General features: G+C 47.1%; 44 protein-coding genes, 2 tRNA genes, 1 other RNA gene and 1 pseudogene (2 of these 48 cut by a window edge). 14 read left to right on the forward strand and 34 right to left on the reverse strand.

The window, feature by feature from the left end:
• On the reverse strand, positions 1-286 hold the 5' portion of the coding sequence (locus BM359_RS04250) for a zinc-dependent alcohol dehydrogenase family protein (protein ID WP_082332142.1). The gene continues 734 nt to the left of window position 1, outside the view; 286 of the gene's 1,020 nt are visible here — the first part of the coding sequence; its start codon is at positions 284-286; the stop codon falls past the left edge of the window.
• A gap of 210 nt (positions 287-496) precedes the next feature.
• Between BM359_RS04250 and BM359_RS04255 the strand changes: the two genes are divergently transcribed.
• Positions 497-691 (forward strand): hypothetical protein, encoded by a 195-nt coding sequence (locus BM359_RS04255; RefSeq protein WP_054488262.1) that lies wholly within the window; start codon positions 497-499, stop codon positions 689-691.
• A gap of 83 nt (positions 692-774) precedes the next feature.
• Here BM359_RS04255 and ssrA read toward each other — a convergent pair.
• From ssrA to BM359_RS04275, 4 genes are all read right to left on the reverse strand, one after another.
• Positions 775-1,133: a transfer-messenger RNA gene (gene ssrA / locus BM359_RS04260) on the reverse strand.
• A gap of 101 nt (positions 1,134-1,234) precedes the next feature.
• A complete protein-coding gene (elbB, locus tag BM359_RS04265) occupies positions 1,235-1,888 on the reverse strand; it encodes an isoprenoid biosynthesis glyoxalase ElbB (protein WP_054488264.1) in 654 nt (217 codons plus the stop codon).
• A 35-nt stretch (positions 1,889-1,923) separates the two neighbouring features.
• Positions 1,924-3,042 (reverse strand): NADH:flavin oxidoreductase, encoded by a 1,119-nt coding sequence (locus BM359_RS04270; RefSeq protein ID WP_054488266.1) that lies wholly within the window; start codon positions 3,040-3,042, stop codon positions 1,924-1,926.
• Between the two features lie 84 nt (positions 3,043-3,126).
• Positions 3,127-4,269: a peptidase C39 family protein gene (locus BM359_RS04275; protein ID WP_054488269.1), complete on the reverse strand. Its 1,143-nt coding sequence runs from the start codon at positions 4,267-4,269 to the stop codon at positions 3,127-3,129.
• A 117-nt stretch (positions 4,270-4,386) separates the two neighbouring features.
• Here BM359_RS04275 and purM point away from each other — a divergent pair, with 117 nt between their 5' ends.
• On the forward strand, positions 4,387-5,442 hold the full coding sequence (purM, locus tag BM359_RS04280) for a phosphoribosylformylglycinamidine cyclo-ligase (RefSeq protein ID WP_054488553.1): 1,056 nt from the start codon (positions 4,387-4,389) through the stop codon (positions 5,440-5,442).
• Positions 5,442-6,080 carry a phosphoribosylglycinamide formyltransferase gene (gene purN, locus BM359_RS04285; protein ID WP_054488271.1) on the forward strand — a complete coding sequence of 213 codons (639 nt, stop codon included), beginning with the start codon at positions 5,442-5,444 and terminating at the stop codon, positions 6,078-6,080. The genes purM and purN overlap by 1 nt, the downstream gene beginning before the upstream one ends.
• 1 nt (position 6,081) lies before the next feature.
• Here purN and BM359_RS04290 read toward each other — a convergent pair whose 3' ends face one another.
• Positions 6,082-6,834, reverse strand: a complete 753-nt coding sequence (locus BM359_RS04290; RefSeq protein WP_054488273.1) for a DUF3108 domain-containing protein — start codon at positions 6,832-6,834, stop codon at positions 6,082-6,084.
• A gap of 146 nt (positions 6,835-6,980) precedes the next feature.
• Between BM359_RS04290 and fadE the strand changes: the two genes are divergently transcribed.
• Positions 6,981-9,434 carry an acyl-CoA dehydrogenase FadE gene (fadE, locus tag BM359_RS04295; protein ID WP_054488275.1) on the forward strand — a complete coding sequence of 818 codons (2,454 nt, stop codon included), beginning with the start codon at positions 6,981-6,983 and terminating at the stop codon, positions 9,432-9,434.
• A 102-nt stretch (positions 9,435-9,536) separates the two neighbouring features.
• Complete coding sequence (locus BM359_RS04300; protein WP_054488277.1) at positions 9,537-11,105, forward strand: AbgT family transporter; 1,569 nt, start codon at positions 9,537-9,539, stop codon at positions 11,103-11,105.
• Positions 11,106-11,110: 5 nt separating this feature from the next.
• Here the strand turns inward: BM359_RS04300 and BM359_RS04305 are convergent, their stop codons facing one another.
• From BM359_RS04305 to rnhB, 4 genes are all read right to left on the reverse strand, one after another.
• Entirely contained in the window at positions 11,111-12,313 is a 1,203-nt protein-coding gene (locus tag BM359_RS04305; protein ID WP_054488279.1) for a multidrug effflux MFS transporter, read from the reverse strand.
• Positions 12,313-14,118 (reverse strand): bifunctional metallophosphatase/5'-nucleotidase, encoded by a 1,806-nt coding sequence (locus BM359_RS04310; protein WP_054488281.1) that lies wholly within the window; start codon positions 14,116-14,118, stop codon positions 12,313-12,315. Before BM359_RS04310 ends, BM359_RS04305 begins: the two co-directional genes overlap by 1 nt.
• Before the next feature lie 12 nt (positions 14,119-14,130).
• Complete coding sequence (locus BM359_RS04315) at positions 14,131-15,066, reverse strand: isopenicillin N synthase family dioxygenase (RefSeq protein ID WP_054488283.1); 936 nt, start codon at positions 15,064-15,066, stop codon at positions 14,131-14,133.
• A 66-nt stretch (positions 15,067-15,132) separates the two neighbouring features.
• Positions 15,133-15,696, reverse strand: a complete 564-nt coding sequence (rnhB, locus tag BM359_RS04320) for a ribonuclease HII (RefSeq protein ID WP_054488285.1) — start codon at positions 15,694-15,696, stop codon at positions 15,133-15,135.
• 103 nt (positions 15,697-15,799) lie between these two features.
• On the opposite strand from rnhB, the pseudogene BM359_RS04325 reads away from it, so the two are divergent.
• Both BM359_RS04325 and BM359_RS04330 read left to right on the forward strand, forming a co-directional pair.
• Positions 15,800-17,370 (forward strand): annotated as a pseudogene (locus tag BM359_RS04325) (AbgT family transporter).
• A 4-nt stretch (positions 17,371-17,374) separates the two neighbouring features.
• Entirely contained in the window at positions 17,375-18,160 is a 786-nt protein-coding gene (locus tag BM359_RS04330; protein ID WP_054488287.1) for an SDR family oxidoreductase, read from the forward strand.
• A 15-nt stretch (positions 18,161-18,175) separates the two neighbouring features.
• Here BM359_RS04330 and BM359_RS04335 read toward each other — a convergent pair whose 3' ends face one another.
• Positions 18,176-18,586 (reverse strand): VOC family protein, encoded by a 411-nt coding sequence (locus BM359_RS04335; protein WP_054488289.1) that lies wholly within the window; start codon positions 18,584-18,586, stop codon positions 18,176-18,178.
• 70 nt (positions 18,587-18,656) lie between these two features.
• On the opposite strand from BM359_RS04335, the gene BM359_RS04340 reads away from it, so the two are divergent.
• Together BM359_RS04340 and BM359_RS04345 are read left to right on the forward strand one after the other, a co-directional pair.
• Positions 18,657-19,070 (forward strand): DUF3293 domain-containing protein, encoded by a 414-nt coding sequence (locus tag BM359_RS04340; RefSeq protein WP_054488291.1) that lies wholly within the window; start codon positions 18,657-18,659, stop codon positions 19,068-19,070.
• A gap of 63 nt (positions 19,071-19,133) precedes the next feature.
• Positions 19,134-19,991: a DMT family transporter gene (locus BM359_RS04345; protein ID WP_327077525.1), complete on the forward strand. Its 858-nt coding sequence runs from the start codon at positions 19,134-19,136 to the stop codon at positions 19,989-19,991.
• On the opposite strand, the gene BM359_RS04350 is transcribed toward BM359_RS04345, so the two are convergent.
• The 9 genes from BM359_RS04350 to BM359_RS04390 form a co-directional block, all read right to left on the reverse strand.
• Positions 19,981-21,036, reverse strand: a complete 1,056-nt coding sequence (locus tag BM359_RS04350) for an endonuclease/exonuclease/phosphatase family protein (protein ID WP_054488295.1) — start codon at positions 21,034-21,036, stop codon at positions 19,981-19,983. The two genes, BM359_RS04345 and BM359_RS04350, sit on opposite strands and share 11 nt — an antisense overlap.
• Before the next feature lie 246 nt (positions 21,037-21,282).
• Positions 21,283-22,863 (reverse strand): dihydrolipoyllysine-residue acetyltransferase, encoded by a 1,581-nt coding sequence (locus BM359_RS04355; RefSeq protein ID WP_054488297.1) that lies wholly within the window; start codon positions 22,861-22,863, stop codon positions 21,283-21,285.
• 12 nt (positions 22,864-22,875) lie between these two features.
• Complete coding sequence (locus tag BM359_RS04360; protein WP_054488299.1) at positions 22,876-23,853, reverse strand: alpha-ketoacid dehydrogenase subunit beta; 978 nt, start codon at positions 23,851-23,853, stop codon at positions 22,876-22,878.
• On the reverse strand, positions 23,853-25,040 hold the full coding sequence (locus BM359_RS04365; RefSeq protein WP_054488301.1) for a thiamine pyrophosphate-dependent dehydrogenase E1 component subunit alpha: 1,188 nt from the start codon (positions 25,038-25,040) through the stop codon (positions 23,853-23,855). Before BM359_RS04365 ends, BM359_RS04360 begins: the two co-directional genes overlap by 1 nt.
• 160 nt (positions 25,041-25,200) lie before the next feature.
• Complete coding sequence (gene astE, locus BM359_RS04370; RefSeq protein ID WP_054488303.1) at positions 25,201-26,232, reverse strand: succinylglutamate desuccinylase; 1,032 nt, start codon at positions 26,230-26,232, stop codon at positions 25,201-25,203.
• A 12-nt stretch (positions 26,233-26,244) separates the two neighbouring features.
• Positions 26,245-26,955: a DUF599 domain-containing protein gene (locus BM359_RS04375; RefSeq protein ID WP_054488304.1), complete on the reverse strand. Its 711-nt coding sequence runs from the start codon at positions 26,953-26,955 to the stop codon at positions 26,245-26,247.
• Positions 26,956-27,080: 125 nt separating this feature from the next.
• A complete protein-coding gene (locus BM359_RS04380) occupies positions 27,081-30,257 on the reverse strand; it encodes an efflux RND transporter permease subunit (protein WP_054488306.1) in 3,177 nt (1,058 codons plus the stop codon).
• Positions 30,258-30,262: 5 nt separating this feature from the next.
• Entirely contained in the window at positions 30,263-31,489 is a 1,227-nt protein-coding gene (locus tag BM359_RS04385; protein WP_054488308.1) for an efflux RND transporter periplasmic adaptor subunit, read from the reverse strand.
• Positions 31,490-31,609: 120 nt separating this feature from the next.
• The gene (locus tag BM359_RS04390; RefSeq protein ID WP_054488310.1) at positions 31,610-33,577 is read right to left on the reverse strand and encodes a monovalent cation:proton antiporter family protein; all 1,968 of its coding nucleotides are present in this window, start codon (positions 33,575-33,577) and stop codon (positions 31,610-31,612) included.
• A gap of 166 nt (positions 33,578-33,743) precedes the next feature.
• Between BM359_RS04390 and BM359_RS04395 the strand changes: the two genes are divergently transcribed.
• Positions 33,744-34,649: a GGDEF domain-containing protein gene (locus BM359_RS04395; protein ID WP_054488311.1), complete on the forward strand. Its 906-nt coding sequence runs from the start codon at positions 33,744-33,746 to the stop codon at positions 34,647-34,649.
• On the opposite strand, the gene tilS is transcribed toward BM359_RS04395, so the two are convergent.
• The 9 genes from tilS to dnaQ all read right to left on the reverse strand — a co-directional run bounded on the left by tilS (position 34,615) and on the right by dnaQ (position 46,601).
• Positions 34,615-35,946, reverse strand: coding sequence for a tRNA lysidine(34) synthetase TilS (gene tilS, locus BM359_RS04400; RefSeq protein WP_054488312.1), 1,332 nt, complete (start codon positions 35,944-35,946; stop codon positions 34,615-34,617). The genes BM359_RS04395 and tilS overlap by 35 nt on opposite strands.
• A gap of 6 nt (positions 35,947-35,952) precedes the next feature.
• Positions 35,953-36,909 carry an acetyl-CoA carboxylase carboxyl transferase subunit alpha gene (accA, locus tag BM359_RS04405; protein ID WP_054488314.1) on the reverse strand — a complete coding sequence of 319 codons (957 nt, stop codon included), beginning with the start codon at positions 36,907-36,909 and terminating at the stop codon, positions 35,953-35,955.
• 15 nt (positions 36,910-36,924) lie between these two features.
• Complete coding sequence (gene dnaE / locus BM359_RS04410; RefSeq protein ID WP_054488316.1) at positions 36,925-40,401, reverse strand: DNA polymerase III subunit alpha; 3,477 nt, start codon at positions 40,399-40,401, stop codon at positions 36,925-36,927.
• Between the two features lie 78 nt (positions 40,402-40,479).
• A complete protein-coding gene (locus BM359_RS04415) occupies positions 40,480-41,775 on the reverse strand; it encodes an NAD(P)/FAD-dependent oxidoreductase (RefSeq protein ID WP_054488318.1) in 1,296 nt (431 codons plus the stop codon).
• A 100-nt stretch (positions 41,776-41,875) separates the two neighbouring features.
• The gene (locus BM359_RS04420; RefSeq protein ID WP_054488320.1) at positions 41,876-44,053 is read right to left on the reverse strand and encodes a M3 family metallopeptidase; all 2,178 of its coding nucleotides are present in this window, start codon (positions 44,051-44,053) and stop codon (positions 41,876-41,878) included.
• A 208-nt stretch (positions 44,054-44,261) separates the two neighbouring features.
• Positions 44,262-44,338, reverse strand: a tRNA-Asp gene (locus tag BM359_RS04425).
• A gap of 25 nt (positions 44,339-44,363) precedes the next feature.
• Positions 44,364-44,440, reverse strand: a tRNA-Asp gene (locus BM359_RS04430).
• 140 nt (positions 44,441-44,580) lie between these two features.
• On the reverse strand, positions 44,581-45,909 hold the full coding sequence (locus BM359_RS04435) for a TIGR03503 family protein (RefSeq protein WP_074930776.1): 1,329 nt from the start codon (positions 45,907-45,909) through the stop codon (positions 44,581-44,583).
• Positions 45,894-46,601, reverse strand: a complete 708-nt coding sequence (gene dnaQ / locus BM359_RS04440; protein ID WP_054488322.1) for a DNA polymerase III subunit epsilon — start codon at positions 46,599-46,601, stop codon at positions 45,894-45,896. The genes BM359_RS04435 and dnaQ overlap by 16 nt, the downstream gene beginning before the upstream one ends.
• 51 nt (positions 46,602-46,652) lie before the next feature.
• Between dnaQ and rnhA the strand changes: the two genes are divergently transcribed.
• Positions 46,653-47,126, forward strand: a complete 474-nt coding sequence (gene rnhA / locus BM359_RS04445) for a ribonuclease HI (RefSeq protein WP_054488324.1) — start codon at positions 46,653-46,655, stop codon at positions 47,124-47,126.
• Position 47,127: 1 nt separating this feature from the next.
• Here the strand turns inward: rnhA and BM359_RS04450 are convergent, their stop codons facing one another.
• Together BM359_RS04450 and BM359_RS04455 are read right to left on the reverse strand one after the other, a co-directional pair.
• The gene (locus BM359_RS04450) at positions 47,128-47,517 is read right to left on the reverse strand and encodes a rhodanese-like domain-containing protein (protein ID WP_054488326.1); all 390 of its coding nucleotides are present in this window, start codon (positions 47,515-47,517) and stop codon (positions 47,128-47,130) included.
• Between the two features lie 15 nt (positions 47,518-47,532).
• Entirely contained in the window at positions 47,533-48,288 is a 756-nt protein-coding gene (locus tag BM359_RS04455; protein ID WP_054488328.1) for a class I SAM-dependent methyltransferase, read from the reverse strand.
• Positions 48,289-48,362: 74 nt separating this feature from the next.
• Here BM359_RS04455 and gloB point away from each other — a divergent pair, with 74 nt between their 5' ends.
• Genes gloB through BM359_RS04470 form a run of 3 tightly spaced genes read left to right on the forward strand, consistent with a single transcriptional unit; the run spans position 48,363 to position 51,319 of the window.
• Positions 48,363-49,124 (forward strand): hydroxyacylglutathione hydrolase, encoded by a 762-nt coding sequence (gene gloB, locus BM359_RS04460; protein WP_054488330.1) that lies wholly within the window; start codon positions 48,363-48,365, stop codon positions 49,122-49,124.
• A 48-nt stretch (positions 49,125-49,172) separates the two neighbouring features.
• On the forward strand, positions 49,173-50,804 hold the full coding sequence (locus BM359_RS04465) for a LysM peptidoglycan-binding domain-containing protein (protein WP_054488332.1): 1,632 nt from the start codon (positions 49,173-49,175) through the stop codon (positions 50,802-50,804).
• A gap of 8 nt (positions 50,805-50,812) precedes the next feature.
• Positions 50,813-51,319: a hypothetical protein gene (locus BM359_RS04470; protein WP_054488334.1), complete on the forward strand. Its 507-nt coding sequence runs from the start codon at positions 50,813-50,815 to the stop codon at positions 51,317-51,319.
• Here the strand turns inward: BM359_RS04470 and ligA are convergent.
• The 3 genes in view from ligA to smc are tightly spaced (at most 21 nt apart) and all read right to left on the reverse strand, a layout consistent with a single transcriptional unit that may run on beyond the window.
• Entirely contained in the window at positions 51,316-53,328 is a 2,013-nt protein-coding gene (ligA, locus tag BM359_RS04475; protein ID WP_054488340.1) for an NAD-dependent DNA ligase LigA, read from the reverse strand. The genes BM359_RS04470 and ligA overlap by 4 nt on opposite strands.
• Positions 53,329-53,340: 12 nt before the next feature.
• Positions 53,341-54,240, reverse strand: a complete 900-nt coding sequence (zipA, locus tag BM359_RS04480; RefSeq protein ID WP_054488342.1) for a cell division protein ZipA — start codon at positions 54,238-54,240, stop codon at positions 53,341-53,343.
• Positions 54,241-54,261: 21 nt separating this feature from the next.
• Positions 54,262-57,671: the 3' portion of a chromosome segregation protein SMC gene (smc, locus tag BM359_RS04485; protein WP_054488344.1), read on the reverse strand. It continues 49 nt past the right edge of the window; only the last 3,410 of its 3,459 coding nucleotides appear in the window; the start codon falls outside the window, past its right edge; its stop codon occupies positions 54,262-54,264.

A 57,671-nucleotide genomic window follows, 5' to 3' on the forward strand; every position in this document is an offset into this window, starting at 1 on the left:
AGTACGGGAAAAAGGTAGAAACGACATTGTCACCTACCTTAAACTCTTCCACTCCGTCGCCAACAGCTTCCACTACACCTGCTCCGTCTGACATAGGAATGCGCCCGTCATCGGTCGGTATAAAACCGGCCGCGACACCGTAATCATGAAAGTTAAGAGAGCTTGCTTTTATTTTTACACGAATTTCTCCAGGCCCTGGCTGCCCTGGATCATCCATCTCTGTCACCTGAATATTATCAAGCCCAAATGGCTCTTTCAGTCTTAACGCTTTAATTTTATCAGTCATGATCGCAGTCCTTTAACTAAAACATGTGTTGAATAGTAGTTCTTATAAAGGGGAATTGGATCATCAGACGCAGACTAAAAAGCCCGGTCGGTTTCAAAATAGCCAAACAACACCCGATTAATGATGTCAGCCATCGGCCATAACATCTTTGCAAATTAACTAATTTGAATCTAACGTTATTTATGTGTTTGCCAAACAAGGAAAAATGCTATGAGTTACGAAATGTTCGGTGGTATGGGATTTCTATGGATGTTAGTGGTTGGTATTATTTTTGTCATTCCTGCATGGCGAATATGTCAGCGCATCGGTTATCCGGGCCCGTTAGGAATATTAATTCTGATTCCCTTTGCCAATATTATCCTTCTCTATTTCATTGCATTTGGCCCGTGGAAAACAAAGCAATAATTCAGAATCTGCCGAGAAATACTACGCTAAGAGAGAGCAAAGCCATAAAAAAAGCCGCTCAAATGAGCGGCTTTTTATGGAATTGGTGGAGCTGGCGGGAGTTGAACCCGCGTCCGCAATACCTACATCCTCGGTCCTACATGCTTAGTCAGTCTTTTAGTTAATCAGTGTGACGCCGACTGACAGGCTTCACAACTGACGAGTCCGATTAAGTTTAACGCTTCAGCTCCGGACAAAGCATCCACGCGAGTCTACATTAGGTTGAGCCATCCTGGTCCGGTCTCGCAGACAAAGCGCCGGGGGATGGGCTTAGCGGGTTATTAAGCCGCTAGAGCGTAGTTGTCGTCGTTTGCAACTATTAGGTTGAGGCTTTTTACGAGGCCTGCCTCACCTCGGCATGCACCTTGGGTTTCGTGTATCCCGTCGAATCCAGATCAGCCCCAAAGCTATTACTTACGTAATCTGTGTACTATAACTCAGACACCGCTTAAGTGCTATAAGTTCCGCACTCAAGCGGTTATTTATTGGGCTTTAATTCAGCTACTAGGCCGCCATATATAAGACTTTTTCAACCAATTTGCTGATGCCCTCTTCTGCGTCTGGCAAGTTTTCGGCCAGCATATAGGCTGGTGTGGTGACTAATTGGTGTTTATCATCCACAACAATATCGCGAACACCGCAGTTCACATGCTCGCCGCCCATTTTATTAATAGCGCTGGCTACTTCGCCATCGTTACCGATGGTGACTTTGACCCCTTTCCCGTAAATATGCGGCAATAACACTGGCGCAATACACATATAGCCCGCAGGTTTCTTGGCATCGACAAAAGCCTTACCAACTTTTAAAACCTCGTCATTGACCGTCATATCGGCGCCTTTTACAGCAAAGTCACACAGGTTCTTCGCCACACCAAAGCCGCCTGGCAAAATTAACGCATCAAATTCAGTTGAATCTAAATCGCTTAGCGGCCGGACCTCACCACGGGTAATGCGCGCGGCTTCCTCAAGCACATTGCGTTTATCACCGCTTTCTTCACCTTTAAGGTGGTTAATGGTGTGCATCTGCTCTATATCTGGCGCAAAACATTCGTAGCTTGCGCCTTGCTTCGCTATATGCAACAACGTCAATACCGTTTCGTTCACTTCGGCGCCGTCAAAGACACCGGAGCCGGATAAAATAACTGCTACTTTTTTCATCGTAGAAACCTCCTGTCCGCTACTTAAAAACCGCTTCAATCCAGTTCAATGTGCGCGTCATTTTCGTCCCGCCACTTCCACTCATTTTCAAGTGTAGCGGTTGGTTGGAGCATGGCAAAATCTAACTGGCGTAATGGTTCAGAGGACTTTATCCGAATTGGAAAGTCCGGATTTGCCAATGACGTTTTCGCCATAGCCAGTAACGCATTCGGATAATGTGCCGCTACATGCTCATAGTTTTTCTCACTAATGCCGCCATTAACAATTAACGGAATATCTGAGAACTCTTGTACAACATCACCCAGCGTTTTATTGCTTCCACCTTTAAACGGTTTACGCATAACATCAGTGTCTGTTGTATGAATGTAATCCACACCAGCTTTATCCATAGCCTTAACCACTTTTATCATGGCGTCTTCACCTTCCGGCCACTGATATTCTGAATCCGTCACCGTAATTTGACTGAGTCGCACACCAACAATGAAGTCGTCTCCGGCTGCCGATTTCGCCGCCTTAACTACCAACTCAAGAAAGTGCATACGTTTCGCCATGCTACCGCCCCACTGGTCGGGGCGCTGATTAAAGTAGTCGCTCAAAAATTCATTCAGTAAATAGCCATTAGCCGCATGCAGCTCAATGCCATCAAAACCAGCTTCTTTAGCACGGTTTACTGCACCAACAAAGCCGTTCATAACAGCATCAAAATCGGTCTCATCCATGGCTTTCACTTCAGGCCAACCGTCTGTTTTACCATATAAATCTAATGGCTCGCCCTTAGGCTTTACTTCACTGGGTCCGATTGGCGTATCGGTGTATTCGTTGTGTTGAAACTGCGCGCCGGCATGCATCAACTGCATAATGAACTTACAGTCGTGCTTGTGAACACGCTCGACAATTTCTTTCCAGGCATCGGTTTGAGGAGCATCGGTAATACCCGGCTGGTTTTCGTAACCCTGACTTGCCTGGCGGTCAGTGTAAACGCCTTCACTGATGATCATACTCCAGCCACCTTTGGCGAAGCGTTCGTAATATTCACCCATTAACTCGGTTGGCTTACCTTTTTTATCGGCACTGGTTCGTGTCATTGGGGCGACGACAAAACGGTTTTCCAGTTTGTGGCCTTTTAGTTCAAAATCATCAAATGCTGAGCTCATAAGGAATTCCTTTATCATCTGGTACTGTTATATGACTTTGAGCATAATTACGGATAATTCAAGGGCAATTGATCACTTTGTTATCTAATTAGCCCAAAGCACAACCGCCGCTTTTTGCTTACGACCGCCGTAGCCAAAGGCTTTACTGAAGGTGCTTATAGGTACAGGTAAGTATTGACGCTCAGTTGGAGATTCCCAGGGCAGCGTGTCATAGTCCGGGTCATTGATGTAAATAAAGTCGTCATCCGCAGCGCAAATTAAAACCCAGTGTGGAGCGCGAATACCATCAAACTGATAAGTTGAAATCAGCGCCATAATCAGACAGCCGTGGCTTAAATCTTCTTTTATTAAATTAACGTCATAATCACGTACAACAATGGGCACATCGTGTTCACGTAAATAGGTCATATCGGCCTGCTGTATACGCTGCATCACAGTCTTTTTCTGTTCCTGACGAACTGAATCTACAAACAGGGGCTGCTCAGTATTAACTTCCACCCGTACTTTCAAGCCACGTTGATACGCCGCGCGCGCCAGCCCATGTGGCCCACAACCACCATGTCCGGAGGTCATATAAATGGTGGTTGCCTGACGCCAAATTTCCAGCTCTTCAGCTTGCGGATCGCTGCTCGGCCGGCCGAAATAATCCATCGCCATTAACAAGCTGGCTGGTCCGCAGGTAAACTCTGTCGACTGAGTCAGCATAGGAACATATTCATCCGTTGCTCCCACACCGGAGTCCTCGCCCATTTCATATCGGGGAAGCAGCTTTTGTAAAACTAATGCGTCGGTAGATTGTGAAGATGAAGGAGGAAAATACGCCTCGCGCAGTTCTATAGCACGGAACCCTTCACTGTTCATCAACTGTTGCGCAACCGTATTAGAAGTAGCGACTTCGGTGCGCAGAAACAGTGAATGTCGCTTATCCGCGAGCTCTTCTGCAGTTTGCAGTAAACTCCGTCCATATCCCCGGCTTCTGCAGCTTTCATCGACAACCAGCGCATAGAGCCGAGCCAGATTAGTATTATTTCGGTATAGAACAACGGTATAGCCAATTACCCGGGCATCGGCCACCAACACATGAAAGTCTGCAGTGGATGACTCAATGAACCGCCGAAAGCTGCGCTTACTAATAGCATCTTCGGGGAAAGTAAGAGCTTCCAGCGCAGTTACTGCATCCAAATGCGACGTTTGTGCAGGGATTATTCGAGTTCTTTTACCAGTCATAAATTTACGGTCTCTCCAAGCGCTGCTCCCGAGGTAATAACCTAAGGCTTCAGGCTACCTTTTGTACCACGAATCGTGTTAAACTTGCGCGCAAATTTTGCCAGTCGGGATTATTCTGTGAGCGATAAAAAACCTTCTTTAAGTTATAAAGACGCGGGCGTCGACATTGACGCTGGTAATGCATTGGTTGAACGTATTAAAGGCGTTACCAAGCGCACGCACCGCCCTGAAGTCATGGGTAACATTGGTGGGTTTGGTGCTCTGTGTGAAATTCCGGCGGGTTATAAGCAACCGGTTCTGGTTTCCGGAACCGACGGTGTTGGTACCAAATTACGCTTAGCTATCGATCTTAAACGTCATCGTGGTGTGGGTATCGATTTGGTTGCTATGTGCGTTAACGACCTTATTGTACAGGGTGCTGAGCCTCTGTTCTTTCTTGACTACTACGCAACAGGCAAACTGGACGTTGACGTGGCAGCCGATGTGGTTGCCGGTATCGGTGACGGCTGTGAGCAATCAGGCTGTGCCCTGATTGGTGGCGAAACCGCAGAAATGCCAGGCATGTACGAAGGCGGCGATTATGACTTAGCCGGTTTTTGTACGGGTGTGGTCGAAAAGTCAGAGGTTATCGACGGCACTAAAGTTGCCGACGGTGACGCTCTAATCGCCCTGGCATCAAGTGGTCCTCACTCGAACGGTTACTCGCTTATTCGTAAAATTATTGAAGTCAGCGGCGCAGATTTAGAGTCTCACCTGCAAGGTAAAACACTGGCAGACCACCTATTAGAACCTACACGCATTTACGTGAAATCGGTTCTGGAATTGATTAAACACGTACCGGTACACGCGTTGTCACACATTACCGGTGGTGGCTTCTGGGAAAATATCCCTCGCGTACTGCCTAAAGGTAGTAAAGCCGTTATTGATGGCAACAGCTGGGACTGGCCGGTTATCTTCGACTGGTTAAAAGAAAACGGCAATGTCAGCATGAAAGAAATGTACCGCACCTTTAACTGTGGTGTGGGTATGGTTATTGCGGTTCCAAACGAGCACGCAGACAAAGCCATCCACATTCTGACCGATGCAGGCGAAGACGCCTGGAAAATTGGCCGTATTGCCAATGCAGCTGAAGGTGAAGAGCAAGTCGACATTCTGGCCGACGAGACTCACTAATGAAGCGTATTGTTGTTCTAATTTCAGGCACGGGCAGTAACATGCAGGCCATTCAACAGGCCTGTGAAGAAGGTAAAGTCGCCGGTGAAGTGGTTGCGGTTATTTCCAATAAAGCTTCCTCTAAAGGTTTAGAGAAAGCTGCGGCTAAAGGCATTGATACCGGAGTATTAAGCCACAAAGAGTTTGACTCTCGTGAAGCTTATGACGCTGAGTTAAAGACATTGATAGACAGTTACCAGCCCGATCTGGTCGTACTTGCCGGCTTTATGCGTATTCTGACAGGCGAATTTACGCGCCACTACGAAGGCCGTATGTTTAATATCCACCCGTCTTTGTTACCCAAATACAAAGGGGTGAATACGCACCAAAGAGCTTTGGACGCAGGCGATACCGAACATGGTGTGAGTGTGCACTTTGTAACAGAAGAGCTGGATGGAGGCCCCGTCGCATTGCAGGCTAAGGTTCCTATTTTCGAAGGCGACACGGTAGAAGATATTCAGGCCCGGGTTCACGAGCAGGAACATCGTATTTATCCACTGGTGGTTAACTGGTTCTGTCAGGGGCGTCTGAAGCTGGAAGGTGGGCGCGTCACCCTCGATGGCGAAGTGCTAGGCGCCCAAGGCTACGCAGCAGATTAATTTACATAGACAAGCTCTTAAGCGACATGGTCGCTTGCTCGTCACCTTCTTTAAACTGCTGCATTTTAACCATCACATAGTTTAGCTCCGGCGCAAACCAGAAAAAGGTCTGACGCCGGTTATTATCCCTTATGCGCCCTACCTTTATTGCTTTAACCTCGCCGTAAGGTAAAGATAACTGCTGGTCTCGTGCTAATACCTCAAAACGATACTCATCTTCGTTCCCTTTTTCATCAACAAGCCGGTATTCGAAGACTTCAGAACCATTGGCTAAATCAACACGCAACTGCTCCGTCACGTTGGCTTCATCGAACAAGGCATCTTCCCAGTTCACATCCAGCATGCGCCCGGTATCAACGTTACGGACTTTCTTCTCATCCGCTATAAATTCGCCATGAAAGGACTTATCCGACCCCGTTCCGGTTCTCATATAAATAAATTCGCGCGGTTCCAATCGGCTATTTTTTTCATCCACAATAAATACGGAGCGAGCTTCACGCGTATCGGACAAAATAAACCAGGAAATATCGGACTTCGTTCGCAACTGCCATTCGTCCTCAGGCGACACTTCCAGGTAACGATAACCTTCCCCATATTCGCTATCACCACGCGTGATCACATAATCAGCCTGATAAGGTTTCATCGACTGTTCGATAGACTGCTCGGCATTTTGATGGTTATCGGCGCTGGCATAGCTCATTGTCATACTGCCTACTAAAACACTGGATACCAGCCAACTGACTGTCCTTTTCACTGTCACTTCTCCACTTTATTTACTACTGGACGTTTATATTGACAACAAAATTCAAACGCCCGTTCAATTTTTGCTTGAAAATAACCGCTCGTTGATCTAACTTGCACAGTATCACTGGTCAGACCTCCAAGTCGGAGTATTACACTATGAGTATTGCACTTTGGATTGTCGCTACTGTTTTAGTTGCGGCTGCATTAATTTACAAACGAGCCAGCCTGGCTATGTTCAGCGCCGGTTTAGTTATTATGTTCGCTATTGGTAGCGCAATCGACATTGTTGGCCCGGTTCTTTGGGTTATCTTAGCCATTGTGCTGGTACCACTCAACTTAGCACCGGTTCGTTTGAATCTGCTGACTAAGCCTATTCTTAGCGCATATCGCAAGGTAATGCCAGAAATGTCTGACACCGAGCGCGATGCACTGGAAGCCGGCACCGTATGGTGGGATGGTGACTTGTTCAGCGGCGACCCTGACTGGAAAAAACTTCACGACGTACCTAAGGCCGAATTAACGGCTGAAGAAAAAGCTTTCTTAGAAGGCCCCTGTGAAGAAGTCTGTAAAATGCTGAACGACTGGGAAGTCACACACGAACTAACGGATATGCCCGAGCATGTCTGGCAGTACCTGAAGGATGAGAAATTCTTCGCCATGATCATCAAGAAAGAATACGGTGGTCTGGAGTTTTCTGCTTACGCGCAGTCTCGTGTGTTACAGAAGCTGGCCGGCGTTAGTACGGTACTGGCTTCAACCGTCGGTGTACCTAACTCATTAGGCCCGGGCGAGTTGTTGCAGCATTATGGTACCAAAGAACAGCAGGACCATTACCTGCCTCGCTTAGCCAGCGGTGACGAAATTCCATGTTTCGCACTGACCAGCCCGGAAGCTGGCTCTGACGCCGGTGCTATTCCTGATTCAGGTGTAGTCTGTAAAGGCGAATGGAACGGCGAAGAAATCGTCGGTATCAAACTGAACTTTGACAAGCGCTACATCACGTTAGCGCCAGTCGCTACTGTACTAGGTCTGGCATTCAAAATGTACGACCCTGACAACCTTATTGGTGAAGAAGAAGAGCTGGGTATTACCTGTGCCCTTATTCCTCGTGACACTAAAGGTGTTGAAATAGGTCGCCGTCACTTTCCGCTTAACGTCCCGTTCCAGAACGGTCCTATTCGCGGTAACGACGTATTCGTTCCATTAGATTACATTATTGGCGGCCAGAAAAATGCCGGTAAAGGCTGGCGTATGCTGGTTGAATGTCTGTCAGTCGGCCGTTCAATCACTCTACCGTCAAACAGCGCCGGTGGCATTAAATCGATTGCTCTGGCAACCGGTGCGTATTCCCGCATCCGTCGTCAGTTCAAATTGCCTATCGGTAAAATGGAAGGTGTTGAAGAGCCAATGGCACGCATTGCTGGTAACGCTTACCTGATGGACGCGGTTACCATGTTATCGACCAAAGGTATTGACCTGGGCGAAAAGCCTTCGGTTATCGGCGCCATTGCAAAATACCACATGACTGAAAAGTTACGTTCTTGCATGGACGACGCTATGGACATCCATGGTGGTAAAGGCATCTGTTTAGGTCCGAATAACTACTTAGGCCGTGGTTACCAGGGTGTCCCGGTTGCTATTACCGTTGAAGGCGCCAACATTCTGACTCGTAGCATGATGATCTACGGCCAGGGCGCCATCCGTTGTCATCCGTTTGTTTTAAAAGAAATGGAAGCATCAGCGGAACAAGGGCCTGAAGCTCTGAAAAAGTTTGATAAAGCCGTATTTGGTCATATTGGTTTTGCCATGAGTAATTTCGTTCGCTCGGTATTTTATGGCTTTGGTGGTCACCGTCTGAGCTCTGTTCCGGCAAGCGACGAAACCCGTAAATACTATCAGCAGATGAACCGCTTTAGTGCCAACATGGCGTTATTGTCAGACATTGCTATGGGTAAACTGGGTGGCAGCCTCAAACGCAAAGAGCGCGTTTCTGCACGCTTAGGCGACATGCTTAGCTACTTGTACATTGGTTCTTGTATTCTGAAGCGTTTCCATGACCAGGGCCGCATTAAAGAAGACCTGCCGTTAGTTCACTGGGCTATGCAGGATACCTTGCATAAGCTGCAGGAAGCACAGCTGGAAATGCTGGCAAACTTTGGTGGTGTTGGTAGCTTCATGCGTGCAGTAATGTACCCGTTAGGCCGCATTGCTAAACGTCCTTCAGACAAGAACGATCACAAAATTGCCCGTATGCTGATGTCACCTAATGACGTACGCACACGCTTAGGCGAAGGTCAGTTCCTGAGCCCTGAAGGTCACTTCGGTTTCCTTGAGCAAACACTGCAAGACGTCATTGCTGCCGAGCCGTTGTACGACAAAGTCTGCAAAGCAGCCGGTAAACGCTTTAGCTTTACTCAGTTAGACCAAATTGGTGCTAAAGGTAAAGAGCTGGGCGTACTAAGCGACGATGAAGTTGCGTTACTAGAGCGCACTGAAGCGGGTCGCTTACGTACCATCAATGTTGATGACTTTGCTCCGGAAGATCTGTTAGCCGGTAAAGCAGCATTTGATTACGCATTAAAAAATCTAAAGAAAGGTGAAGCGGCATAATCGCTAACCTCTAAGTAAAAACGGCGCCCTGGTTTCAGCGGCGCCTTTTTTTTATGCTAGAATCTTGCGCTGGTTTAAAAACTTATAATAAAGGCGTGAGTTATGCAGTCTCCCAATAACGACTACAACGCAACCAGCAAGCGCGGTTGGTTTACCCGTTTTCTTGATACCGTTGAGTGGCTCGGTAATCTGTTACCCCACCCAATTACCTTATTCGCTCTGTTCTGCCTCTTCATTATTTTCATTAGTGGCATTGCCGCTTACTTCGGTGTCAGCGCAATAGACCCCAGAGACGGCGAAACCGTTATAAAAGCCGTCAGCTTACTGAATGCTGAAGGGATACAACGCATTGTGACCAACCTGGTCACTAACTTTACCGGGTTCACGCCTTTAGGTACGGTTTTGGTCGCTCTTTTGGGTGTGGGCGTTGCTGAACGTTCGGGCTTAATCTCAGCCGCCATGCGCGGACTGGTTATGAAAGCCCCGCCACGTCTTATTACCGTTACTGTGGTCTTCGCCGGTGTCGTTTCCAATACCGCGGCCGAGCTTGGTTACGTGGTTCTGGTACCTCTTGCTGCCATGATTTTTTATGGACTGGGTCGTCACCCCCTGGCTGGTCTTGCAGCAGCTTTTGCCGGCGTCTCTGCCGGTTACAGTGCCAACCTGCTAATTGGAACGGTTGACCCTTTACTGTCGGGCATTACCGAAGAAGCCGCTAAAATAATCGACCCAAGCTATACCGTCGGCGCCGAAGCCAACTGGTACTTTATGATGGTCAGCACCTTCTTGATTGCCATTATGGGTGCTTTGATCACAGACAAAATTGTTGAGCCAAAACTGGGCAAATACAACAAAGACGAAGCCTCTATTGATTTATCCGATCAATCGTCCATGGATCCACTCAACCAAAAAGAAAAACGCGGGCTAATTTACGCTGGTATCAGTGTGTTGATTCTCGCCGGCATTCTGGCGTTAACGGTCGTGCCTGAATGGGGCATTCTGCGCCACCCTGAAACCGGTGAAGTCACAGGCTCCCCGTTCCTCAAGGGCGTTGTGGTTTACATCTTCTTCTTCTTTGCCATTCCGGGTTATGTTTATGGTCGCACCGTTGAAACCATGCGAACCGACCGTGATGTCATTGACGCTATGTCGCACAGTATGAGTACTATGGGCATGTACATTGTGTTGGTGTTTTTTGCCGCACAATTCGTCAACTTCTTTAAATGGACTAACTTCGGAACCATTTTTGCCATTAACGGTGCCGAGTTCCTGACCAATATTGGCATGACCGGTCCTATCATTTTCTTGTTCTTCATTATGGTTTGCGGCTTCGTTAACTTAATGCTGGGCTCGGCTTCGGCACAGTGGGCTATTACTGCGCCTATCTTCGTACCTATGCTTATGCTGATTGGCTACTCGCCGGAGGTTATTCAGGCCGCCTACCGTATTGGTGACTCGGTAACGAACATCATTACCCCTATGATGAGCTACTTCGGTTTGATATTGGCAGTCGCCGCTCGTTATAAGAAGGACTTGGGTATAGGGACCCTGATTGCCATGATGCTGCCATACTCTATGGTCTTCTTTGTCGGTTGGTCAGTACTTTTCTTCCTGTGGGTGTTTGTGTTCGGTTTCCCTGTTGGGCCTGCAGCACCGACTTTCTATAATTAAAAAAACTATTCTGGCCGGCGCATTACGCGGTATGCAATAACCGCTAATAAGCCGGCCACACCTATCACCCACGCCATAGCGTAGTCAGTAAACGAACCAGCCTGACTCACCCCGGCAGACACCAAACCGGCAATTAAAAACTGTAAACTGCCGGTTACCGCCGAGGCTGAGCCCGCCCGTTCTTTTTGTTCTGCCAAAGCCCCGGCCATAGCATTGGGGAAAACCAAACCAAGCGTTGAAATATAGGCGAATAAAGGCAGCAAAATTCCCCAGAAGCTCGCATTTAAGTAAGCCATAACACACATTATGACCGAAACTATTGCCAGCATAGGCAAAGAAACATTAAGAATTTTGCGAGAGGAATGGTACTTCAACAACCAACCATTTAATTGAGAAAGCCCGATAATACCAATAGCATTCAGACCAAATAACCAACTGTAGTGAGTTGGCGAAAGACCGAAAACTTCTATAAACATTTTCGGCGAACCAGTGATGTAAGCAAACAGACCCGACTGAGCGATAGCACCTGTTAACGAATAACGAAGAAAAGACGGATCGCGAAGCACTGACCAATAGGTGCTGCCGGTGTTCCGCATACGCACATCGTAGCGGCGCCCCCGCGTTTCCGGCATGACAAAGTGAATGGTTACCGCTGACGCAACGCCCAATGCAGCCACAATCAGAAACAAAGCGCGCCAACCCATCCATTCCGTTACATAAGCCCCAAATAACGGGGCCAGAATAGGCGCGACGCCCATAACAAGAATGAGAAAAGAGAACACACGGGCTGATGCTTGTGGTGTGTATAAGTCACGCACCACCGCCCGGGCAATAACAATACCGGCACAGGCCCCAATGGCCTGGAAAAAGCGTAAAACGACAAGCCACTGAATGTCCGGGGCAAAAGCACAACCAATAGACGTCACCACGTAGATTGCCAGCCCGATATACAACGGGTTCTTGCGTCCGAACTTATCAGTCGCAGTACCGTAAAGTAACTGACCAATAAAAAGACCGAAGAAAAAGGCAGTCAGTGATAACTCAACGTGATGTGTATCGGTTGCATAATCAGACGCAATAGCGCTGAATGCCGGCAGATACATATCGATGGAAAGCGGGGCAAAAGCCGTCAATAACGCCAGAATGACAACAATAAAATCAAATCTGGCGTTATCTGAAACAGGTGCAGGCTCGAACTGTCGAGCCACTAATTATCTCCGGCAGGAACGTAAGACTGTGTTGCAAAATCCTCTGGGCGTTTTAATACGTCCTGAGTACGGGCATAATTCACCAAAGACTCAGCGTAGTCTATTCCTGTATTGCGGGCCCGACCTCGCTCACTGACACGATAAAACGTATCATAACCATCCTGACCACCGGCAATAAAGCTATTGGTGACCATGACATAGGTTGCCCTTGCCATCATTGGTTGCCAACTGTTGCTGCCTTTATCCCACACCTGCAGATTAGACACACGGCTGCCCTTTTCTTTGGTTAAATCAACCGAGTAACGAATACCGGCACCATAAGGGTACGCTCGTGTTGAGCCGCCGTCAGAGACTGAATAAGCTAACGCCTCTTCCATTGCCTGCTTGAACTCAGAACCACTGAGCTCCAGTTTCACCAGCGTATTCGCAAAAGGCAGTACGTTAAATGCGTCACCGACTGTGAAATCTCCCTCACTAATATCAGACCTTACGCCACCACCGTTTTGTATCGCAAAGTCGGCCTCCGGCACTGAATGCAAAAAGGCTTCGGCTACCAGGCGATGAGCACCTGAACTCATTACATCAGCGCAGCCGTCGCGTCGTGGTAAATCAATTTCCTGACTGCAAATTTGTTGCGGAACTTGCGCTAACACTTCAGCAGAAAAGTCCTCAACTTTGCTTTGATAATCTTCCAGCATATTCTGCAGCTCAGCATCCGGCTCGACAAAGCTGAACACACCACTTTCTTCCAATGCAGTCTTGATGGGTTCATAAGTTGTCACAATGCCGTCACTCACTTGAATATCATTACTCAAGAGGTAGTGCGGCCGGCCACCGCATTCTTCAATTTTGTCACCGTCAAAAAACGCCTGCATTTCACCAACTACGAGTGAATACTGGTAAGCATGAGCAAGACAAACTTTGTCGCCATCGGCATTTGTTAACTCAGTTGGGTAGGGTCCATCAGATTCCATTCCAAAACCGCTGAAATCACCCAGTAAGGTGTGTGAGTCACCGCCAATAACAATATCGACGCCAGGCAGTTGCTGCACCAGCTCTTTGTCACGTTCGTACTGAATATGAGTCAGCAGGACAATTTTCTCAATGCCTTGCTGTTGAACTTCGGCAACATATTTACGTGCCGTTTCCAGTTCATCTAAAAACTCAGTAGTTTCATCGGGCTGTGACGATTTTTTAGTTTTACTGGCGATATCCAGACCAATAATGGCAATTTCCTCACCATTACGCTCAACAACGGTATAGGGTTTGAACATCTCCCAATCACGGTTCGGTGTTAAAGGGGAATCGCCCACTTTAGGCTTAATGTTCGCCCCCAGCTTAGCTGTCGGACAACGTTCAGTGCCCAACTGCTGCAGAAACTTGACCAGCCCTGCATCGCCATTATCAAACTCGTGATTACCAATCGTGAAAGCATCAAAACACACGTTATTCATCATACGGGCGTCGGCTTCACTGCCAAATAACGTAAAATACAAGCTACCAGTAAGAGCATCGCCAGCATGCAGGGTCAGCACATTGTTATTCGCTTTTCGGAGCGCCTTAAGTTGAGCCGCAACCCTTGGGAAACCGCCTGCTTCAACCTGCCACTCCTGATCACCCCAAACCAGAGTTTGCTGTTTTGGCGCCAAAGTGGAGTGATGATCATTAATGTGTAACAGCGTTAATTGGAACTTATTGCTTTGGGGCTCCTGAGGAGCTGAGGCACAACTGATTAACAGCGCAGAAGCTGCAACAGCCGTCCACCCTCGAACCATACGTTTTAAATTAAACTCGCCTGTTTTCACCAGCTGATCCTTTTAGTCTTTTATCAACCCAATTTCACGTAAGCGTTGCATTAGATAGTCATCCGCAGTAATCGGTTCATCGCGCTGCGGATTTTCTTCGGAAATACAGCTTTCCAAAGGCGTAATCATCACATCCGGATTAAAGTGCAAAAAGAACGGAATAGAGTAACGTGATTTAGCATTGTATGGTGCGGGAGGGTTAACTACCCTATGCGTCGTGGATGGCAACACATGATTGGTCAGCCGCTGTAGCATATCACCCACATTACAGATAATAGCACCTTCGATAATTGTTACTGGTACCCACGTCCCGTCTTTAGCTAAAACTTCCAGCCCTGGCTCACGCGAACCCACTAATAAGGTTAAAACGTTAATATCTTCATGTGCGCCGGCGCGAACAGAAGGGGTATCTTCATCAATAATAGGCGGATAATGCAAAGGACGCAGAATTGAATTGCCGTTGTTAACCTTATTTCGGAAAAAGTCCTGCGGTTGACCTAAATAAACGGCTAAAGCATCCAGTACCTGATTACCCAGCTTATCTAATGCCGCGTATATAGCAAGCATGTCGTCCTTAAACTTAGGCAGTTCCTGCGGCCACACGTTAGGTAACAACTGTGGGTAAGCCGGCTCACCTTCCACTTCCCGGCCCACATGCCAGAACTCTTTCAAATCAACATGCGTCGCGTCTTTAGCAACCTCGGTACCAAAAGGAGTATAGCCGCGCGCGCCACCCTCGCCCGGACGATGATATTGCTTCTTAATGTTTTCCGGTAACGCGAAAAGCTCACGGCAGGTATCCAGTGCCCGTTCAATAAGCGTTGTATCAACTCCGTGCTGAGTTAAGGCAATAAAGCCATATTTCTCATAACCGTTGCCTACATCTTGAGTAAAGGCATCAAAGTCGTCATGGTAACGACGCATATCAACGTGTGGGATAGACTGCATGGTGGCTTCCAACTTCCTAAAAGAGCTCAATGAATAGGCCTGTATTGTATGAATATTCAGGTTAAATCACAAGTTTGCGAGCACACGCTTTACTGGGTTAAAGCCCTTGCGATGTATAGGGCACGGCCCATACTTTTCTAATAGTTCAAGGTGCTTGGGAGTGCCATAAGCCTTGTGCTTGTCAAATTCATACTGTGGGTAGAGTTCATGCCACTTTAGCATCTGTCTGTCCCGTTCCACTTTCGCTAAAATCGATGCTGCTGCAATGCACTGTTCACTCGCGTCTCCTCCCACTATAGCTTTTGCAGGGACGTTTAATTCAGGCACCCGGTTACCGTCCACTAAAACCATGTCAGGCTTAACTGGAAGTGCTTCAATGGCTCTTTGCATGGCTTTCATCGACGCCCAAAGAATATTAATAGCCTCAATTTCATCAGGATCAGATTGAGCAATGGCCCAGTAAAGCGCCTTTTCCTTTATTTCCAGACTGAGCTTCTCGCGCTTTTTCTCGCTCAGCTTTTTCGAGTCGTTTAGCCCTTCAACTGGATTCTCCGGATCCAGTATCACCGCTGCCGCCACAACCGGCCCTGCAATAGGCCCCCGACCGGCTTCATCTGTACCACAAATCATTGACACTTTTTTCACCTTGTTTGCTTTGTTCCGCTGCACAATAATGGTTATGATACCTGCGCATAATAATTAGACCAATAAAATAACAATCAGGGGTTACACCATGGCTCAATCTCCACAACCAGACCGTTCACAAAAGGAAAAGCCGGACAGTCTGCTTAACCGCCTTCTTGATGGCGTTGAAAAGGTCGGTAATAAACTACCTGACCCGGCCGTTATGTTTTTTGGCCTGCTCGTTATTGTCTGGGCAATGTCCTGGCTATTATCCGGCGTCAGCTTTGACGAGAAACACCCGCTAACCGGGGACACAATAGGCGTTACTAACCTATTAAGTGGTACCGAAATGGCCGCATTCCTTGCCAATATGGTTGACACCTTTATGGGCTTTGCGCCTTTAGGTGTTGTGCTGGTTGCCATGTTGGGTGTCGGCGTAGCCGAGCGCTCAGGTTTTATTAATGTCGCCATTAAGTTAATGCTGAACGTCACGCCCAAAATGCTGCTGACGCCAGTGCTGATTCTGGTTGCTATTGTCAGCCATACCGCCGTTGATGCTGGCTATGTACTGGTTATTCCTTTGGGTGGTGTTATTTTCTACGCTGCCGGTAGACATCCATTGGCCGGTATTGCCGCCGCTTTCGCCGGTGTTTCCGGTGGCTTCAGTGCCAACTTTGTTCCTTCCGCTATTGACCCGTTACTGCAAGGCTTTACTGAAAGTGCAGCACAAATTATTGATGCGGATATGCAGTTAAACCCATTAAACAACTATTACTTTACCGCCGCTTCGTCAGTTATCGTTGTCGCTATTGGCTGGTTCCTGACCGATAAGGTGGTTGAACCACGGTTACGCGGTGCCGAAATTGACGGTGATGCGAGGATATGCCTGCACTGGATGATGTTTCCCCACGTGACCGCAAAGCGTTTTACGCGGGCGTAATTACCATGGCCGTAGGTTTGGCCTTATTGTATTTTTCCGCAACGGCTGAAAATACACCATTAGCTGACCCGGCAACGGGTGAATTGGCATCCTACTCAGCCCCTCTTATGGGCATGATTGTTCCGCTTATTTTCCTGCTGTTTATTATTCCGGGCATTGTTCATGGCTACGTTTCCGGTAACTTTACCAACTCGCAGGACGTTATCGGCGCAATGACCAAGTCGATGGAAGGTATGGCTTACTATATGGTCATGGCGTTCTTCTGTGCCTTATTTATTAAAGCCTTCGGTGACTCTCAGCTCGGTACGCTAATTTCCGTTAAAGGCGCGAACTTCCTGGCCAGCCTGGAGCTGTCCGGTGGAGTTACCATGGTCGGCATCGTCATTCTGGTAGCATTTATCAACCTGTTTGTGGGTTCAGCTTCAGCAAAATGGGCTTTGATATCACCTATTTTTGTGCCCATGCTAATGCAGCTGGGTTACTCACCGGATTTAACTCAGGCTGCTTATCGCGTCGGTGATTCATCCAGTAATATCATTACTCCGTTGCTGCCCTACTTCCCGCTGGTTGTGCTTTACTGCCAACGTTACGTAAAAGGCACCGGCATTGGCACATTGGTTGCGATGATGCTGCCTTACACTATCGCTCTGTTGATTTTGTGGTCAGCGTTCCTGATTCTATATTGGACACTCGGGTTCCCTCTCGGTATTCAGGCAAACTACGTTTACCCGGCGGGCTAAGCTCATGACCTCTGTTAATAATAAAACAGTCTGGCTAACCGGTGCCTCTTCGGGCATCGGTCTGGCTTTGGCAGGTCAGTTAGCCAATCAGGGTGCCAGACTGATTTTAAGCTCACGCCGTGAGCAGCAGTTGGAAGAGTTACGACAGAGCCTTCCAAACAGCGCACAGCATCAGGTATTAGCTCTGGACTTAAGCCAGCCTGAGAAAGCCAAAGAAACAGCTTCTGCGGCATTGAAAAATACATCGGTCGACATACTTATTAATAACGCCGGTGTTTCTCAGCGCAGCCTGGCTATGGAAACTGATCTCACTGTATACAGAGCGCTGATGGAGGTCGATTACTTCTCGGTAGTGGCGTTAAACCAGGTGGTATTAGCTGACATGGTAAAGCGCCGTAATGGCCATATTGTCACCGTTTCTAGTGTGGCAGGCAAAGTTGGAACCAAACTACGCAGTGGTTATTCAGGTGCTAAGTTCGCAGTCATTGGCTATATGGACTGCCTGCGAGCGGAAATGGCCGAGCACAATGTGCGTTGCACCACGGTGCTTCCCGGCTTTGTACATACACAAATAGCGCACAACGCACTGACCGGCGACGGCTCTTTAAGAGGGAAAGAAGACCAGGACAACGCCAGCGGCATTAGTCCTGAGCAATGCGCCGCCGATATTATCCGCGCTATTGAAAGCAATAAAGCGGAAGTCATCAGCGGCAAAGGCATGAGCAAAGTAGCACCGCTACTACAACGCTTCTTCCCGGGGTTACTCAGAAAAATGTTAGCTAACCGGTGAGTTCGCTTACCGGTTTTAATTCCAGGCAGGGTTCCAGGTAACTTCCCAAATATGCCCATCCGGGTCTTTAAAAAAGCCCCCGTAGCCGCCCCAGAATAAGTCTTTCGCGGGTTTAATAATCTCAGCCCCTGCTCGTTCCGCTTCTACCATAACGTCATCAACCGAACTCCGGGAACTGACATTATGGCTCAGCAGAACTTCATTAGCCGCACGAGCGACATCCACGCCCATTTCTGCCGCAATACTTTTACGTGGCCATAACGCCAATCTGAGCCCACTGGGTAATTTAAAGAACACCACGGCACCATGCTCAAACTCTTCACCTATAATGCCGTCGGTTTCCCAACCCAGGCCGTCCTGATAAAACGCCAACGAACGTTTCAAATCATCAACGCCTAAGGTGATCACACTAATACTGGGGTTCATAGAACCTCTTCACGATTAAGGCTAAACTCTTACAATGTACTCTAATCAACATTGATACTCCGGTCAAAACATGGATAAAGAACTGCTAAGCCATTATAAGAATACAGATTACTGGTTCACAGTTGATGACAAGACAATCACTCTGAATATAGGGCGGAAGAATAATGACTTTAACCGCTTATGTGAACGTTTCGGCTGCACTACGGGTGCTTTTATCACAGCCTGTAACCCCCAAAGCCAACTGCTCGCAGATGACGAAAATAAACGCAGAAACAAACAATTAGCCACTCATTTAGAGAAATTAAGCCAAGTTTACTGCTTTTCTGGTGCAGGACAGGACCGCGACCAACAATGGCCGCCGGAAGCCAGCTTTATGATTTTAGGACTCAGTCAGGAAACAGCCATTGACCTGGCACGAGAGTACCAGCAGAATGCGCTGGTCTGGATTGAACATCAACAAGCTGCAGTGCTCATCGACGTATGAGTTAAGGGGACATCATGCCATCACACCATAGCCGCTGATAAACAAGCTTTTGCTTATGCGATCATCGCCGTACTGTTATGGTCAACGGTCGCTACTGCATTTAAAATAACTCTTCAGTACATGACACCACTGCAGATGGTCACGGCTGCCAGCACGGTATCTTTTGTCATTCTAGCGCTGGTCTGCTTTATTCAGAAAAAAAACTCTGAGCTGATACTTGAGCTGCGTAAAATGCCTCTGTATTACCTGCTGATGGGGCTTATTAATCCACTAATTTACTACCTGGTGCTTTTTCAGGCTTATAAACTATTGCCGGCTTCCGAAGCCCAGCCACTTAATTACACCTGGGCCATTGCCCTTAGTATTATGGCCGCGCTGTTTTTAAAACAAAGCATACGTCGTCGCGACTGGATTGCCTGCGCCTTAGGTTATTTTGGCGTTTTGGTTATTGCCACACGAGGTAATGTGCTGGCTCTTAGCTTCAGTGACCCCTGGGGCGTTACGCTAGCGTTAATTTCCACTTTCTTGTGGGCTGGTTACTGGATCCTGAATACACGCCGCAACGCCGACTCCGTCGTGAGCTTAGTACTTTCCTTTGGCCTGGCTTTACCCATACTCATTGTGGCTAGTTTTATCTGGAGTGACTGGTCTGCAATACCCTGGCAGGGTTGGGCAGCGGTAAGCTACGTAGGCTTATTTGAAATGGGAATAACCTTCTTATTCTGGTTAAAAGCTATGAAGACAGCTACCAATACGGCGCTTATCAGTAACCTTATTTTTATTTCGCCTTTTATCTCACTGTTGCTGCTCTCAGTAGTAATTGGCGAAACCATTTATCCAAGCACCCTTGTTGGCCTTATGCTCATCATTTTCGGACTGTTAGTTCAACGTATTCACTTTCGGCGTAAGCTTAAGCCATAGCCTTGTTCACAATCTCATCGGCGGCTTCTTTGTCCTCTTCATCTGGTGAAGGGCCGTCATCCACACCGTTCTCTCCCGGTGCCAAAGCAAGCTCCGTCAGTAACGGAAAATGATCGGAACCAAAGCCCGGTAAACGCGTCATTGAAACCAAAGCAAAATGGTGGCTGTGGAAAATATGGTCGAGCGGCCAGCGTGCAAACCAATATTCCGCATGAAAGGTATTGAACATACCGCGCCCAATTCTAGGGTCTAACAAGCTACTGATTTTTCTGAAAAGAAGCGTGGTACGTGACCAGGCAACGTCGTTCAAGTCTCCGGTGACTATGGTTGGGTATTTCTCCGGCTCTACCCTACGAGCAACCAGCACCAGTTCGGCATCCCGCTCTTCCGACTCTTCATTCTCAGATGGACTCGGTGGCGCCGGATGCACAAAATGCGCTTTTACTCTCTGTCCGCAAGGCAGTTCGATAAAACAATGTATTGAAGGTTTGTCATCTTCTACCAAATACTCGACATTAACGTCAGACAAAACATAACGAGAATACACATGCATACCATAGAGGTTGTCCAGAGGTACCTTTACCGTACACGGATAATCCTTTTCAATTACATCTAACCGTTCCTGCCACCAGTCATCCGACTCAAGCGTGACCAGTACATCTGGCGTAAAATCATGAACAAGCTTAATCAAGCCATCGCTATTATGGTTAGGGGTAAGAACATTGGCCGTCATAATACGTAAACGCTCGTAATGACTACCCGCCCGGACAGCTTCAACTTCCTTAGGAAAGAAAAACGTATAAGGCACAACCCACCATAGCTGACAAACTAAACAACCAATGAGGAGCCCCAAAGCAATAGCAGTAACAGACGTCCAGTCACGAATAACAACCAGACCCACAACCAGCAAGGCCGCTAATAACACCGACAGCTGCAAACGCGGGAAGTCCAGACCCCGTATCCACCAAACCTGCGACCTCGACAACGGTGCCAAAGTCAGCACCATCAGCACTGCGGCTAGAGAAAAATAAATAATTTCAAACATGCTGGCTCTCGATACTTCTCAGATAAGAAAACCATAGCACAGCTATAGAAAATAAGGGGAAAGGAAGTGTTAAGGCTCCTACGGATAGTGTGTGTAGCGCCAGGAGTTAAGACCCTCTGATACAGGAGTGTCGAAGGCCAGAGATGGCCTTCGTCAAGCCCTCATGGATGAGCTCGTTGCGTCTCCTGTATCAGAGGGTCTTGGCTCCTAGCGGAGCGCAATGTCCGTAGGAGCCTAGCCTTTATCTCAGACCATGTTTACCAGCATGCTGGTTGGGTCTTCGAGGTATTCTTGCCAGAGTTTGTTGAAACGGGCAATGGTACCACCATCGATAATGCGATGGTCGCCTGACCAGCTTACCGTCATTATCTTACGGGCAACAACGTTGCCGTTAGCATCAAAGCGCGGCAGTTCCTGCACTTTACCTAAAGCGACAATCGCAGCTTCCGGCTTATTGATGATAGGAGTTGCCACTGTACCGCCAATAACGCCGATGTTTGAAATGCTGATGGTACCGCCTTTCATATCGGCTTGCGGCAACTTGCCTTCGCGCGATGCCTGAGTCAGACGAGTGACTTCATTGGCTACATCAATAATGCTCTTGTTTTGTACCTGTTTGACGTTAGGTACTAACAGGCCAATTTTGGTATCAACGGCCATGCCAATGTTGTGGTCATCAAAGTAAGTGATCTCAGTACAGTCTTCATTCACCTGTGCGTTCATCACCGGGAATTCTTTCAGTGCCAGCGAAAGAGCTTTAATGAAGAATGGCATTACAGTTAAACGAATACCTTTCTCTTTGTACTGCTCTTTCAGCTTTTCACGCAATGCGATTAGCTCAGTAACATCAAACTCATCCGCGTAAGTGAAATGAGGAATGGTGCTGACCGAGCTCATCATTTGCTTAGCCATAGCCGCTTTCACACCGCGGATAGCCTCGGTACGAGTACCACCAGTAGTAGCCGTTTTTTGTGACGGCTGACTATCAGTTGTTGTCTGCGCTTTCTGGTCACCTGACTTAAAGGCTTCAATATCTTGCTTCAGAACCCGGCCTTTTTTACCCGAACCCGATACTTCCGCAATATTAATATCGTTCTCACGTGCCAGGCGGCGTACTGCCGGGCTTGCAATGGCTTTGCCCTGACGTGCTTTCGCTGGCGGTTCAGCCTCTGCTTTGGAATCCGATGACGGTGTCTTAGACTCAGGTTCAACATGACTCTGCGGAGCATTTGAATCCGATTCTTGAACGCCACCCGCGGGCTTCAACGCAAACAACGGCTTGTGTACTTCCGCAATATCACCCTTCTTGTGATACAGCTTAACCACGGTACCGTCGTCTTTCGCCGGAATTTCAACCGTTGCTTTGTCCGTCATGACTTCAACAACCGGCTGGTCTTCTTTTACTTCATCGCCTTCAGACACCAGCCATTCAACAATTTCACATTCAACAATACCTTCGCCAATGTCCGGCAAAATAAAGTCGGTTGTATCGCCACCGGCTGAGGTTTGTTTTTGCTCAGTTTTCGATTCTTCTTTTTTAGCCGGCGCGCTGTCTTTTTCTTTGGCCGGCGACTCATCAGAAGAGCCGTCAGCTGGCTTAATGGCAAATAACGGCTCGTGGACCTTAGCGATATCACCTTTCTGGTAATACAGCTTTTCTACAACGCCGTCGTCTTTAGCCGGGATCTCAACCATGGCTTTATCGGTCATTACCTCAACCACAGGTTGGTCTTCTTTAACCTCGTCACCTTCGGCAACCAGCCACTCAACGATTTCGCACTCTACGATCCCTTCGCCGATATCGGGCAGAATAAAGTCTTTACTCATGTCGATGGGTCCTTAGTAGTTCATTGAGCGTTTGATCGCTTCATAAATCTTCAAATGATCAGCCATGTACTCTTTCTCATGACACAGCGGATACGGTACATCGATACCGCAAACACGGGCAATTGGAGACTCAAGATACAAGAAGCATTTGTCCTGAACGGTTGCCGCGATTTCGCTGGCAAAACCACCGGTAATAGGTGCTTCCTGGCTAATCACCAGGCGTCCGGTTTTCAGAACTGACTGAGTCACAGTTTCAACATCCCACGGGGAGATGGTGCGCAAGTCAATCACTTCGCATGAAACGCCATCTTCTTCGGCTTTTTCAACTGCTTTTTCGGTCATTTCCATCTGCGCGCCCCAGCCAAGAACGGTAATATCTGTACCTTCTTTGACCACGTCAGCTTTGCCTAGTGGAATAGTGTATTCTTCTTCAGGAACCTCACCTGTTGAGGCGCGGTACAACCGCTTCGGCTCCATGAATAACACCGGGTTTTTATCAAAAATAGCGCTCAGCAGTAACCCTTTTGCTTCGTACGGGTTACGTGGAGTCACAATTTTAATGCCCGGCGTATGCGCAAAGTAGGCTTCCGGAGACTGTGAGTGGTAATGACCACCGGCGATACCGCCACCGTACGGTGTACGAATGGTTAAACCACCAACGTTGAACTCATTACCTGAACGATAACGGAACTTGGCCGTCTCATTCACAATTTGGTCAAATGCCGGGAATATGTAGTCACCGAACTGAATTTCAGCAATAGCAAAGCTACCCTGCGAAGCAAGACCATTGGCAAAACCAATAATGCCTTGTTCAACCAAGGGTGTATTAAAGTTGCGATGTTTGCCGTATTTTTCGGTCAAACCTGAGGTTGCACGGAATACACCGCCAAAACCACCAGTATCTTCACCAAAACTGTATACGTTGTCATGTTTGGCCATCGCCAGGTCTAGCGCGCTGTTGATGGCCTGTAGTAAATTCATTTTAGCCATTAGTCCAGTCTCCCCGACGTTTTACTGTAGGCATCCGGGTATTTGCGGATGTGCTCTTTTAACTCGTCTAACTGCTCTTTCAGCATGTCAGTCGGTTCGTCGTAAACATCATTGATCAGTTCATCAATGTGCGGGACCGGTACTTTTTCTGACTCTTTTAATGCTGCCAGAACTTTCGCTTTTACTTCTGCGTGATGCTCTTCAACGTGATCTTTATCCAACCAGCCTTCATTCATCATCCACTTCTGCAAACGTTCAAGTGGGTCTTTGGCCTGCCAGTCTGCTTCTTCATCACGAGTACGATAACCTGTAGGGTCATCTGACGTAGAGTGACCTGACATACGATATGACATAGCTTCAATCAATACAGGCTCGTTTTCTTCTACAGCTAAACGACGAGCTTCCTGCGTTGCCTTCAACACAGCGAAAACGTCGTTACCATCAATACGTATGGTTTTCATACCATAACCAATACCACGCGGTGCGATACCGTCACCAGCATACTGCTCGCCTTGCGCTGGTGTAGAAATAGCGTAACCATTATTACGGCAGAAGAAGATAACCGGCACTTTATAAACCGATGCCATGTTCAGAGCGGCGTGGAAGTCACCTTCAGATGCTGCGCCTTCACCAAAGTAACAGATAGTGCACTTTTCGGTTTTATCCATTTTCTGACCAAACGCATAACCTGTTGCCTGTGGAATTTGCGTTCCCAAAGGCGACGATATGGTCATGAAGTTTAAGTCAGCGCAACCGTAGTGAACCGGCATCTGACGGCCTTTACCTAAGTCTTTCTCGTTAGAAAACAGCTGATTCATAAACTGTTCAACGGTAAAACCTCTATATGCTAAAGCGCCCTGCTCACGGTACTGGCCCATGATCATGTCACCGGCATCCAGCGCGGCGGCAGAAGCCACGCTTTCAGCTTCTTCACCCCGGGAGGCCAGGTAAAAACTGATACGACCCTGACGCTGAGCGGCAATCATGCGTTCATCAAGAATACGGATAAATTGCATAGTGTCGTGAATTTTCACGATCAGCTCTTTATCGTACTCCGGCATATCGGCATCTTTATGGAAACTGCCATCTTCTTTTAAGATTTGCAGCATTGGAATTGTGACTGAGTCTTTATCAAACCATTTCGGTTTGGTCACAATCTCTGTGTTGTGTTTTTTATCCTTGGCCATAACCTTCTCTTTCGGTTTTAAGCTGGGTGGAAAATTGCCGCTACTTTACCTTTACGTAAAGTGACATGCAAACCACACACTAATGAAAACTGAGTGCGCTAAGTGTAAATAGAAACGAACAGTAATAACAACAAAGCCTGACTACTTAGACCAGTGAGTCTCAGACCAGGTCGAGCGATTCTGTCGGTACCCGTACCACAGTTAATAGCGCCCGATGTCCCAGCGCCACTTTGGCATTGGGGAAAATAATATGTTCACCATCGTGCTGAGCGTAATGCTTTTTTTCACCGTCTCGCGCTAGTAAATCCCCTTTATTAAAAGAGGTAAAGTTAGCAACATTATCCGCAAAGTTTAGCTCAAAGTCCTGCTGAGTGCGGTTAATGGTTTGTGCTTCTTTAAAGACATAGTGTTGTTCTGGCTCAAAGGGACCAAATTCCAGCTCCATTTCAGAAATCAATTTCCGCAGTGAATTTTCGGCTCCGGCAAACTGAGTACGGTCATTTTCGCCAAACGGACGAACCTTTCCTAACTCAACCGTAAATGCCTGTGCGTTAAACTGCCTGACGCTGAAGTAAGAAAAGGTGGTTGTCGGCGCCTGGTTTAATAAAACGGTATCGACCCCACAGGCCAGTAAGAACTGGAGCTGCTGCCGACTATAGGGGGCTCCGTGTGTAAACGGGTAAACGGCAAACTTCTCGCGTTTTGAGTCCCGAATTGCTGTATGCAAATCATAGTGCAGTCGCTCTAGGGAGCCATCAGGAGCTGACTGATAAAACCGCTCTACGTAACTCTCAATTTTAGCCGCACGCTCGCGTTCTTTGTTCTGGGTATCACCTTTACTATGCGCGCCGCTGAATAACCGGTTCATATTTTCTTCAACAAAGCGTTCGCCTTTATTAATTGAAGCCGGGTTTGCAATTAGAAACAGTGTACGGTGTGTCACTGTCTGCTTTTCATTAATAATATCGTTAATAATGTCGCGACAAATTTCGATAGGAGCCGTTTCGTTACCATGCACTGCACAAGATAAAATAATGTCCTTTCGGCCAGGGTTTTCTGGAGTAACTTCGAGCACACCACTGTCCCAAACCGACAATTTCGTGCCATCGGCAAGCTTTAAATTATGACTTTCATCGCAGCCCCACTCGTTTTCGCGAGTCCAGGCAAGAAAATCAGAAAAGACCTTAATCACAATGTTCTCCTATTATTTTTTTCCCGGTACATAACCTTTAGTCGCCAATAACTCGCGTAATACGCGCGAACGATACTCACGACGATACAGAACTGCAACAACAATAGTGCTTGAAATGATCAGCATGACGGGGTGTAGAAACCAGGATAAATAGGCCAAAGCAAAGTAGTAGGTACGTAAGCCTTTATTGTACTCGTGGCCGGATTGATCCAGTACTTTGGCTGCATGCATAGCAAAACGCTGACGCTCCTCCTCAGGTTTATTCTCCTGATGGTACTCGACTGAAGCTCCTAACAGCACCGATACAAAGCCAAACTGACGAATTGACCAGGTAAACTTAAAAAAGGCATAGATAAAAATGAGCGCCAGAACCGACAGCTTAAACTGCACTAAAATAGGAACCGTATCCGGACTCATTGGAATTTCATTTAACACCAAAACGACTTCATCGGCATGAGCTAATACAGTAATGACACCAGCCAGCACCAAAATCGTAGAAGATGCGAAGAAAGTGACTGTACGCTCCACATTGCCAATTAAAGACGCATCGGCAACCTGATTGTCCTTGTGCATCACGGCACTAAACCAATCAATTCGTAATGAACACAGGATACTCGATAGGCAGTGAGTGGTTCTGGCACGCTTACGTGCAAACAATGAGTAGCCTATCCAGCAAAAAAAGAAAAACAGTAAAGCGCTAAGATCAAGAAGTGACAGCAACATGTCAGCGTTTCCTATGAAATGATCCATTTATTAAATAGTGTAATGACATTAGTTTACCAGTTTATGACCGCCCATACGATAAAGCCGGAGACTTAGCTCCGGCTTTATTTTCTCTTCTCAGGCACTTAGTAGTTTTCTAATGCCTCTTTCGTACTCATATCTTTGGGTTCCGGCGGTTTTGCCAACCCATACCAGGACAACATAGTACGCAAGCCCCGTTTACTATCGGCCAGAATGAGATACAGGCAAGGTATCAACAATAAGGTGATAACGGTGGCAAAGATAATACCGAATGCCAATGATATCGCCATTGGAATCACTATTTTCGCCTGCAGACTCTTCTCCAGTACAATCGGTAGCAAACCAAAGAAGGTGGTCAACGAGGTTAAGGTAATGGCCCGGAAACGGCGACAACCGGCATCCAGAACAGCCTTACGTAAGTCGGTTCCCACTTCACGTGCACGGTTAACATAGTCGACCATAACCAAACTGTCGTTTACCACAACCCCAGCCAGCGCAATGATACCGAACAGACTCAAAATGCTAACCGGCATACCAATTACCCAGTGCCCGATAACCGCACCGATAACCCCAAAAGGTATCACCGACATAATGATCAACGGCTGACTGTATGATTTCAATGGAATAGCCATTAGCGCATAGACTGCAAACATCGCCAACAAACCACCAATTGCCAACGAACCAGTCGCTTCCGCCTCATCTTGAGTAGCGCCCTGTAATTCAAAGCTGACACTTGGATACTTATCCAGAATAGTCTGGATTTTCTCTTTACGAACCTCTTCGACAATGCGGAAAGGCTCAACTTTATCTTTATCCGCACGAGCACGAACATTCACAGAACGTTGACGGTCTATACGAGTAATGGTGCTGTAACCTTCAGCAAACTCAATATCCGCCAGTTCGGTAAATGGAATTTCAGACCCGTCCGGAGCGCGCAGTTTCATATCCTGTAAGTTACCAACAGACTCGCGTTGATCACGAGGGTAGCGAACCATGACTTTTATTTCTTCGTCACCTCGCTGAATACGCTGTGCTTCAGCGCCATAAAACGCGTAGCGGACCTGTGTGGCCAACTCGGCCAGGTTAATTCCCATAGCTGTAGCTAGTGGCTTAGTCTGTAGCAGAATCTCTTCTTTACCATCCCCAAAGGTATCTTCTATATCGAATACACCGTCGTAGTCGGCAAGCTCGAGTTTCAGTTCATCCGCTGCCGCTTTTAGCTCATCCAAATCTTCGCCTACTAACTGGAACTCAATATCAAAGCCGCTGCCGCCGCCAATACTTCCCTGGAAATTAAGGGCACGTACGCCAGCCAATTCTGGTACTTCTTCACGCCATTGGTTTACGATTTCAAAGCCATCTAGCTGGCGATCTTCACCTTTTTTCAGCTCAACGAAAACCGTACCTGCCGTAGTGCCGTTCATCCAGATATTGGTGTGTCTGACAGCGCCTTCGCCTTCTGTTTCCTTAATGCGATTATCAACTGCCGTCAGAGACTGCTCCACACTATTCAAAACTTCAATAGTTCGTGTTTCTGACGTACCCGGCTGCATTTCTACATTTGCCTGAACAAAGTCACTCGGAATATCCGGGAAGAAAACCCAGCGAACGATACCGCCGCTCATAAGGCCTACCATTAGAATCAGCAGACCAACAAAGCTCGCTAGTGTTGTATAGCGATAATGCAGGCACTTTTTAAGAAACGGTCGGTAATAATTTTCAACGAACGACTTAATGGCACCAGCAAATTTGTTACGGAACCGCTGAAAAGCGTTAGCTTTTTCACCTTCTTGTTTGGAGTACTTCATTTTGCTGATGTGCGCAGGCAGAATCAGCTTTGACTCGACCAGTGAAAACGCCAGACAAAGAATAACGACCCAGGCAATAGACTCCCAGATTGCTCCCATCCCCCCTTCAACCGTTAACATAGGGACGAACGCAACCATGGTAGTCAACACACCAAAGGTTGCCGGCATAGCGACTCGCTTAGCCCCCGCAATAACGTTATCAACTGTCTTGCCGTTTTCTTCTATTTCTGTGTATGCGCTCTCCCCTATGACTATGGCATCGTCCACCACTATCCCTAACACTAATATGAAGCCAAACAGCGATATCATATTAATAGAAACGTCAAACATAGGGAGCGGCATTAATGCAATGGTTCCCAGGAAACAGACAGGAATACCTATCATGACCCAGAACGCCAAACGCAACTGCAGGAAAAGCGACAACATGAGGAAGACCAGCAAACCACCCATCCACATATTGTTGAGCATAAGGTCTAAGCGACCCTGAAGGTAATAGGAGGAATCTCCCCATTGCGCCAGTTGAACCGCATCCGGTAATTCTTTGTTTTTCCGTTCAACGTAGCCGCGAACATACTCCGCAATTTTGAGGTCATTCTGGTCACCAACAGACTGTACCCGGACAAAAGTTGCCGGTTTACCATCAAAGCGGGTATAAGATTCCTCTTCCACAAAGCCATCTTGTACTTTGGCAATGTCATCCAGAGTTAGGCGCGTTCCGTCTGCGCGGCTCAACAGAACAATTTTTTCAAATTCGCCGCCGACATAGGCCTGGTTATTGGCTCGCAACAGAATGTCACCATTCGGTGTTTTAATTGAGCCGCCCGCCACATCAATTGAGGTACCACGCACCGCTTCAACTATTTGCGAGAAAGTCAGTCCATAACGCTCAAGGTCTTGCTGAGAGATCTCAATCGAAATTTCGTAGTCGCGGTCGCCAACCACGTCTACCTTTGTAATACCGCCGACCGTTTTAAGTTCATCACGAACTTCTTTTGCTAACTCCTTTCTACCCCGCTCGTCGAGATCTCCATAGACCGACATCCAAATAACTTGTCGCTGAGGTCGAATCCGGTAGATATTCGGCTTCTCAATTTGCTGAGGAAAGTTAGGAATAGCGTCCACCAGCATTTTGACTTCATCCATGACAACCTGTACATCATAATCAGGCTCCACTTCCAATGTGACGCTACCACCGCCTTCTCTGGACTGCGATGTCATTTCTTCAATACCGTCAACATCTTCAATAGCGTCTTCTATCAGCATAATCACACCCTGTTCTACTTCCTGGGGTGCGGCGCCGGGAAATGGCACCTGAATACTGATAATATTTAATTCAACTTCTGGAAACATTTGCTTGCGCACACTAAATACCGATAACGCACCTGCAACCAGAATGATGATCATTAATAGGTTGGCGGCCACGGTATTGCGTGCAAACCACGCAATAAGGCCTGTCTGTTTTTCTGTCGTCATGATACTTACCCGCCTACATTTTCAGAGTCGGTGTCTTCTTTGTCACCGTCATCTGACTTGGCTGCTGTTTCCATTTGCTCAGGCAAAGGGTCTCCTGGCAAACGAACTTTCATGCCCGGTAAGGCATTTTTGAGCTGAGTAAGCACCACTTTGTCGCCACTTTCCAAACCAGAACTTATTAGGCTCTTGTTGCCTTGCGTACGCACTACCTCTACATCGCGTTTTTCCAGTTCACGGCTTTCCGGAACAATCCATACAGAGCTATCTGGATTCAAAGCATAGGTAGGAACTTCCATCAGACCTTTTGCAGATTCACCTTCAACTTTTGCCTGAACAAAACGGCCATAACGCAATGGCACTTTATGGGTTTCACCGCTCAAATTATAAGGATCAGGAACTTCAACAACACCGTAAATGACACGGCTGTTTTCATCCAGAACGCCTTCGGTGCGGACCAATCTTCCCTGCCAGGTCGCTGACTGACCTGAAACCAGAGACTCTAACTGCACACGAGGCTTTTCTTCAGCAATTGCCGGATCCAGAATATAAGTCATATCAAGGTCGCTCAGAGGTAGGCGAACCTCTGCGGTGCGAGTGTCAAACACCAAGGCTATTTGACTACCCGTTGAAACAAACTGCCCTAAGTTTGCTTCTTTACTTCTTAATACACTGTCAAATGGTGCCTTAATGGTTGTACGTTCTAAGTCACGCTCTGCCTTTGCAAGGTTTGCCTCTGCAGATTCAACCGCCGCGATAGCACTAGCCAGTTGCGGCTTACGTAAACCTAATTCAGGAGCCTTACCGTCTTCAAATGCTGCCCACTCTTCTTCGGCAACTCTTGCCCGTGCTTTCTCCTGCTCAAGTTCCGATTGAGCTTGCAGCAGCGCTGCCCGGGCTTGTTGAACTGCGACTTCATAATCAGAAGGGTCCACCTGAATGAGCATGTCACCTTCTTTGAAAAAACCGCCGGCATTATAGTTATCAGCCACATCGACAATCTGACCGGTAACCTCTGCCACCAGCATAGTGGAATGCTTAGGTCTTACTGTTCCCTGGGAATCAACAATAAAAGTCATGTCACGGGGACTAACTTCGAGAACCTCAACCATTGCTGCAGGTTTTGTCTGGTCGCGTTGTTTTGGAGGCTCAGCGGTCATGCTGGCCAAGACTGATAAAACAATAGCACCCACAATGATTAACGGTGGAATAAAGGCGCGTTTTGGAAATTTCATTTTATTGTTCTGCTCTTATTGATTAATTCACAGCCTTATTATCGCTGTTAATATTGTAAAATGTTAGACGTTAACTGTTGCCAGTTGTGTGAATACGCCGGAAAGTTGTAACTGACTGTTTCAACCCTCCAGTAACCAACGTTCAGCAGCCTCTACATAACGCGGTTTACCCATTAACAGAACCACATCCTGCGACTCCAGTTCTGTATCACTATCGGGCTCAGGAAATTCCTCGTCATCACGTCGCAAAGCTTTCAACTGAACCTGATGCTTGTCCCAGTCGAGTTCATCAATGCGTTTACCGATAGCCCAGGCACCTTCCGGCAAAGTTAACGCCTTCAGAAACTCCAGCTTATCCGAGAGCTCTGGGTCCATATCGGTTTCTGAACCCTGGAAGAAACCGTGCATTTCTCCATAGTGGTTACGACGTTCTTTATCCAGCCGGGCAAGAATACGGCGTATCGGAATTCCGCTACGATTCAACACATGAGAAATAAGCATCAGGCTTGCTTCCAATGTATCCGGCACCACCTGAGAAGCGCCTGCTTCCTGCAGCTGAGTCAATCTCATGTCATCTTTACTGCGCACAATAATGTAAGCATCAGGGTTCAATTGACGCAGTTCTTTCAATACATCCAGGGCGCGTAGATCATCGGCGAAGCTGATAATAATCAAGTCCACCGTTTCAGCTCCTACGGCTCGTAAAATGTCTTTACGGGCACTGTCTCCGAAATAAACCCGGGCGCCACCGGCGACTGCTTCCTGAACCCTCATAGGATCATTGTCGACGGCAATATGCGTAATGCCCTCAGCATCAAGGAACCGGCTCATGGTTTGCCCAACCCGACCAAAACCGCAAATGAGTACTTGATTTTCAAGACCCTCACCGCCCGTTGTGCGTTGCTTCTCAATATCGACTAATGGATCAGGGTGACGAACCACTAGGTTAACCAGGGGTTTAAGACGATGAATGACTATAGGGGTCATGGCCATACTCAGTACGCCAATACCTATCATGCTGGTAACAATTTCTTTACTCAGTAAACCATGAGTGCTTGCTAACGCCACAATAACGAAGCCGAACTCACCCATTTGAAACAGCGAAATACCACTGCCCCAGGCGTCTTCATCTCGCTCACCCATAAAGCGGGCAACCGAGCTTATCAGGGCAATTTTAATCACCGCCATAATAACCAGCGCCAGAAGTATCCAGTGAAAATTTTGAACAAAACCATAAAGCTGAAGCTGCATACCAATGGTAGTAAAAAAGAGCCCCATCAAAATGTCACGAAACGGACGAATATCAGCCTCTAACTGGTGTTTATATTGGCTTTCACCCAGCATCATACCTGCAAGGAAAGCCCCCAGCGCCATGGAAAGCCCAAAGATATGCGTCATACCGCCGGCAACCAGAGCTACCAGTAACGTAGCAAGAACAAAGAGCTCATCGGTTCTCTGTTTAGCTATTTCCTTAAATAAGTAAGGTAATACCCATTTCCCAATAGTCATAAGCACGGCAATAACCGCGGCACCTTTGGCTAAGGCAAACAATAAAGTGGATCCAATATTGCCGTCATCGGATGCTAATAATGGAATGATAATAAGCAGAGGAACAACGGCTATATCCTGAAAGAGCAGAATAGCAACAGTCATCTGCCCTCGCCGGGTGGAGGTTTGCGCACTCTCTTTCAACTGCTTAATAACAACCGCCGTCGATGACAGAGCCAGCGCACCCGCTATTGCTAACGAAGCTGCCCATTCATCTAACCAAATAAAAGCTATAAGCAAGAATACCAGCAGTGAACCAAGAACCTGTGCCGCCCCTAGTCCGAATACCCAGCGTCGCATTGCAATCATTTTAGGCAACGAGAACTCCAGACCGAGCGAGAACAACAGCAACACAATTCCCAACTCTGCGACCAGATGATAGTCATCGGGATCGGCTATCCAGCCCATAACATCTGGACCGGCGATAATGCCTGCAACTAAGTAAGCCAAAATTGCTGGTAACTTAATTCTTCGGAACAACCAGACCAGAATCACGGCAACGGCCAATAGAAGCAGAAGACTGGAAAAAGTACCGTTCATTCAGAAGCTCCCGAATTGTTTTGTTTTTGTAGTGTCAAAATAGTAACACTCTTTTGTTTCAGAAAAACTAGCTCTTATAAAGTTTTGTAAATTATAAAGATTTTAATTCTGGCTCGAATTTTGCAGAGTTAATTTCAATTATTAAATTCAGGCACAAAGGTTTGTCATGTTAAACAGAGCTGTCGCTAAAGCTGAGAGTAAAACAACTGAGAACAAAACTCAGGCGATTATCAGTCAGTTAACATCATCAACAGAACTAAAGTCCAAGTCGGCTCCGCTCAGCGAACGCTTGCAAACCTCTCTCGACTTAAATCAAGTGCTGTCAATTTATGCCGAATATATGCTACAACGACTGCCTGTTAGCGCATTACAATTCATCTCAGACGACCAAATTATTAACCTGGTTGGTAATTACCAAGACCAAAATAGTGAGTACTCGGTCATGCTTTACGCTGATAACGAATACTTAGGACAAATGGTCTATCAATTTAAACGCCCCCCTTCCTACGTTAATAAAGTACGGCTGGAACAAATGCATAAACACCTGACTTTCCCGCTGAGAAATGCAATACACTTTTCTCGTTTACGGAAAGTTGCGGTGCGCGATCATTTAACCGGATTAGGCAACCGCGCTCTGTTAGACGAGACTTTAGAGCACCTCAGCGCTCGTCTAAAACGGGACAACAGCCAGTCTCATATTGTTATGCTACTGGACATGGACGGCTTCAAAGCGGTTAATGACCGCCATGGCCACCAACAAGGTGACGAAGTGCTTAAGCAGTTTGGTCAATTACTACAACAGCAGCTACGAGATACAGACCGAGTGTTTCGTTACGGTGGTGACGAGTTCGTACTTATACTAGAAAACACTCAACCGGAACAAGCCGAGGAAGTGTTCCTACGCATACGTAATGCGCTTAATAACGACATTAAACTTGCCACTTTTAACATTGGGGTCAGTGCCGGCAGCCTGGCCATGGAAAGCTTCCACAGCGCACAAGACATTATTGATGAAGCCGACAGACGTCTTTACGCCGCTAAAGTAGCGGGAAAAGATCAGCATTTGAGTTAAACCACACCGGCTCCGGCAAACTGATAGTGTCCTCAGTCTGAAAACTAAACCAACCCATACCGGCAACCCAAAGGTATTTTTCATTAAGTTCGAGTATGGGCCGTCTTTGTCTTAACCAGGGCGGAACACCGGCTTGCTTTAGCCATTCTTTAAGTTTTTTCCGCCCCTGACGCCCAGGCTTTGCCAGTTTTTCCGCGGGCAATGAAAAGGTAAGTTTTAGCTGATTACTGCCCTCGACAAGCTCAGTCGGGACAGTCAGTTTACCCCACTTGCCCAAGTCGATGTTCGTTTCAGTTACTAAAGAATCACCGGGTAATTTGGCTAGCTTAACGTCACACCAAAGTGCATGCTGAAAATACCGTACAACGTAACCGTCACACTGTATTTGTAGCTGACTGTCATCGCTGGCCGTAAGTGCCTGACGACGGATTTGTTCTAGCTGCTCGTAACTTGGTAATGGCTTTTTCTGCTCTTGCAGCCAAGTGCGTAGCAAGGCACGTTGCATTGCTTCTGAGCGTTGATTTAGTAACAAGAGAGGAAAGTGATGGGTATGGCTCTGTTGGTTATGTAGTTTTTCTAACAACAGTTCATCCATAACCTGCTGTTGTTCAGCACAAAGCTTTGCGGCACGCAAAACACTTTGACCAAACTGAGGCCAACGTTGTTCCAGTACAGGAACGACATCATGCCGGAGAAAGTTTCGCTCAATGCTTGTATCGTAATTGGTATCGTCTTCTATCCAGGTCAAATTACGCTGCGTTGCGTAATCTAAAATTTGTTCTTTACTGACACTCAGCAGAGGTCGACATAATCGACGGTTTCCTGCCCACGGCTGAATACGTGCCATAGAAGACAAGCCCTTAGGACCGCTGCCACGTTTTAACTGCAGAAAAAAGGTTTCAATTTGATCGTTACGGTGCTGACCAAGCAGTAGCACGGTGTCATTTTGAGTCAGTTCAGCCATCCGTTGGTAGCGCCCTTCACGACCTGCGGCTTCTTTGCTCTGCCTGTTTGCAACAGGCACATCGAGTGGCTCAAAAATGGTTGGAATACCGTAAGCTTTTGCTGCTTCCTCTATGGTCGAGGACCAGTCAGCAGAGCTTGGATGGAAACTGTGATCCAGATGAATCGCCAGGTAGTCATACTGAGGATGTTGCTGACGATAACGCATCAGCAAATCAAGAATGGTTTGTGAGTCAGCCCCACCGCCCAGAGCAGCAACTAATTGCTGCCCCGGCTTTAATGCGAGAGATTCTAAAGCGTCACAAAATAGGTCGTATAGACCGTCAACCGTCATTGGAAATTAGCAGTAACCGAAAGACATCAGTTTACGATAACGCTGGTCCAGCAACTCTTCGTGGCTTAGGTCTTTTAGGCTTTCTAAGTCTGACACCAACTGCTGCTTCAGTCGCGTTGCCATTTCTTCCTGATGGCGATGCGCACCGCCCAGAGGTTCAGGAATGATAGCGTCGATTAAACCGAGCTCTTTACTACGCTGCGCAGTTACCCCCATAGCTTCTGCTGCTAAAGGTGCTTTACTGGCACTTTTCCATAAAATTGAGGCACAACCTTCAGGAGAAATAACCGAGTAGGTACTGTACTGCAGCATATTAACCCGGTCGCCAACACCAATAGCCAGTGCTCCTCCAGAGCCGCCTTCGCCTATAACAGTACAAACAATTGGAACGGTTAAACGAGCCATAACTTTTAAATTACGAGCAATTGCTTCACTTTGTCCGCGCTCTTCAGCACCAATCCCAGGATACGCACCGGGCGTATCAATAAAGGTTACTACCGGCATATTGAAACGTTCAGCTGTCTCCATAAGACGCAATGCTTTCCGATAACCTTCCGGTTTTGGCATACCAAAATTACGGCGGATTTTTTCTTTCGTTTCACGCCCTTTCTGCTGACCAATAACCATCACCGGCTTGCCATCCAAACGTGCAATACCACCGACAATTGCTTCATCATTAGCAAAAGAGCGATCACCCGCCATTTCATCAAATTCGGTGAAGATCATACGGATATAATCAAGCGTGTATGGACGTAGCGGATGACGCGCCAGTTGTGCTACCTGCCACGCACCGAGATCAGAGAAGATTTTCTCTGTCAGTTCCTGACTTTTTGTTGTCAGTCGCTGGACTTCTTCTTCCAAGTTAAGATCCAGTTGCCCGCGGTCGCCAACAGATTTCAGTTCTTCAATCTGCGCTTCAAGTTCTGCAATCGGCTGTTCAAAATCCAGAAAATTAAGGCTCATTCGCTGTCATTTCCTTTAAAATTCGAGTGAAACTTGCTGAGTTCCCAACAAGTTCTGTAATTCGTATAGTAGTTCATCAGACGGATTCACATACCATTGTGCGCCAACATTTAAAGTGGCTTCAACACGTTCCGACTGATACCGCATTTTTATCGGGCAAGTCCCTTCAGCAAAGGGTTTTAATAGCTTTTCCAGTTTGCTGGCAAGGCCATTAGTGAGCTGCTCATCGGTGACTGTAATTGCTATGTGTCTGAGATACGTTTCCCGAGCCTGCTCAATTGCCATCACTTCTCTGGCTGTCATTGTATTGCTATTACTGAAGTTATCAAATCTGACCTCACCTTTTACCCACAAAATTCGGTCTTTTTCTAGCAATTCTTGATAACTTTCGTACTCATTGCTGAATAAACGCACATCCATGCGCGCTGTTTTATCATCTAAAGTAACTATAGCAAAACGCTGACCACGTTTATTGGTCAATACGCGAATATCGATGACCAGCCCCGCAATTGCGATACTTTCATCTTTGCGCGTAGGAGTCACACTGGACAGCGTGCTATTAATGTAGTGCTTGAGCTCTTTACGAAAGCGATTGATCGGGTGTCCGGTTAAATATAACCCCAGAGTATCACGCTCACCCTCTAACCATACCGCTTCTGACCATTTGCGCACGCTGACAAACTCTTGTTCAACCGCTTCGGGTTCGGTCGTCAGAACCCCAAACATGTCAGACTGACCAATTTTCTCAGCATTAAGGTGCTGCTCTGCCTGGCGAATCGCTTTTTCCAACGTTGCCATCAGCGCTGCACGGTGCGGTCCAAGGTTGTCCATTGCGCCGGCGCGAATTAAGCGTTCGAGAATACGCTTATTCATGCGCTTCAGGTCAACCCGACAACAAAAATCGAATAAATCCCGAAACGGACCACCCTCTTGTCTCGCCTGAATGATCGATTCAATAGGACCTTCACCGACACCTTTAATGGCCCCAATCCCGTACACAACTCGCTGCTGCTCGTCGACAGTAAACTTGTACTCACCTTTATTCACATCGGGTGGTAATAAATCAAGCCCCATGCGTTCGCATTCATCAGCTAAAGTGACAATTTTATCGGTATTGTCCATGTCTGCTGACATCACCGCAGCCATAAACTCTGCGGGGTAATGGGTCTTCATCCATAAAGTCTGGTAAGAAACCAACGCATAAGCGGCAGAGTGCGACTTGTTAAAGCCATAACCGGCAAACTTCTCAACCAAATCAAAGATTTTCATGGCCAGTTCAGGGTCGATGTTATTTTTAGCGGCCCCTTCACGGAAAATCTCGCGCTGTTTGGCCATTTCCTCTGGCTTTTTCTTGCCCATTGCGCGACGTAATAAATCTGCACCACCAAGCGTGTAACCTGCCAGAACCTGCGCTATCTGCATTACCTGCTCTTGATACAGAATAACCCCGTAGGTAGGCTCCAGTATCGATTGCAAGCTATCATGCTGATACTTAACATCCGGGTAAGAGATCTCTTCACGACCGTGCTTTCGGTCGATAAAGTTATCAACCATTCCCGATTGCAATGGCCCCGGACGAAACAGCGCAACCAAAGCGATAATGTCTTCAAAAGAGTCCGGCAGAAGCTTTTTAATCAGCTCTTTCATGCCACGAGACTCTAACTGGAAGACCGCCGTTGTTTCGGCCTTCTTCAATAATTTAAAACAAGCCGGATCGGTTAAATCAATTGCGGTAATATCTATAGGGTCTTTGCCACTTTTAGCGTGGCGCCGGTTTACCATGTCCACAGCCCATTGGATAATGGTCAACGTTCTGAGGCCTAAGAAGTCAAACTTAACCAGGCCCGCTGATTCAACATCGTCTTTATCAAATTGAGTAACCGGGTTGTTGCCTTCATCGTCACAATACAGTGGCGAAAAGTCAGTTATTTTGGTTGGAGAAATAACCACACCACCAGCATGTTTACCGGCATTACGGGTCACACCTTCCAGAATACGGGCCATATCTATAATGGCCTTAACTTCTTCGTCTTGCTCGTACGCAGCACCAAGTTGAGGCTCTACCTCAAAGGCTTTAGCCAGAGTCATGCCCGGGTCACCCGGTACCAGCTTTGAAATTCTGTCGACAAAACCGTAAGGATGGCCCAGCACCCGGCCAACGTCACGGATGGCCGCTTTAGCCGCCATGGTGCCAAAAGTAATAATCTGCGAGACCGCTCCACGCCCATAAAGATCAGCTACGTGGTCAATAACCTCGTCACGGCGATCCATACAGAAGTCGACATCGAAATCGGGCATGGAAACCCGTTCTGGGTTTAAAAATCGTTCAAAAAGCAGGTCAAACTCAAGCGGATCAAGATCGGTAATTTTAAGCGCATAAGCCACTAAAGAGCCCGCACCCGAGCCCCGGCCCGGTCCTACGGGTATACCGTTATCTTTACTCCACTGAATAAACTCCATAACGATAAGAAAATAACCGGGAAAGCCCATATCGTTAATAACGCCCAGCTCGCGTTTCAGCCGTTCATCGTATTCAGGACGCTTTTGTTGCCGCTCCTCCGGGTCTGGAAATAAAAACTCTAAACGCTCTTCCAGACCTTCTTCTGAAGCTTTGATGAGAAATGCTTCAGTAGTCAGGTCGCCCGTTGGAAACTTGGGAAGAAAATACTCCCCTAAACGCACAGTAACATTACAGCGTTTGGCTATCTCAACCGTGTTTTCTATTGCTTCAGGAATATCAGAAAACAGCTCTATCATTTCTTCGCTGGAACGAAGGTACTGCTGCGGAGAATATTTTTTAGGACGGCGCTTGTCTTCTAGCTGGTAACCGTCATGAATGGCTACTCGAATTTCGTGCGGGTCGAAGTCTTCTTCTTTAAGAAAAACAACTTCGTTAGTCGCAACGACAGGGAGTTCCGTTTGACCAGCTAAGGCAACCGCTTTATGCAGGTAATCTTCTTCCTGAGGACGCCCTGTACGCACCAACTCAAGATAATAGCGATTTGGAAAGTACTGCTGATAAAAATCCAGAGCAAGATCAAGTTGACTGTCATGCCCTTTAATCAGAGCCTGTCCAACATCACCTTGTCGACTGCCCGACAGAAGGATAATGCCTTCGTTATGCTCTTTGAGCCAGTCTTTGTCGATAACTGGCTTACCTTTAATATTACCTCTTAAATACGCCTTTGAAATCAGCTGTGTAATTTGCTGATAGCCTTCATTGTCCATCGCCAGGGCGGTTAACCGAAAAAGCTCGGACTCAGGATAATCTGCCTGAACCCAAAAGTCGCAGCCAATTAAAGGTTTTAACCCTAACTTATGCGCCGCGCCATAGTAGCGGACTAAACCACAAAAGTTCATTTGGTCAGTAATGGCCAACGCCGGCATACCGGCATCAGCAACCGCTTCACAAATGGGCCCAACTTTCGCCAGGCCATCTATCATGGAAAAGTCACTATGAATTCTTAGGTGAACAAAATTTGGTGCAGTCATTTTACGAATACAGTCTGGCTTTTTTCGTTATCATTTTATGGCCTTTATTGTGCCTTAAGCGGCTTTCGAAGTATATCGTCAGTGTAACTTCAGGCGCGGTTTTACCACATGGTTCAGTTTATCAACCATCAACAACAGCAACATTTTCCACCAGCCATGTAGGGCTCTCTGGTGCATCCGGTATAAACTGGCGTAAGCCCAACGCGCCAGCGTGCCTTCAAGCGACATTGATAAACTTTTACTTTGCATCAGGTTGCCAACAGCAGAAAAACGACTTAACGAAACTAACGAGCCGCGATCTTTATACTTAAATGCTTTGGCTGACTTGCCTTTGTATTCACGAACAATATTGTCATACAAGCACTCTGCCATTTGATGCGCAGACTGTGCTCTGGGCGGCACCCAGCGCTCATCATCGATTTTGCAGCCCGCACAGTCGCCTATGGCATAAATACTTTGATCAGATACCGACTGAAGGTACTCGTTAACTTCAATCTGATTATTTTTTCTAACAGTCAGGCCCCATTCCTTAACCACATCCGGCGCCCTGACTCCTGCCGCCCAAACCATTAGGTTTGCCTGAATCGGTTCGCCTTCCGACAGAACCAGTGTGTTTTCTTTAACCTCTGTCACTGGGTTATCCAGAATAACTTCGACGCCAAGCGACTTTAGTTTTTTCTCCACTGACTTCGACAGGCGTTCAGGCAAAGCAGGCAATAATCTTTTACCGGCTTCAATTAAACGTACTTCAAAATGCTTTTGGTCCAGATAAGACAAACCATAAATCGATAGCAACGAAACCGAGTGAATTAACTCCGCTGCCAATTCAACTCCAGTAGCGCCGCCGCCAACGATAGACAACGATAATTTCGTTTCCTTACCATCTTCAATTGACTGATTTACCCGTAAGAATTCATTGAGCAGGTGCTCGTGAAACTCATCTGCCTGGCGCAATGAATCCAGGAAATAACAGTGCTCGCCAACCCCGGGGGTTCCAAAGTCCGCGGTAACACTGCCTATCGCAAGAATTAATCTATCGTAGTGAATGCTTCGCGGCGCTAACACTTCATGACCCTGTTCATCTTTTATCGCCGCTAATTGAATCGACTTTTCATCTTTATCCACCGACTCTAAAGTGCCAACCAGAAACTGGAAGCCTTCGCGAGCGCTTTGCCCGCGATAATCCAGCTCAGCCAGGCGCGAATCTAGCGCACCTGAAGCAACTTCGTGTAATAGCGGTTTCCATAAATGAGTGCTATTACGATCAATTAAGGTAATCTTTGCTTTCTTTTTACGACCCAGCTTTCTCCCCAGCATGGTCGCTAATTCCAGTCCACCTGCACCACCACCAACAATGACAATCCGTTCTTGCATTTGTGCCTCGCCTATCTGCAGATAATAAAAAAGCCACTGACGATGATAACGCCAGTGGCTTTAGATAACGACTGTTCAGTCGAAATTATTTCAGTATGACTTAGTCGATACTTGGGTCTGTCAATCCGCGACGTTCAAGCAGAGCTTCAACAGTCGGTTCCTGACCGCGCCAGTCGATGTACTGTTGCATTGGGTCTTTGCTGCTGCCCTGTGACAGAATTTCCTTACGGAAAGCCTGACCATTTTCAAGACTCAGACCACCGTTATTGCCCATGTGTTTGAACGCATCGGCCGCCAGTACTTCACTCCACATGTAAGCGTAGTAACCCGCTGAATAACCGCCGGCAAATACGTGAGCAAAATAAGTCGAACGATAGCGTGGTGGTACCGCTTCAACGGCTACACCGTTTTTCTCCAGTGCCTCTTGCTCAAATGCCGCAACGTCGTCAATCTCAGTTCCTGGCTCCACAGTGTGGTATTCAAGGTCAAGTAATGCAGCAGAGAGATACTCTAAGGTATCAAAGCCCTGGTTGAAGTTACGTGCATCCAGTACTTTTTGCAGCAGTTCGTCAGGTATCTGCTCACCGGTTTCGTAATGCTTCGCATACTTCGCGATAACTTTTTCGTTCAGTGTCCAGTCTTCCTGGAAAGTGGATGGAAACTCGACGTAGTCACGAGGTACTGAAGTACCAGCCTGAGACGGGTATTTAACGTCAGAGAACATACCATGCAAGGCATGTCCCATTTCGTGGAACATAGTTGATACCTCATCAAAGCTGATTAAGGTTGGTTCACCTTCCGGCGCTTTAGTGATGTTCATGTTGTTCAGGATAACCGGCTTCTGGTTCATCAGCTCAGACTGAGTACGGAATGAGCTCATCCAGGCACCGCCACGCTTGCTGTCGCGAGTAAAGTAATCGGCATAGAACAAGCCAATACTTGAGCCGTCAACGTCTTTTACTTCATACACAACCACTTCGTCATGATAAACCGGAATGTCGTTGCGCTCTTCAAAGGTGATACCAAACAATTGGTTCATTGCGTAGAAGACACCGTCTTCTAATACGCGGTTAAATTCGAAGTATTGTTTTACTTCGTCTGCGTCAATTGCGTATTTCTCTTCACGCACTTTCTCAGCGTAATAGAACCAGTCCCAAGGCTTCAATTCGAAATCTTCGCCTTCGGCTTCAATCATTGCCTGAATTTCTTGCGCTTCTTTCTCTACGTTGCTGACAACAGCCGGAACCAGGTCACGCAGCATTGACTGAGCAGCTTCTGGAGTACCCGCCATGTTATCGGCTAGTACGTAGTCACCCCAGCTGTCATAGCCTAATAGTTTTGCTTTATCGGCACGAAGCTTAGTTAAACGCTGAACCATAGGACGAGTATCAGTCGCGGTATTACCTGAGCCACGATTCGCTGAGGTTTCCCAGATTTTCTGACGTAATTCGCGATTTTCCAGATCAGTAAGAATTGACTGACGAGTGGTGTTTGTCAGAGTAATTGCATACTTGCCTTCCATATCACGACTTTCTGCCGCACTTGCCAAAGAAGCAATCTGGCTGTCGCTTAATCCGGCCAACTCTTCTTTAGTATCTACGACAATAACGTTTTCCTGCGTCAACGCCATCAAGCTCTTCTGGAACTCAGTGGTTAAACTTGAAAGTTCCTTGTTGATATCCCGGATTTGCTGCTTTTGCTCATCGTTCAGTTCCGCACCAGCACGAACAAAGCCTTTATAAGTGTCTTCCAGCAAACGCTCAGACTCTGAGTCCAGCTCTAGCGCATCACGGTTATCAAATAACTGCTTAACCCGCGCAAATAAGTCTGCGTTAAGCATGATATTGTCACGGTGCGACGCCATCTTAGGTGCTAACTTACCTTGTAAGTCACGAATTTCATCGCTGCTGTTAGAAGATGAAAGGTTATAAAATACTGAGCTTACGCGGCTAAGAATTTCTCCCGCTTTTTCCATCTCAACAATGGTGTTTTGGAACGTAGGATCTTCTGAGTTTGTCGCAATAGCCTCAATCTCGGCCATGTGCTCTTCCATACCACGCTCAAATGCAGGTTCAAAATGTTTGAACTCAATGGCATCAAAATTAGGAGCTTGATAAAGCAATGAGCTTGCCTCGAAGAAAGGGTTTGATGCTGTTGCTTGTTGACTGCTGTCAGCAGATGCAGCTTGGTTTTCAGTAGTTGATGAGTTATTTGCATCACTGCAAGCTCCCAACGATACTGCTGCGCCCACAGCTACAGCCAGTAAAGTTTTACGCATGGGTATCTCCCGTTGTCTTTGTTATGTCATTGTGATTTTGGTGACAATACTCTAGCCCCAGGAAAGCTTTGGCTCAAGAGTTAAACGGCAAAAAGCATGATCTGCAGGGTAAAAATGTGAAACAAACTGTGATCACGGAAATACAGGCGTACTGTAATGGACAAAATGGGAAAGCAAAGCTATAAAACAGGGAGATTAAACAGAATAATGGCGGAGTGGACGGGACTCGAACCCGCGACCTCCGGCGTGACAGGCCGGCATTCTAACCAACTGAACTACCACTCCGCAAAATTCTTGGGGGCGTACTAAATGGCGGAGTGGACGGGACTCGAACCCGCGACCTCCGGCGTGACAGGCCGGCATTCTAACCAACTGAACTACCACTCCGCATTAGTACTACACGTTGAAGTCTCCCTCAACGCGGCGTGCATATTACGAGTGAGGGGCAAATGAGTCAACACTTTTTTTAAAGATTTTTGCCGACTGTCTGATTTATATTCAGATCTGCGCTTTTTTAACCACAAAGGTCATTTTTTACCACTTTTCTCTGCATTTCCTGTTTCAGGATTAGCCGCTTCAGTGGATACTTTCTTTTGCCTGAATTTAAACCACCACAGCGCAAACAAAGCCAGACCAATCAAAACAAAATTCACGACAACAATGATGATCAGATTCGTCATTGCCTGCTTTTCTTTTATTGCTCGTTCCTGGCGAGCCTGCTCCCGCTGTCGCTCTAATTCTCTTTGCTGCTGCTCAGCAAGTTCGGCTGCGGTAGGCTCTGGTGGTGGTGGCTCTTTTGCAATAAAGCTGAAGTCGTCAATTCTGGCCTCAAACTCCCTACCATCGACAGTTGTCGCAAAAATATCCAAGTCGACTAAATGCTTACCAAAGGCCAGGTTTGCAATCTCAACATGGTGCGGAAACCCTTCGGTTTCGCTGACAGTGAATTTACGCACTTCACCATTAGGAAAAGCGGTCTCTCCATTAATAACCAAGCTGTTAGGATCTATCCAGTTATCATCCACTTCAATCTGCAACCGGTGATTCTCGTCGACAGATTCAGACTGGATAACTTCAAATTCAACAGGCAGCGGTTCAACTTCAAGCGGACCAAATTCAAACACTCGCTGATACAGCGGTGTTGTCATTTCATAAGTGGCCATCCACTCACCCGGTTCAACACTCAGGTTAAAAAAGCCGGTAAAAACACCGTCACCAGCTTGCTCATCGTGTCCCCGCCCATTATCTTCAAATTGGGCAACCCGCGCTGGATTAGCCCCAAAATTGTCAAAATCCGGGTTATTTGTGCTGACAAAAAGCACATCTAATATGACCGTTTGGCGAAAACGTGCAGTTTCGACCATTTCATCGCCATTATAGAGCTTACCCTCAACTTTTAGCTCTTCATGCTGAAATAAAGGGTTCGGCAACGGTTCGGCTTCAAAACGAATATCAGAAATTACCAATGCTTTATTATTTTCATCGATACGACCCGCAGCCTGCCAAGGACCCGGCTGAGGCTCTTTAATTCGAATAATGTCAAAATTAGGATCGGTATACCACGTAACTTTATTTTCTGGGTAGCGTGAGTCATACCATTTACTGCCATCCGGTTTTATCAAAACCAGAGGCTTACTGCCCGGCTCTCGAAAAAACAGTAAGGTAATTTCCTCTACATTGTCGTCGATACGAAAGCGTTGACCTTTAATTGGCAACTTATTGATAATATCGCCCTCTATCAGGCTCATCGCCTGCTTTTCAACTTCCTCTTTAGAGTCAACATCACTAAAACTCTGTATCGCGAGTGCTTTTGAGCTAGTCGCCAGAACCAGTAATAAAGCTAAGAGTCTTGCCACAGACAGCGCCCACCTTCTTCTTTAACTCGCGCTAAACGCGCCTCATGTAATGCTTCTTCATCGGCCGTTGCGCGTAAAACCTTTAATGCCGGAGGGTTAGTCACTCGCTGGTGCTCAACTTTTTGCGAACCATCCTGATGATTTTTTCCGTGGCTAGCCAGGTTCAAATCTGTCTGACCGCCTGTCATCATTAAATAAACATCAGCCAGAATTTCAGCATCCAACAATGCGCCGTGCAGTTCACGAGACGAGTTATCAACACCAAAGGCACGGCACAAAGCATCCAAATTATTTTTTTGCCCTGGCCGCATTTCGCGCGCTAACTGCAAAGTATCCAGTACCGTACAGTAGTCATTCGTTAAGCCGACATTCGGTCTTATACGGCTAAACTCAGCGTCCATAAAACCCACATCAAAAGGTGCGTTGTGAATCACTAACTGCGAACCTTTAATGAACTCGATAAAATCGTGGACAACCTGAGCAAATACAGGCTTGTCGGTCAAAAAGTCGTTCGTTATTCCATGAACCTCAATGGCCTCCTGCTCAACCACCCGCTCAGGATTAATATAAACATGGAAATGATTACCGGTTAATTTGCGGTTAATAAGCTCCACACAGCCAATTTCGATAATTCGATGGCCCTTGGCAGGGTCAATACCGGTAGTTTCTGTATCTAATACGACCTGACGCATGCTGAAATCCTGATATACTCGCTGAAAACAATGGATATAGTAGCAAGTAACATGTCGAACTCAAAAACTGTTCATTTATATACCGACGGCTCTTGCCTGGGGAATCCCGGTCCAGGCGGTTATGGTGCCGTGCTGGAATATGGCAAACATCACAAAGAGCTAAGCCAGGGGTATCAGCTAACAACCAATAATCGAATGGAGATGCTGGCTACTATTGAAGGTTTACGTGCTCTAAAACGCTCATGTCACGTTATTCTTACAACCGATAGTCAATATGTAAAACAAGGCATTGAACAATGGATGCAACGCTGGAAACAAAATGGTTGGCGTACGTCAGCACGTAAAGCGGTAAAAAATAAAGATCTGTGGCAACAACTGGATCAGGAGGTTAGTCGCCATAAGGTAGAGTGGAAATGGATTAAAGGCCACTCCGGGCATAAACAAAATGAGCGTTGTGATGAACTGGCCCGCAACGCCGCAACGCGCGAGCCACTACTAGAAGATAAAGGGTTTGAAGGCGAGTAAATTACTCGCCGGCAACTACCGGCAGTTTTTTCTCCTGCCAGGCACTCATCCCTCCATCGACGCTATAAACGTCGTTGAACCCCATGCGTTGCAGGCTTTCCGCTGCCAGAGCTGAACGCCCACCGGTGCGACAAATAAGATACAGGGGCTTCTCAGCAATGCGCTCAAGTGCATTATCATAACCTGCCACATCGGGGTGTTGATTCAATTGCATTTCCAGCACACCCCGGGGCATATTCACTGCTTCGCGAATATGGCCCTGACCGTATTCCGCAGGTTCTCTCACGTCGATGACACGAGCGCCCTGCTCTATTGCCTTTTGTAAGTCATCGGTTGTTACTTCTTTTACATTAGATTTCGCTTTGCCACATAACTCTTGTGCTGTAATCATAAATTCAATACCTCTTTAATTGCGTTTAGATTTTGAAAACTGTTTTGTCGTCATTGCCGCTGCCGTTTGTCTTCCATTTACCGCAAGCTGTTTGCGCTGAACAGAGGGTTTCAATCGAGTTATTAAAGTTTGTTTCCTGGCCACAATAAAGTAAGCGGCGCGCATTCCCGGTATCACTTCGCTCAGCTTTGTTGACCAGTCGCTTCCTCTGTGTTCGCTGTGGTGTAAAAAGTGTGAAACATAAAATTCAGACTCAAGCACCTCAAACCCTAAAACTTCCAGCCAGTCTTTTACTCTTATCAACGTAAAATACCGCCCACACCAGGGAAAGCTCTTTTTATGACGAACAAAGAATCCACTCGCTACTGCCGGGCTATATGGATTAAAGCCAGTCAACACCAGTACACCGTCATCATCCAGAACTCGAGTAACCTCTCTTAATAGCTTGTGTGGGTTTTGACAAAATTCAAGGACAAAAGGAGCAATAAGGTTATCCACACTGTCTTGTTTTAGCGCCATGTCAGTCAACTTACTACGCACCGCCACCTTTCCGGCGGCACCTAAAGTCAGCCAGTCTGCGTTGCCTCTAAAGCACTCATTGAGCCCCGGTCCCAGTGAGCTAATTGCTACCGTCTTTCCGGGTTTCAACCTGCGTTGGTGAGACCGGATAAGCTCCGCCGTTTGCTCCACCATGTACTGCCCACAGGCCATTTGTTGCCAATCTTCCGGAGCTGCTAAATCAATTTTTGAGTACGCTGGTTTAATTAACACGGCTAATTCCTGTATTATGAACTTATCTTCAACTTACTCGCTGGGTTTCTCATCCTAGCGTTATAGGGGGTAACATGCGAGTTCATGCAATTGAAGCTTTTGATGACAATTATATATGGGCGATTGAAACCAGTAATAATGACACGGTTATTATTGTAGACCCTGGAGAAGCTAAACCCGTTCAACAATGGCTGAAACAAAACAATAAAAGTATTGATTCTATTCTGGTCACTCACCACCATTACGATCACACAGGTGGTATTGCTGAATTGCTCCAGGAAACTCCATGTCAGGTCATTGGCCCGAATAACCCTGAAATAAAAACCTTAACTAAAACGGTCAGCGAGGGTGACACAGTAACGGTTGGCGGCATTTCATGGCAGATTTTTAGTACGCCGGGACATACTTTAGATCACATTAGTTTTTATACTCCAGGTTTCCTATTCTGCGGTGACACACTATTTTCTGGCGGATGTGGTCGAATGTTTGAGGGCACACCAGAACAGTTTACCCGTTCTCTTTTAAAGCTACGCAAGCTTCCGGGTGAAACCCGAGTATTCTGTGCGCATGAGTACACCCAGGCAAACCTCTCATTTGCATTAAAAGTTGAGCCAAACAACGCTGTACTACAAAGTTATGCTGAAAAGGTCAAAATGCTGCGTGAGCAAGACCTAATTACTCTACCGAGTACGTTACAGCTGGAGTTAGCCATTAACCCCTTTCTTCGTTTTGATCAGAAAAGTGTTATTGCAGCGGCCAGCGAACATGCCGGAAGTGTAAAAAATACCCCTGAGGACGTTTTTTACACAATTAGACAGTGGAAAGATAACGCGTGATTCTTTAAACTCCTCAAGATTTTAATAATTATCGGAAGTAAATTACGCATGACAAACAGCAAGCGAAAGAACACATGGTTTAAGTACTGTATGGTAGCCAGTGGCCTGGCATTGGGTGGCTGCCAAAACACGATGCTGTTTAGCGACAACGACCCGATAGAAACCAACCAGCCATCTGAGCTCAAATTAACACCCATTCCTGAAGAAGTGATTAGCCAGCCCACTGAAGAAGAAGTGGCTGCGACCAAACCTGTCGAGTTGACACCTCAGGAGCAGGACGACCTATGGGTAAGAATTCGGCAGCAGCTGCATTTTGAGGTACCGGATGTACCCAGAGTTCAAAGTCAGCGCAACTGGTATGCGAGTCACCCCGAATATTTGGACCGAGTAGCTAAGCGGCCCGAGCCTTATCTTCACTTAATTGTTGAAGAGCTGGAAAAGCGCGACATGCCGGTTGACCTGGCCTTATTACCGATAGTAGAAAGCGCCTTCGACCCATTCGCCTATTCCCACGGCAGTGCTTCGGGTGTTTGGCAGTTTATTCCGGGTACAGCACGCCAATATGGTTTAGACATCAACTGGTGGTACGACGGCCGCCGTGACGTTTTTGCAGCAACTCATGCCGCGTTAGACTATTTACAAGCGTTACACCGTTACTTTGACGGCAACTGGATGCATGCCCTTGCTGCCTACAATTCGGGTGAGGGTCGCGTGGCCGCAGCCATTCGGAAAAATGAACGATTAAACAAACCAACTGACTTCTGGAACCTATCTCTACCGCGCGAAACAAGAGCTTACGTGCCCAAGTTGCTTGCGTTAGCAGAAATACTTGCCAACAGTGAAGAGTATGGCATTGCATGGTACCCCATTGAAAACCAACCCAAACTGGAAGTGGTTGAGACTCCGGCGCAAATTGATTTAGCATTAGCCGCTGACATGGCTGATATGCCGCTGGATTCACTGCACCAATACAACTCAGGTTATAACCGTTGGGCAACGGCACCAAACGGGCCACACCGTTTACTTCTTCCTCACCAAAATGCGGAAAAGTTTAAGCAGGCATTAAGTGAAACCGAGCCTAAAGATTGGCTGAGCTGGACGCGCCATGAGGTTAAATCCGGTGAAAGTCTGTTAACCATTTCTAGTAAATACAATACCTCGGTCGACGTCATTCAGCAGGTTAACGATATAAGCAGTCATATCATCCGCGCAGGTGAACATCTGTTAGTGCCTGTTGCGACCTTGAATATCGACAACTATAAGCTATCTCAGGATCAGCGACGCGAAGACCGTCAAGATCAAAAGCGTCAGGGTAAACGTCTAGAGCACGTTGTCCAGTCCGGTGATACACTATGGGATCTTAGCCGTGCTTACAGTGTCAATTTACGAGATCTAGCACGTTGGAATTCTATGGCTCCTGGTGATTATTTAAGACCAGGGCAAGAATTGGTGGTTTGGACGGAAGCTGAACCCTCTTCGGCAGTACAAAGCGGTATCAACAGTATTATGCGTAATATCCGATACCGTGTACGCACCGGTGACTCACTGGCCAGGATTGCTGATAAGTTTAATGTCACCATTCGTCAAATAGAGCAATGGAATAATATTCAGCGCAATCGATATCTACAGCCAGGACAAATGCTTAAGTTAAAAGTAAATGTCACTGAGGTGAGTAGTTGAGGCAACCTATGAACAACTTAAAATTTGTTTTTGTCGTTATAGCATTACTTTTTAGCGCACAAACTTTAGCTGACTGGAAAGCAGAAGGAAGCGGAAAAGTCATTTATCCTTCGGGTCGCACTGAACCGTTAGATTTTGGTTTCGAATATAAAAAGGTTTATGACACCATTATTTTCACCGCAGGAAAATCTCAGATGCGGACCTCGGAAATGCCGCCGAACTATATTCTGAACCTGTTTGTTAATAAGCAGGGGCAAGTTTATGTGGCTGAATTTGCTAACGGCTTCTTCAAGGGTTTTGAGTTAAATATTGGTGAGCATAAAATTAGTGTGAATCGCCGCCGAGAATTTGATGAAGAAGAGCCACTTCGACATCTGCGCGTACAAATTAATGATCGTAGTTTTTTGCTGGATACAACGCACCCTACTATCAAGTTTGAGTTCGACGAAGAGAAAGGCATTGTTGATATCAATGGCTCAGGCCTGCTAAAAGACCTGAGCTCTCGCGGGCGCTAGTCTTTTAGCAGCTCATGCAATGCCTCTTCGTCGAGTATTGAAAGCCCGAGGGACTGGGCTTTAGTCAATTTAGAACCCGCATTCTCTCCCGCAACCAAAGCTGTTGTCTTTTTAGAAACACTGGAAGCGACTTTTGCTCCCAGCGCTTCAAGTGCTGACTTTGCTTCATCGCGAGTCATCGTCGACAAAGTACCGGTAATCACATAGGTATTACCCGTCAGACGATCACTTTGAACAGAGCTGGCGTCTTCGCCTTCCGGCCAGGAAATAAACTCCCTTAGTTCCGCCACAACCTGCTGATTATGAGATTCCTGAAAGAAAGACACAATGTGGTGCGCCACAACGGCTCCTACATCCGGGACTTCCTGTAACTGCTCACTATTAGCTGCAACGAGCGCATCCAGGTTTTTAAAGTGATTTGCCAGCGCGTTGGCCGTCGCTTCACCCACTTCTCGAATACCTAATGAATAAATAAAACGGGCTAACGTTGTTTCTTGTGTTGCTTTAATCGCATTTCGAAGATTTTCAGCAGATTTACTGCCCATTCGGGGTAAAGTTGCCAACTCGGCTTTTGATAAACGGTAAAGATCCGCAGGTGACTTTATCCAGTCTCTTTCAACCAGTTGCTCTACAATTTTATCGCCTAACCCGTCGATATCCATGGCTTTGCGAGAAGCAAAGTGTTTAATCGCTTCTTTGCGCTGAGCCGCGCAATACAAACCTCCCGTACACCGGGCTACAGCCTCACCTTCGACTCGCTCAATATCTGACTGACAAATCGGACAGTGCAGAGGAAACTCAATAGCTTCGGTTTTTTCAGGACGTTTATCTTTTACCACACTCACAACTTGCGGAATCACGTCTCCGGCGCGACGAATACTCACACAGTCACCAATTCGCACACCTAAACGCTCAATTTCATCAGCATTGTGCAAGGTTGCATTCGATACCGTTACTCCTCCGACATTAACCGGCTCTAAGCGTGCTACAGGCGTAATAGCGCCTGTTCTGCCAACCTGGAAGTCGACTCCGGTAATCGTCGTCAGCTGTTCCTGCGCAGGAAACTTACGAGCAATAGCCCAGCGCGGAGCCCGGGCTACAAAGCCCAAATCTTGTTGCAAACGAACAGAGTCGACTTTAAAAACGACACCATCGATATCGTAGTTCAGAGAGTCCCGACGCGCTAAAATAGATTCATAGTAGTCATCACAGCCCTGCACCGACTCAACAGTTTTAATTTCAATGTTGACTGGCAGCCCCCAGTCTTTCAGTTGCTGTAAACGCATATAATGACTGTCAGGCAGTTGAGTGGTTTCTGAAATTACCCCCAGACTGTATGCATAGAAATGCAAAGGCCGTTTAGCCGTAATTTTAGAGTCTAACTGTCGTAAACTGCCTGCCGCCGCATTACGCGGGTTGGCAAAAACTTTTTCATCGCGCAAACGTGCTTGCTCATTGAAGCGTTCGAAAGCACCTAACGGCATCACCACCTCACCGCGCACTTCGAGCCGTTCGGGAACATCGCCGGAAAGCTTTAGTGGCACGTTACGAATGGTTTTCACATTTTCTGTAATGTCTTCGCCGCTTTGACCGTCGCCACGTGTTGCCCCTCGTACTAATAGCCCATTTTCATAAAGGAGACTAACTGCAGCACCATCGAGTTTAGGCTCACAACAAAAAGTCACTGTTTGATTAGTATCTAAGCGCTGCTCAACTCTTTTACTGAACGCTTCAAACTCTTCAACAGAAAAGGCGTTATCCAGTGATAACATGGGGACTTCATGCTGAACGGTTTTGAACTGACCGAGCGGCTTCCCGCCAACTTTCATCGTGGGCGACGAAGCATTTCTTAAATCGGGATGCTCAGTTTCTAATGCCTTTAGCTCATGAAATAAACGGTCATACTCAGCATCAGGTACGCTTGGTTCGTCGTTTTCGTAGTATTCTTTATTGTAACGATTAAGTAACTCTTCCAGCTCTTGCATACGCTGGGAAACAGACTGATTCATAGTAACCTGTAGTTAAGCTGAATGTTTACGTTCAAACTCACGAATACGTTGGCGAGCTTCGTGAATCGACTGGCGGGTCAATAACTGGCGCTGCCCATCCAAAACCTGTCCTTGCGGAATTTCGGTGGCAAGCTTCTTAGCCGCATTAAGCATCATATTAAAGGCTTGCTGGCCGTCAAACTTCATGGGTAACGCCATGAAAAAGGCAACACCTTCAGTTTCGAAGTTTTCCATATTATCCAGATCAAAAGTTCCCGGGTTGAACATATTCGCCACACTGAAAATCATCGGTCCCGTACCGGCCGTATTTTCGTAGCGATGGAAGATACCCAGCTCTCCGAACTTACAGCCCAGCTCAGTCATCATTTGCAATAAGACAGCGCCTTGTACCGGCCCCTTAACATGCAAGGCAATAACTTCTTCCGGAACCGCCTCAAAATCTTCAGAGTTTTTCTGATTATCTTCCTCTACCGTTTCGTACTGCTCGACTTCCTCGTCATGTTCGTCGTTATCGTCGAATTTAAGCTCCGTTTGCTCAACGTCAACTTGCTCTTCATTACTGACACGCATAGAGGGTAGTGACTCGGAAAGCTCGTCATCACGATCTAAATCCATCGACATTTGTTCAATATGCTCGTTGTCGTCCTCTTTCTCTGAGGTCGAAGAGCTTAGTTCAGGCGCAACAGACTCTTTGGCTTCTGCCGCTTCTTCCGCCTTATGTTTAACGACACGTACTTCGCCTATACCGTCGTCATCAAAAGCTGACGACTGTTGTTGCCTATTTTCAGCGACGCGTTGTTCACGTTGACGCTGTTGCGCATTGCCTTTACGTATTTTCCAGACGCCATGTGCAACAATGCCGGCTATTGCCAGAATCCCAAGAATACTAAGGGTAATTTGTAAACTGCCCATTTTCGCTCCATAAAGCCTGTTTTAACCAGCGTCTGTCATCGCCACAGCCTGTTCCACATCAACGGCTACTAACCGCGAGACACCCGCTTCTTGCATGGTGACCCCGGCCAGGTGAGTTGCCATTTCCATAGCCACCTTGTTGTGACTAATATAAATAAATTGTACCGATTCCGACATTTCACTGACCAGGCGACAAAAACGACCCACATTGGCGTCATCTAGCGGTGCATCAACCTCATCTAGCAAGCAAAAGGGTGCCGGATTCAAGCGAAATATCGCGAACACCAATGATAATGCGGTCAGCGCCTTTTCTCCACCGCTCAGCAAATGAATTGTACTGTTTTTCTTACCCGGTGGCCGTGCCATGATAGTAACGCCTGTTTCCAGTAAGTCATCATCGGTAAGTTCCAGCGTAGCACTACCACCACCAAAAACTTTAGGAAACAAAATTTGTAAATCATGGTTTATTGCATCAAAGGTTGTTTTAAACCGGTGACGCGTTTCTTTGTCAATCTTACGGATAGCAGCTTCGAGAGTCTCTAACGCCGATGATAGATCATCCACCTGCTGGTCGAGATACCGTTTACGCTCTCTTTGCGCTTCAGCTTCATCAATTGCCGCTAAGTTTATAGCACCGAGTCGTTTTATCTTACTCTGTATTGATTCCAGATCTTGTTGCCACTGCTTTTCGTCAGCTTCAGAGGACAGCTCTTCCAATATACTTTTCAAAGTAAGACCTGTCTCAGCCAGAGTTTCAAGCACGGCCTGACTGCGTTCCTGAAGCTTAACCTGCTCAATTTCAGTGGTTTGCATCGCCTCTTTGGCCTGACCTATTTTGCTTTGAATTGCACTCTGTCCCTGAGTTATTTGTTGCAAGTCATGTTCTAACCGCGACAATTGCTGGCGTTGCTCCTGCAATTGTTCCGCAACTTCACCGCGCTTATCCAGTAACTCCGTCAACCGCTCATCGAGTGCATCTTGATTCTCATCTGTGTCTGCAGCCTGTTGCTCACTGCGTTCCTGCAGAAGTTGCTGGTAGCGTTGTTCACTACGTTGCAGTAACTTCTGCAACTGCGCGGCCTGAGCCTGTAAATTCTGCTGTTGCAGTGTCATCTGTTGCTGTTGACTGCGCAGTTGCTGCAACTGTTCATCTTCGGCTCGAACTTTAGATTCCAATTGTGCGCCAAAGTCTTCATCAACCTGCTCAGTTTGTTCCAGCATCGATTCAAACTCTTCCAGCTGCATTTCAATTTGCTGTTGCTGCTCTGCCGAACTTTCAGCATGCAGTTGTTGCTCTTGCTGCTTATCTTGCACGTTCGCTAATTGCTGCTGTATTTGCTCAGCCTGCTGCATATTCCACTGCAATCGCTCTTCGACTTTACCCTGCTGATTACGAGTCTGCTGAACCTGCTCCTGAACCTGCTCCAGTTGCTCTTGTGCCTGCTCAACCTTCGTCTGAGTCTGTTCCAGCTGCGCTTCACTTTCAGACAACCTGGCTGCCAGCGACTCCAATTGTTCGAGTAACTTCTGACGCTGTGTCTGCAGGTGAAGGACACTATTATCCTCGTCAACACGAGCTGCAATAAAGCCGTCCTGCCAATACCAGTTACCGGCTTTCGACACGGCAAAACTGGCATCACTCTGTTGCAAATGCTGCCTGGCACTTGCTTCCTGGTCAATTGCCAGGCACTGCTGCAACGGCGCCCAATAACGTAATGGACCTTTGACTTTATTAGCCAGCGACCAGCTCTCGGGCTCTTGTGCGCTTGCAGGCCAAATCAACTTTACACCGGAAACTGCTTGTGTGTCTTCCGGAGCTTGCTCCAGAACCACGGCATCCAACCAGTCATAAGCCAGCTGTTCAACCGCCATTTCCCAGCCACTTTCAGCCTGCAGTAATTCCCTGACCTTCAAGTTGTCTGGATACTTCTCCTGTATCCATCTTTCACTGCGGCTGTCGTTATTTTGCTTCCCTTCCAGCAATTGCTCAATGGCGGTTAACTGAGCCTGAGCTTTATCTTGTTGCTGTTGAGTCTGTCGATGTTGTTCCTGTTGTTCTTTAAGAGCTTGCTGAAGTTTCTGCAGTTGGTCTTTACTGTGCTGATACCGAGTTTCTTCCTGCTCCAGCTGACCCTTTAACTCAACCAGAGCCTGTTCGTTCTCGTCAACAGATAATGCTTGTTCCTGTTGCTGCAACTCTTGTTGCTGGCTGTGAAGTTGCTCGACTTGTTGCAACGCATATTGCTGGCTTTGTTTGAGCTCTTGCAGCTTCAGTTGCGCCTGCTGTCGCTGTTTTTCAACATCGCGTTGCTGTTGTTGGTGTTGTCTTTGTTGTTGCTGCCACTGCCGCCATTGCTCATTAGCTTGTTGAGACTGTTCTGATACCCTTTCGAGCTGTTCCTCAACCTGCTCCAGCTGAGGCTCCAGCATCAGTTGCTGCTCTTCCAGTTGTTCTCTTTGCAGGCGATCATCCGCCAGTTGCTCATCCAGCTGGTTAATTTCTTCGTTTAACTGCTGCTGCCGTTGACTGCGCTGCTCTTTTAACTCTTGCTGATGCTTCAGTGTTTGCTCAATACGGGTTATTTCATTACCCACCGAGAACATCTTTTCCTGCGACTGCTCAACCTTATCGCGCGCTTCTTCTGCCTGCTCTTTCAGCTCAATCGCACCCCGTTCATCACCACTTTGCTGTGCCTGCCAGCGTTCAAGCTCCGTTTGCTGCTCCGCGTACTGCGCCTGCAACTGCTGTCGTTGATTATCCAACTTCAGCCAGCGCAGGGCCTGCAGTTCACCTTTAAATCTACGCTCACTGGCTTTCAGTTCTTTATAACGAATGGCAGCAGCTGCTTGACGCTCCAGCTTCTCGAGCTGTTGACCGAGCTCTTCGCGAACGTCACTCAGGCGTTCAAGGTTCTCGCGTGTATGCAGCATCCGGTTTTCGGTTTCTTTACGACGTTCCTTGTATTTTGAAATGCCTGCGGCTTCTTCAATAAACACCCGCAGTTCCTGCGGACGTGATTCAATCAGGCGGGAAATCATGCCTTGTTCAATAATGGCGTAACTTCGCGGACCCAGTCCGGTTCCCAGAAATAGGTCGGTAATATCACGGCGTCGGCAACGGCTGCCGTTCAAAAAATAGTTCGACTGGCCGTCTCGGGTCACCAGACGCTTAACTGAAATTTCATTGAATGCTGCGTACTCACCCTGAATACGTCCCGAACTGTTATCAAATACCAGCTCAACACTGGCCTGAGAAACCGGTTTACGGGCACTGGAGCCATTAAAAATCACATCGCTCATGGCATCGCCACGCAAGTTTTTGGCTGAACTTTCACCCAGCACCCAGCGCACGGCATCAATCACATTGGATTTGCCACAGCCGTTCGGACCGACGACGCAGGTCATTTGGTCAGGGAAAGGAACTTTGGTTG

Source organism: Idiomarina abyssalis, assembly GCF_900116625.1.
Taxonomy (GTDB): domain Bacteria; phylum Pseudomonadota; class Gammaproteobacteria; order Enterobacterales; family Alteromonadaceae; genus Idiomarina; species Idiomarina abyssalis.

What these genes read in the sequence shown, in the direction of transcription:
- BM359_RS04255 (WP_054488262.1), top strand. Translation starts at nt 497, where the DNA reads ATGAGTTACGAAATGTTCGGTGGTATGGGATTTCTATGGATGTTAGTG.
- elbB (WP_054488264.1), bottom strand. Translation starts at nt 1,888, where the DNA reads ATGAAAAAAGTAGCAGTTATTTTATCCGGCTCCGGTGTCTTTGACGGC.
- BM359_RS04270 (WP_054488266.1), bottom strand. Translation starts at nt 3,042, where the DNA reads ATGAGCTCAGCATTTGATGATTTTGAACTAAAAGGCCACAAACTGGAA.
- BM359_RS04275 (WP_054488269.1), bottom strand. Translation starts at nt 4,269, where the DNA reads ATGACTGGTAAAAGAACTCGAATAATCCCTGCACAAACGTCGCATTTG.
- purN (WP_054488271.1), top strand. Translation starts at nt 5,442, where the DNA reads ATGAAGCGTATTGTTGTTCTAATTTCAGGCACGGGCAGTAACATGCAG.
- fadE (WP_054488275.1), top strand. Translation starts at nt 6,981, where the DNA reads ATGAGTATTGCACTTTGGATTGTCGCTACTGTTTTAGTTGCGGCTGCA.
- BM359_RS04300 (WP_054488277.1), top strand. Translation starts at nt 9,537, where the DNA reads ATGCAGTCTCCCAATAACGACTACAACGCAACCAGCAAGCGCGGTTGG.
- BM359_RS04315 (WP_054488283.1), bottom strand. Translation starts at nt 15,066, where the DNA reads ATGCAGTCTATCCCACACGTTGATATGCGTCGTTACCATGACGACTTT.
- rnhB (WP_054488285.1), bottom strand. Translation starts at nt 15,696, where the DNA reads ATGATTTGTGGTACAGATGAAGCCGGTCGGGGGCCTATTGCAGGGCCG.
- BM359_RS04330 (WP_054488287.1), top strand. Translation starts at nt 17,375, where the DNA reads ATGACCTCTGTTAATAATAAAACAGTCTGGCTAACCGGTGCCTCTTCG.
- BM359_RS04335 (WP_054488289.1), bottom strand. Translation starts at nt 18,586, where the DNA reads ATGAACCCCAGTATTAGTGTGATCACCTTAGGCGTTGATGATTTGAAA.
- BM359_RS04340 (WP_054488291.1), top strand. Translation starts at nt 18,657, where the DNA reads ATGGATAAAGAACTGCTAAGCCATTATAAGAATACAGATTACTGGTTC.
- BM359_RS04350 (WP_054488295.1), bottom strand. Translation starts at nt 21,036, where the DNA reads ATGTTTGAAATTATTTATTTTTCTCTAGCCGCAGTGCTGATGGTGCTG.
- BM359_RS04355 (WP_054488297.1), bottom strand. Translation starts at nt 22,863, where the DNA reads ATGAGTAAAGACTTTATTCTGCCCGATATCGGCGAAGGGATCGTAGAG.
- BM359_RS04360 (WP_054488299.1), bottom strand. Translation starts at nt 23,853, where the DNA reads ATGGCTAAAATGAATTTACTACAGGCCATCAACAGCGCGCTAGACCTG.
- BM359_RS04365 (WP_054488301.1), bottom strand. Translation starts at nt 25,040, where the DNA reads ATGGCCAAGGATAAAAAACACAACACAGAGATTGTGACCAAACCGAAA.
- BM359_RS04375 (WP_054488304.1), bottom strand. Translation starts at nt 26,955, where the DNA reads ATGTTGCTGTCACTTCTTGATCTTAGCGCTTTACTGTTTTTCTTTTTT.
- BM359_RS04380 (WP_054488306.1), bottom strand. Translation starts at nt 30,257, where the DNA reads ATGACGACAGAAAAACAGACAGGCCTTATTGCGTGGTTTGCACGCAAT.
- BM359_RS04385 (WP_054488308.1), bottom strand. Translation starts at nt 31,489, where the DNA reads ATGAAATTTCCAAAACGCGCCTTTATTCCACCGTTAATCATTGTGGGT.
- BM359_RS04390 (WP_054488310.1), bottom strand. Translation starts at nt 33,577, where the DNA reads ATGAACGGTACTTTTTCCAGTCTTCTGCTTCTATTGGCCGTTGCCGTG.
- BM359_RS04395 (WP_054488311.1), top strand. Translation starts at nt 33,744, where the DNA reads ATGTTAAACAGAGCTGTCGCTAAAGCTGAGAGTAAAACAACTGAGAAC.
- tilS (WP_054488312.1), bottom strand. Translation starts at nt 35,946, where the DNA reads ATGACGGTTGACGGTCTATACGACCTATTTTGTGACGCTTTAGAATCT.
- accA (WP_054488314.1), bottom strand. Translation starts at nt 36,909, where the DNA reads ATGAGCCTTAATTTTCTGGATTTTGAACAGCCGATTGCAGAACTTGAA.
- dnaE (WP_054488316.1), bottom strand. Translation starts at nt 40,401, where the DNA reads ATGACTGCACCAAATTTTGTTCACCTAAGAATTCATAGTGACTTTTCC.
- BM359_RS04415 (WP_054488318.1), bottom strand. Translation starts at nt 41,775, where the DNA reads ATGCAAGAACGGATTGTCATTGTTGGTGGTGGTGCAGGTGGACTGGAA.
- BM359_RS04420 (WP_054488320.1), bottom strand. Translation starts at nt 44,053, where the DNA reads ATGCGTAAAACTTTACTGGCTGTAGCTGTGGGCGCAGCAGTATCGTTG.
- dnaQ (WP_054488322.1), bottom strand. Translation starts at nt 46,601, where the DNA reads ATGCGTCAGGTCGTATTAGATACAGAAACTACCGGTATTGACCCTGCC.
- rnhA (WP_054488324.1), top strand. Translation starts at nt 46,653, where the DNA reads ATGTCGAACTCAAAAACTGTTCATTTATATACCGACGGCTCTTGCCTG.
- BM359_RS04450 (WP_054488326.1), bottom strand. Translation starts at nt 47,517, where the DNA reads ATGATTACAGCACAAGAGTTATGTGGCAAAGCGAAATCTAATGTAAAA.
- gloB (WP_054488330.1), top strand. Translation starts at nt 48,363, where the DNA reads ATGCGAGTTCATGCAATTGAAGCTTTTGATGACAATTATATATGGGCG.
- BM359_RS04465 (WP_054488332.1), top strand. Translation starts at nt 49,173, where the DNA reads ATGACAAACAGCAAGCGAAAGAACACATGGTTTAAGTACTGTATGGTA.
- BM359_RS04470 (WP_054488334.1), top strand. Translation starts at nt 50,813, where the DNA reads ATGAACAACTTAAAATTTGTTTTTGTCGTTATAGCATTACTTTTTAGC.
- ligA (WP_054488340.1), bottom strand. Translation starts at nt 53,328, where the DNA reads ATGAATCAGTCTGTTTCCCAGCGTATGCAAGAGCTGGAAGAGTTACTT.
- zipA (WP_054488342.1), bottom strand. Translation starts at nt 54,240, where the DNA reads ATGGGCAGTTTACAAATTACCCTTAGTATTCTTGGGATTCTGGCAATA.